This is a genomic window from Kitasatospora sp. Ki12 (assembly GCF_054601375.1).
The window spans coordinates 804,911-862,581 of the sequence record NZ_BAAIHT010000001.1 but is presented as its reverse complement, the minus strand read 5'-3'; the positions used below and the strand labels follow the sequence as shown (position 1 = coordinate 862,581).

General features: G+C 72.2%; 44 protein-coding genes and 1 riboswitch (2 of these 45 running past the window's edge). Of the genes, 21 read left to right on the top strand and 23 right to left on the bottom strand.

Annotation, left to right across the window (positions count from 1 at the left end):
• On the bottom strand, window positions 1–1,281 hold the 5' portion of the coding sequence (locus ACYP53_RS03630; protein WP_229928527.1) for a M4 family metallopeptidase. The gene continues 339 nt to the left of window position 1, outside the view; only the first 1,281 of its 1,620 coding nucleotides appear in the window; its start codon is at window positions 1,279–1,281; its stop codon lies off the left edge, out of view.
• A gap of 486 nt (window positions 1,282–1,767) precedes the next feature.
• Between ACYP53_RS03630 and ACYP53_RS03625 the strand changes: the two genes are divergently transcribed.
• The 3 genes from ACYP53_RS03625 (at window position 1,768) to ACYP53_RS03615 (ending at window position 4,683) form a co-directional block, all read left to right on the top strand.
• A complete protein-coding gene (locus tag ACYP53_RS03625; protein WP_189915762.1) occupies window positions 1,768–2,304 on the top strand; it encodes a MarR family winged helix-turn-helix transcriptional regulator in 537 nt (178 codons plus the stop codon).
• Between the two features lie 76 nt (window positions 2,305–2,380).
• Window positions 2,381–2,722: a DUF3817 domain-containing protein gene (locus ACYP53_RS03620; protein WP_459646624.1), complete on the top strand. Its 342-nt coding sequence runs from the start codon at window positions 2,381–2,383 to the stop codon at window positions 2,720–2,722.
• A gap of 275 nt (window positions 2,723–2,997) precedes the next feature.
• On the top strand, window positions 2,998–4,683 hold the full coding sequence (locus ACYP53_RS03615; RefSeq protein WP_189915764.1) for an acyl-CoA mutase large subunit family protein: 1,686 nt from the start codon (window positions 2,998–3,000) through the stop codon (window positions 4,681–4,683).
• 76 nt (window positions 4,684–4,759) lie between these two features.
• Here the strand turns inward: ACYP53_RS03615 and ACYP53_RS03610 are convergent, their stop codons facing one another.
• A complete protein-coding gene (locus tag ACYP53_RS03610; RefSeq protein WP_189915765.1) occupies window positions 4,760–5,482 on the bottom strand; it encodes a TetR/AcrR family transcriptional regulator in 723 nt (240 codons plus the stop codon).
• Window positions 5,483–5,847: 365 nt separating this feature from the next.
• On the opposite strand from ACYP53_RS03610, the gene ACYP53_RS03605 reads away from it, so the two are divergent.
• The 4 genes from ACYP53_RS03605 (at window position 5,848) to ACYP53_RS03590 (ending at window position 10,649) form a co-directional block, all read left to right on the top strand.
• A complete protein-coding gene (locus ACYP53_RS03605) occupies window positions 5,848–6,849 on the top strand; it encodes a tetratricopeptide repeat protein (protein ID WP_459646623.1) in 1,002 nt (333 codons plus the stop codon).
• A gap of 770 nt (window positions 6,850–7,619) precedes the next feature.
• Window positions 7,620–8,291, top strand: coding sequence for a DUF6230 family protein (locus tag ACYP53_RS03600; RefSeq protein WP_189915767.1), 672 nt, complete (start codon window positions 7,620–7,622; stop codon window positions 8,289–8,291).
• Window positions 8,292–8,448: 157 nt separating this feature from the next.
• The gene (locus tag ACYP53_RS03595; RefSeq protein WP_229928528.1) at window positions 8,449–9,162 is read left to right on the top strand and encodes a DUF6114 domain-containing protein; all 714 of its coding nucleotides are present in this window, start codon (window positions 8,449–8,451) and stop codon (window positions 9,160–9,162) included.
• Window positions 9,159–10,649: a hypothetical protein gene (locus ACYP53_RS03590; protein WP_459646622.1), complete on the top strand. Its 1,491-nt coding sequence runs from the start codon at window positions 9,159–9,161 to the stop codon at window positions 10,647–10,649. Before ACYP53_RS03595 ends, ACYP53_RS03590 begins: the two co-directional genes overlap by 4 nt.
• A gap of 146 nt (window positions 10,650–10,795) precedes the next feature.
• Here ACYP53_RS03590 and pyk read toward each other — a convergent pair whose 3' ends face one another.
• The 3 genes from pyk to pta all read right to left on the bottom strand — a co-directional run bounded on the left by pyk (window position 10,796) and on the right by pta (window position 15,685).
• Window positions 10,796–12,223: a pyruvate kinase gene (gene pyk / locus ACYP53_RS03585; RefSeq protein WP_189915769.1), complete on the bottom strand. Its 1,428-nt coding sequence runs from the start codon at window positions 12,221–12,223 to the stop codon at window positions 10,796–10,798.
• 94 nt (window positions 12,224–12,317) lie between these two features.
• Window positions 12,318–13,541, bottom strand: coding sequence for an acetate kinase (locus ACYP53_RS03580; protein WP_459646621.1), 1,224 nt, complete (start codon window positions 13,539–13,541; stop codon window positions 12,318–12,320).
• The gene (gene pta / locus ACYP53_RS03575; protein WP_459646620.1) at window positions 13,538–15,685 is read right to left on the bottom strand and encodes a phosphate acetyltransferase; all 2,148 of its coding nucleotides are present in this window, start codon (window positions 15,683–15,685) and stop codon (window positions 13,538–13,540) included. Before pta ends, ACYP53_RS03580 begins: the two co-directional genes overlap by 4 nt.
• A 178-nt stretch (window positions 15,686–15,863) precedes the next feature.
• Between pta and ACYP53_RS03570 the strand changes: the two genes are divergently transcribed.
• On the top strand, window positions 15,864–16,145 hold the full coding sequence (locus ACYP53_RS03570) for a type II toxin-antitoxin system Phd/YefM family antitoxin (protein WP_189915772.1): 282 nt from the start codon (window positions 15,864–15,866) through the stop codon (window positions 16,143–16,145).
• A complete protein-coding gene (locus tag ACYP53_RS03565; protein WP_189915773.1) occupies window positions 16,142–16,546 on the top strand; it encodes a type II toxin-antitoxin system VapC family toxin in 405 nt (134 codons plus the stop codon). The genes ACYP53_RS03570 and ACYP53_RS03565 overlap by 4 nt, the downstream gene beginning before the upstream one ends.
• Before the next feature lie 37 nt (window positions 16,547–16,583).
• Here ACYP53_RS03565 and glgB read toward each other — a convergent pair whose 3' ends face one another.
• The 4 genes from glgB to ACYP53_RS03545 form a co-directional block, all read right to left on the bottom strand.
• Entirely contained in the window at window positions 16,584–18,968 is a 2,385-nt protein-coding gene (gene glgB, locus ACYP53_RS03560; RefSeq protein ID WP_459646619.1) for a 1,4-alpha-glucan branching protein GlgB, read from the bottom strand.
• A gap of 64 nt (window positions 18,969–19,032) precedes the next feature.
• Window positions 19,033–20,523, bottom strand: coding sequence for a maltokinase N-terminal cap-like domain-containing protein (locus tag ACYP53_RS03555; protein ID WP_189915774.1), 1,491 nt, complete (start codon window positions 20,521–20,523; stop codon window positions 19,033–19,035).
• Between the two features lie 242 nt (window positions 20,524–20,765).
• Window positions 20,766–22,490: a maltose alpha-D-glucosyltransferase gene (gene treS, locus ACYP53_RS03550; RefSeq protein WP_189915775.1), complete on the bottom strand. Its 1,725-nt coding sequence runs from the start codon at window positions 22,488–22,490 to the stop codon at window positions 20,766–20,768.
• Window positions 22,487–24,442, bottom strand: coding sequence for an alpha-1,4-glucan--maltose-1-phosphate maltosyltransferase (locus tag ACYP53_RS03545; protein WP_189915864.1), 1,956 nt, complete (start codon window positions 24,440–24,442; stop codon window positions 22,487–22,489). The genes treS and ACYP53_RS03545 overlap by 4 nt, the downstream gene beginning before the upstream one ends.
• 1,118 nt (window positions 24,443–25,560) lie before the next feature.
• On the opposite strand from ACYP53_RS03545, the gene glgP reads away from it, so the two are divergent.
• Window positions 25,561–28,242, top strand: a complete 2,682-nt coding sequence (gene glgP, locus ACYP53_RS03540; protein WP_459646618.1) for an alpha-glucan family phosphorylase — start codon at window positions 25,561–25,563, stop codon at window positions 28,240–28,242.
• Between the two features lie 86 nt (window positions 28,243–28,328).
• Entirely contained in the window at window positions 28,329–29,228 is a 900-nt protein-coding gene (locus tag ACYP53_RS03535; RefSeq protein ID WP_459646617.1) for a hypothetical protein, read from the top strand.
• A gap of 86 nt (window positions 29,229–29,314) precedes the next feature.
• Here the strand turns inward: ACYP53_RS03535 and ACYP53_RS03530 are convergent, their stop codons facing one another.
• From ACYP53_RS03530 to glgX, 3 genes are all read right to left on the bottom strand, one after another.
• Window positions 29,315–31,207, bottom strand: a complete 1,893-nt coding sequence (locus ACYP53_RS03530; RefSeq protein WP_459646616.1) for an ABC transporter ATP-binding protein — start codon at window positions 31,205–31,207, stop codon at window positions 29,315–29,317.
• The gene (locus tag ACYP53_RS03525; RefSeq protein ID WP_189915779.1) at window positions 31,204–33,057 is read right to left on the bottom strand and encodes an ABC transporter ATP-binding protein; all 1,854 of its coding nucleotides are present in this window, start codon (window positions 33,055–33,057) and stop codon (window positions 31,204–31,206) included. The genes ACYP53_RS03530 and ACYP53_RS03525 overlap by 4 nt, the downstream gene beginning before the upstream one ends.
• Window positions 33,058–33,224: 167 nt before the next feature.
• Window positions 33,225–35,477 (bottom strand): glycogen debranching protein GlgX, encoded by a 2,253-nt coding sequence (glgX, locus tag ACYP53_RS03520; RefSeq protein WP_189915780.1) that lies wholly within the window; start codon window positions 35,475–35,477, stop codon window positions 33,225–33,227.
• 212 nt (window positions 35,478–35,689) lie between these two features.
• On the opposite strand from glgX, the gene ACYP53_RS03515 reads away from it, so the two are divergent.
• The 4 genes from ACYP53_RS03515 to ACYP53_RS03500 all read left to right on the top strand — a co-directional run bounded on the left by ACYP53_RS03515 (window position 35,690) and on the right by ACYP53_RS03500 (window position 40,594).
• Window positions 35,690–36,922 (top strand): L,D-transpeptidase, encoded by a 1,233-nt coding sequence (locus ACYP53_RS03515; protein ID WP_459646615.1) that lies wholly within the window; start codon window positions 35,690–35,692, stop codon window positions 36,920–36,922.
• A gap of 235 nt (window positions 36,923–37,157) precedes the next feature.
• Window positions 37,158–38,435 (top strand): L,D-transpeptidase, encoded by a 1,278-nt coding sequence (locus ACYP53_RS03510; protein WP_459646614.1) that lies wholly within the window; start codon window positions 37,158–37,160, stop codon window positions 38,433–38,435.
• Between the two features lie 235 nt (window positions 38,436–38,670).
• A complete protein-coding gene (locus ACYP53_RS03505; protein ID WP_459646613.1) occupies window positions 38,671–39,909 on the top strand; it encodes a L,D-transpeptidase in 1,239 nt (412 codons plus the stop codon).
• A gap of 139 nt (window positions 39,910–40,048) precedes the next feature.
• The gene (locus ACYP53_RS03500; RefSeq protein WP_229928533.1) at window positions 40,049–40,594 is read left to right on the top strand and encodes an ATP-binding protein; all 546 of its coding nucleotides are present in this window, start codon (window positions 40,049–40,051) and stop codon (window positions 40,592–40,594) included.
• Between the two features lie 292 nt (window positions 40,595–40,886).
• On the opposite strand, the gene ACYP53_RS03495 is transcribed toward ACYP53_RS03500, so the two are convergent.
• The 3 genes from ACYP53_RS03495 to ACYP53_RS03485 all read right to left on the bottom strand — a co-directional run bounded on the left by ACYP53_RS03495 (window position 40,887) and on the right by ACYP53_RS03485 (window position 43,046).
• The gene (locus tag ACYP53_RS03495; RefSeq protein ID WP_459646612.1) at window positions 40,887–41,765 is read right to left on the bottom strand and encodes a hypothetical protein; all 879 of its coding nucleotides are present in this window, start codon (window positions 41,763–41,765) and stop codon (window positions 40,887–40,889) included.
• A gap of 199 nt (window positions 41,766–41,964) precedes the next feature.
• Complete coding sequence (locus tag ACYP53_RS03490; RefSeq protein ID WP_459646611.1) at window positions 41,965–42,237, bottom strand: DUF397 domain-containing protein; 273 nt, start codon at window positions 42,235–42,237, stop codon at window positions 41,965–41,967.
• Window positions 42,234–43,046, bottom strand: coding sequence for a helix-turn-helix domain-containing protein (locus tag ACYP53_RS03485; protein WP_459646610.1), 813 nt, complete (start codon window positions 43,044–43,046; stop codon window positions 42,234–42,236). Before ACYP53_RS03485 ends, ACYP53_RS03490 begins: the two co-directional genes overlap by 4 nt.
• Before the next feature lie 142 nt (window positions 43,047–43,188).
• On the opposite strand from ACYP53_RS03485, the gene ACYP53_RS03480 reads away from it, so the two are divergent.
• From ACYP53_RS03480 to ACYP53_RS03465, 4 genes are all read left to right on the top strand, one after another.
• On the top strand, window positions 43,189–43,623 hold the full coding sequence (locus tag ACYP53_RS03480; protein WP_459646609.1) for an ATP-binding protein: 435 nt from the start codon (window positions 43,189–43,191) through the stop codon (window positions 43,621–43,623).
• A gap of 141 nt (window positions 43,624–43,764) precedes the next feature.
• On the top strand, window positions 43,765–45,081 hold the full coding sequence (locus ACYP53_RS03475; protein ID WP_459646608.1) for an AAA family ATPase: 1,317 nt from the start codon (window positions 43,765–43,767) through the stop codon (window positions 45,079–45,081).
• The gene (locus ACYP53_RS03470; protein ID WP_459646607.1) at window positions 45,035–45,670 is read left to right on the top strand and encodes an RloB family protein; all 636 of its coding nucleotides are present in this window, start codon (window positions 45,035–45,037) and stop codon (window positions 45,668–45,670) included. The genes ACYP53_RS03475 and ACYP53_RS03470 overlap by 47 nt, the downstream gene beginning before the upstream one ends.
• 311 nt (window positions 45,671–45,981) lie before the next feature.
• Window positions 45,982–46,842: an EamA family transporter gene (locus tag ACYP53_RS03465; protein WP_459646606.1), complete on the top strand. Its 861-nt coding sequence runs from the start codon at window positions 45,982–45,984 to the stop codon at window positions 46,840–46,842.
• 55 nt (window positions 46,843–46,897) lie between these two features.
• Here ACYP53_RS03465 and ACYP53_RS03460 read toward each other — a convergent pair whose 3' ends face one another.
• Window positions 46,898–47,653, bottom strand: a complete 756-nt coding sequence (locus ACYP53_RS03460; protein ID WP_189915788.1) for a TetR/AcrR family transcriptional regulator — start codon at window positions 47,651–47,653, stop codon at window positions 46,898–46,900.
• 176 nt (window positions 47,654–47,829) lie between these two features.
• Here ACYP53_RS03460 and ACYP53_RS03455 point away from each other — a divergent pair, with 176 nt between their 5' ends.
• On the top strand, window positions 47,830–48,423 hold the full coding sequence (locus ACYP53_RS03455) for an NADPH-dependent FMN reductase (protein ID WP_459646605.1): 594 nt from the start codon (window positions 47,830–47,832) through the stop codon (window positions 48,421–48,423).
• 78 nt (window positions 48,424–48,501) lie between these two features.
• Here ACYP53_RS03455 and ACYP53_RS03450 read toward each other — a convergent pair whose 3' ends face one another.
• From ACYP53_RS03450 to gcvT, 7 genes are all read right to left on the bottom strand, one after another.
• Window positions 48,502–49,422, bottom strand: coding sequence for a hypothetical protein (locus ACYP53_RS03450; protein ID WP_459646604.1), 921 nt, complete (start codon window positions 49,420–49,422; stop codon window positions 48,502–48,504).
• A 31-nt stretch (window positions 49,423–49,453) separates the two neighbouring features.
• A complete protein-coding gene (locus tag ACYP53_RS03445; RefSeq protein WP_459646603.1) occupies window positions 49,454–50,002 on the bottom strand; it encodes a hypothetical protein in 549 nt (182 codons plus the stop codon).
• Window positions 50,003–50,035: 33 nt separating this feature from the next.
• Window positions 50,036–51,811 carry a hypothetical protein gene (locus ACYP53_RS03440; protein ID WP_459646602.1) on the bottom strand — a complete coding sequence of 592 codons (1,776 nt, stop codon included), beginning with the start codon at window positions 51,809–51,811 and terminating at the stop codon, window positions 50,036–50,038.
• A 281-nt stretch (window positions 51,812–52,092) separates the two neighbouring features.
• Window positions 52,093–53,460 (bottom strand): L-serine ammonia-lyase, encoded by a 1,368-nt coding sequence (locus tag ACYP53_RS03435; RefSeq protein ID WP_459646601.1) that lies wholly within the window; start codon window positions 53,458–53,460, stop codon window positions 52,093–52,095.
• A gap of 190 nt (window positions 53,461–53,650) precedes the next feature.
• Window positions 53,651–54,931 carry a serine hydroxymethyltransferase gene (glyA, locus tag ACYP53_RS03430; protein ID WP_459646600.1) on the bottom strand — a complete coding sequence of 427 codons (1,281 nt, stop codon included), beginning with the start codon at window positions 54,929–54,931 and terminating at the stop codon, window positions 53,651–53,653.
• A gap of 84 nt (window positions 54,932–55,015) precedes the next feature.
• Complete coding sequence (gcvH, locus tag ACYP53_RS03425) at window positions 55,016–55,396, bottom strand: glycine cleavage system protein GcvH (protein ID WP_189915795.1); 381 nt, start codon at window positions 55,394–55,396, stop codon at window positions 55,016–55,018.
• A 111-nt stretch (window positions 55,397–55,507) separates the two neighbouring features.
• Window positions 55,508–56,629: a glycine cleavage system aminomethyltransferase GcvT gene (gcvT, locus tag ACYP53_RS03420; RefSeq protein WP_189915796.1), complete on the bottom strand. Its 1,122-nt coding sequence runs from the start codon at window positions 56,627–56,629 to the stop codon at window positions 55,508–55,510.
• 230 nt (window positions 56,630–56,859) lie between these two features.
• Window positions 56,860–56,964: riboswitch (glycine riboswitch) on the bottom strand.
• A gap of 248 nt (window positions 56,965–57,212) precedes the next feature.
• Here gcvT and ACYP53_RS03415 point away from each other — a divergent pair.
• Window positions 57,213–57,671, top strand: partial view of an enhanced serine sensitivity protein SseB C-terminal domain-containing protein gene (locus ACYP53_RS03415; RefSeq protein ID WP_189915797.1) — the 5' portion only. It continues 345 nt past the right edge of the window; the window shows 459 of its 804 coding nt (coding positions 1–459); it begins with the start codon at window positions 57,213–57,215; its stop codon lies beyond the right edge, outside the window.

Below are 57,671 nucleotides of genomic sequence, written 5' to 3'. Positions count from 1 at the left end.
CGAGGAGCCGTCCTTGGAGGGCTGGTCCATGTAGCGCAGCGGCGTGCCGTCGCCGTTGATGTCGATCAGCTCGCCGATCAGGTAGTCCGGCTTGTCGGCGGGCAGGTTGGCGTAGAACTCGACCATGGTGCCGAAGATGTCCGAGGTGGCCTCGTTGAGGCCGCCGGACTCGCCCGAGTAGTTCAGGTTGGCGGTGGCCGAGGTGACGCCGTGGCTCATCTCGTGGCCGGCCACGTCCAGCTCGGTCAGCGGGTGGGTGTTGCTGGTGCCGTCGCCGTAGGTCATGCAGAAGCAGCTGTCGTCCCAGAACGCGTTGACGTAGTTGCGCCCGTAGTGGACCCGGCTCGCCGCGCCGACGCCGTTGTTCTTGATGCCGCTGCGGCCGAAGGTGTTCTTGTAGAAGTCCCAGGTGGCGGCGGCGCCGAACTGGGCGTCCACGGCGGCGGACTCCGCGTTGGAGGACAGGCCGTTGCCGAAGCTGTCGGTCGAGTTGGCGACCAGGGTGCCGGAGCCGGAGGTGCGGCCCTTCAGGGTGTAGGTGGCCTGGCCGCCGCGGCTGGCGTCCTTCAGCTGGAAGCTGGAGCCGCTCTGGGTGGTGGTCAGCGGGACGGTGCCGACGAAGACGCCCTTGCCGGTGCCGGAGGCGGTCTGCACCTCCTCGTGGGTGGAGAGCACCTGGCCGCTCGCCGCGTCGGTGACCAGCAGCTGGCGGCTCGGGGTGCCGTCGGCGCGCTCGCCCTCGACGGTGGTGCGGTACGCCAGGCGCGGGCTGCCGTCGGTGGCCCAGACCACGAGCTCGGCCTTGCCGGTCTGGTGCACCGCCGTCAGCGGGGCCTCGTCCTTGTCGGCGGTGACGCCGACGGTGGACTGGACGGCGCCGGTGGCCTGGGCCGCGGCCTTGTCGGCGGGGATCTGCGGGGTGAGGCTCGGCAGGGCGATCGTCGCGCCGGTGGCCTTGTCCACGGAGGTGGTCGAGCCGTCCGCCTTCTGGTGCACCACGAGGTCGCCGCCCAGGACCGGGAGCCCGGCGAAGGTGCGCTCGTAGCGGAAGTGGCGGGTGCCGTCGGCGTCCACCAGGGCGTCCTTGGCGACCAGCTTCTCCTGGCCGCCCAGGCCCAGGGCATGCGCCACCTTGGCGGCCTGGCCGTTGGCCAGGGCGATCAGGTCGGCGGCCTGGGAGTGCGGGGCCGGGTCCGCGATGGCCGCGGTGCTGGCCTGGACGACGCCCGTGAGCAGGGCGGTGGCGGAGATGACGGCGACTGCGGCGAGCTTTCGCTTCACGGACGAGTCCTTCCGGAGAACCGCGTGTGGGCGCGGTCGCACCTCGTCCCGGGGGCCGGGTTCGGCACCTTCGGGGCGGGACGGGCGCTGACGTGCAGGGCCCCGGGCTTCGCCACCGGTGGGTGGGGGTGGTGGCTGTCGAACGGGGTTGGCGGAAAGCATGACAATCGAGCAAATCAAATGACAGGTCTTGCTCATGGATTGGCCAAGTCCCGCCAGAACGAAGCAATGTGAACGGACGGACGAACCGGGCGAATCACCCCGCCTTGCAGCGGGTTACCGTCCGAACCGAGGCCTGCCGGCACGGCATTGGCGGGATCGGCGGTCAACCCCGGTGCGCCGCACCCCCGTTGCCGCCCGTTCACACCGGTGCAATGTCCTGGTATGGACCTGGCCGCCCCAATGGCGGGATCCCGCCACGCGTCGCACTTGTCCACCATCAGGACGGCTGGTAGCGCCGGTAGCGGGCGCCGGTACGGTAAGGAGGTGGCCAAGCCCCTCGCTCTCGACTTCGACCCGATCGCCCGCGCCGACGAGCTGTGGACCCGCCGCTGGGGCGGAGTCCCCTCGATGGCGGCGATCACCTCGATCATGCGCGCCCACCAGATCCTGCTGTCCCGCGTGGACGCGGTGCTCAAGCCGTACGGGCTGACCTTCGCCCGCTACGAGGCGCTGGTCCTGCTGACCTTCAGCCGGACCGGCGAGCTCTCGCTCTCCAAGATCGGCGAGCGGCTGATGGTCCACCCGACCAGCGTGACCAACACCGTCGACCGCCTGGAGCGGGCCGGCCTGGTCGCCCGCCGCCCCAACCCGCTGGACGGCCGCGGCGTGCTGGCCGCGATCACCGACCGCGGCCGGGAGGCGGTCGAGGAGGCCACCCGGGAGCTGATGGCGATGGAGTTCGGGCTGGAGGAGTACGGCCCCGACCAGTGCCGCCAGGTCTTCGAACTGCTCAGGCCGCTGCGCGTCGCGGCCGGCGACTTCGCCGAGCCGGACGAGGGGGCTGCGAAGCGGCGGCCGTGAGGACGGCTACCCTCGTGGGAGCGGTGCGCGGATCCGGGCGTACCCGCGGAAACTGCCGAGCGAGGCGAGGAAGAGTATGAAGGCGACCCCCCTGCTGGGCTGGTACCGGGGCCTGGCCATTGCGACCGGTGTGGCGCTGCTGGTCTTCTGCGGCTTCATGGTCGCGAAGTACGGCTTCGGCCAGGCCGAGGAGGTGACCACCTACGTCGCGATGCTGCACGGCTACCTGTACATCGGGTACTTCGTGGTGACCTTCCTGCTCGGGCAGAAGCTGAAGTGGCCGCTGGGCCGACTGGTGCTGACCCTGGCGGCGGGCTGCATCCCGTTCCTCTCCTTCGTCTTCGAGCGCAAGGTGGCCGGCGAGGCCGCCGAGAGGCTGACGGCGGGCACCGGTGCCCGCCATCCGGCCGGCGTCTGAGCCGAACCCTTCGAGAGCGCCCCTCCCCGATCGCGGGGGAGGGGCGCTCTCGGCGTTCCCGGGCCCGCTCCGGCCGGTGCCGGCCCGCTCCGGCCTGTTCCGACCGCTCCGATCCGTTCCGATCCGCTCCGGCCCGGTGCCGGGCGCCTCGGCGCGGGCGACACGGGGCCGACTGCCATCGACAAGTACTAGGACGTCCGAGTAAATTAGTAGGACGTCCTAATAGCTGTGCCGCCCCGTCGCCGTGGCGGCCGTACGGAGCGGAGTTCGGGGTCATGGACGCCGAGGAGATCGAGCGCGGACGCCAGCGCTGGCAGCAGCGGTACGACAAGGCCCGCAAGCGGGACGCGGACTTCAGCACCCTCTCCGGCGACGAGGTCGAGCCGGTCTACGGCCCGCCCGCCGGGCAGGCCGTCGAGGGCTTCGAGCGGATCGGCTGGCCGGGCGAGTACCCGTACACCCGCGGCCTGCACCCGACCGGCTACCGGGGCCGCACCTGGACCATCCGCCAGTTCGCCGGCTTCGGCAACGCGCAGCAGACCAACGAGCGCTACCGGATGATCCTGGACGCGGGCGGCGGCGGCCTCTCGGTCGCCTTCGACATGCCCACCCTGATGGGCTACGACTCGGATGACCCCAAGTCGCTCGGCGAGGTCGGGCACTGCGGCGTGGCCATCGACTCGGCCGCCGACATGGAGGTCCTGTTCAAGGACATCCCGCTCGGCGGGGTCACCACCTCGATGACGATCAGCGGCCCGGCCGTCCCGGTCTTCTGCATGTACCTCGTCGCCGCCGAGCGCCAGGGCGTCGACCCGGCGGTGCTCAACGGCACCCTGCAGACGGACATCTTCAAGGAGTACATCGCGCAGAAGGAGTGGCTCTTCGCACCCGAGCCGCACCTGCGCCTGATCGGCGACCTGATGGCCTACTGCGCCGAGGGCATCCCCGCGTACAAGCCGCTGTCCGTCTCCGGCTACCACATCCGCGAGGCCGGGGCGACGGCCGCGCAGGAGCTGGCGTACACCCTCGCGGACGGCTTCGGCTACGTCGAGCTGGGCCTGTCCCGCGGCCTGGACGTGGACGTCTTCGCGCCCGGCCTGTCGTTCTTCTTCGACGCGCACCTGGACTTCTTCGAGGAGATCGCCAAGTTCCGCGCCGCCCGCCGGATCTGGGCCCGCTGGATGCGCGAGCGCTTCGGCGCCAAGACGGACAAGGCGCAGTGGCTGCGCTTCCACACCCAGACCGCCGGCGTCTCGCTCACCGCGCAGCAGCCGTACAACAACGTGGTCCGCACCGCCGTCGAGGCGCTGGCCGCGGTGCTCGGCGGCACCAACTCGCTGCACACCAACGCCCTGGACGAGACCCTGGCGCTGCCCTCCGAGCAGGCCGCCGAGATCGCCCTGCGCACCCAGCAGGTGCTGATGGAGGAGACCGGCGTCGCCAACGTGGCCGACCCGCTGGGCGGTTCCTGGTACGTCGAGGCGCTGACCGACCGGATCGAGGAGCAGGCCGAGGCGATCTTCCAGCGGATCCTGGACAAGGGCCGCGAGGACCACGAGATCGGCCCGATCACCTCCGGCATCCTGCGGGGCATCGAGGAGGGCTGGTTCACCGGCGAGATCGCCGAGGCGGCCTTCCAGTACCAGCAGTCGGTGGAGAAGGGCGACAAGCGCGTGGTCGGCGTCAACTGCCACCCGCGCAGCGTCACCCCGGAGCTGGAGATCCTGCGGGTCAGCCACGAGGTCGAGCGCGAGCAGGTCCGGGTGCTGGCCGAGCGCAAGGCGGCCCGGGACGAGGCGGCCGTCCGGGCCGGGCTGGACGCCATGCTGGCGGCGGCCCGCTCGGGCGAGTCGATGATCCCGCCGATGCTGGACGCGGTGCGCGCCGAGGCGACCCTGGGCGAGATCTGCAACGCGCTGCGGCAGGAGTGGGGCACGTACCAGGAGAACGCCATGTTCTGACGGCCCCGGAGCCGGGTCCGGGGCCCCGGACATCAGCCGCCCGTACGGATTCCGTACGGGCGGCTGCGCCGTGTTCTCAGCCCGTGGTGAGCGGGCCCAGCAGCAGCTCGATGAAGCGGCGGGTCCACGCGGGGGTGATCGGCTCGCCGCTGACCAGGACGCGGTGCTCGACGGTGCCCGCGATGGTGTCGAAGATGATGTCGACCTCCTCGCGGGCGGCCTCGGCGTCGGTGTCCGCCTCCAGTTCGCCGCGCGCCTGGGCGGCCGCCCGGCCCTGGCGGACCAGCCGCTTCTGCGGGTCGACGATGGCCTCGCGGATCCGGCGGTGCAGCTGCCGGTCGCGGATGCCCTCGGCGAACAGCGCGAGCAGCGCGGCCTGGGTCTCCGGGCGGGCCAGCAGGTCGGCGAACTGGGTCACCACGGCCTCGATGTCGGCCCGCAGGCTGCCGAGGTCGGGCATCTCCAGTTCGTCGAAGAGGGTGGCGACGGCGTCGACGACGAGCTCGTTCTTGGACGGCCAGCGGCGGTAGAGGGTGGTCTTGGCGACCCCGGCCCGGCTCGCCACGTGGCCCATGGTCAGTCCGCCCCAGCCGAGTTCGGCGAGGGCCTCGCGGGTGGCGTCGAGGATGGCGTGGTCGGCGGCGGCGCTGCGCGGGCGGCCCTTGGCCCGGGTGGCGCCGGCGGCTTCCGGGGCCGGGCCGGCGGCGTCCGGGGCGGTGCCGGCCGGGACGGTGCTCGCCGGGGCCGCGCACGGCGGGAGCGTGCTCTCCGGGCTCGCGGGGGGCTGGGCGGCCGGCACCGGGCCTCCTTGCGCTTTACTGGTAAGTAACTTGGGCGGGGCTGGTAACGGTAGCGACTGTTGGCCGGTTCGGGCAGCCGGGCCACCCGGGAAAGTGGGGCAGGTCACGTCCTGGAACCGCCGGATGGGCTTGCGGCCGGGGCACCGGCTCCAGTTACGCTACGACTCGTAGCGAAAGCAGTGACAACCAGGCGCCGCGACCCGTGGGACGGGAGCGGCGCGGGCGCGGGTGGGGATCCGCGCCGAACGGTCAAGGCTACCGGGGGAGCGGCACCGCGCCCGGGAACCCGCTCCGCGCGGACCGCGTGGCGCGACTTTCCCGAGGATGGTGCCCGCGAGCAGCGCGGACGGGGGAGGATGGTGCCATGCAGCCACGGAATTCGCGTCTCAACAGCTCCGCCCTGCGCGGTGCGGTGGACCTCGCCGCAGTGAAGGCGGCCGGCGAGGCCGCCCAGAAGGCCGAGCAGGCCCGGGCCGAGCGGGCCCGTCAGGCGGCCGCCGCCGAAGCGTCGGGCGTCGCCCCCGCCCAGTCCGCCTCCCAGCTCGTCATCGACGTCACCGAGGACACCTTCGAGGCCGAGGTCGTCCAGCGCTCCACCGAGGTGCCGGTCGTCATCGACTTCTGGGCCGAGTGGTGCGGCCCCTGCAAGCAGCTCAGCCCGGTCCTGGAGGGTCTGGCCGAGGAGTACGCCGGCCGCTTCGTGCTCGCCAAGATCGACGTGGACTCCAACCAGCTGCTCGCCGAGCAGTTCGGCATCCAGGGCATCCCCGCCGTGATGGCCGTGGTGGCCGGCCAGCTGGTGCCGCTGTTCCAGGGCGCGGAGAGCGCCGCCAACATCCGCAAGATCCTCGACCAGCTGATCCTGGTCGCCGAGCAGCGCTTCGGCGTGGGCGGCGGCGCGGCCGCGGCCGCGGCCCCGGGCGAGGCCGGGGCGGCCGCCCCGCAGCGCCCCGAGGACCCGGCGCTGACCGCCGCGCACGACGCGCTGGACTCCGGCGACCTGGGCGGTGCCATCCGGGCGTACCGGAACGTGCTGACCGAGCAGCCGGGCAACACCGAGGCCAAGCTGGGCCTGGCCCAGGCCGAGCTGCTGCAGCGGATCGAGGGCCTGGACCTGCAGGCCGTCCGGGCGGCGGCCGCGTCCGACCCGAAGAACGTCGAGGTCCAGCTGCAGGCGGCCGACCTGGACCTGGTCGGCGGTCACGTCGAGGACGCCTTCGGGCGCCTGGTGGACACCGTCGGACGGACGGCCGGCGAGGACCGGGACGCCGCCCGGGTGCGCCTGCTGGAGCTGTTCGAGGTGATCGGGACGGAGGACCCGCGGGTCGTCGCGGCCCGTACGGCGCTGGCGCGCGTGCTGTTCTGAGCCTGGTTCGGCTCCCCGTCCGGGGCCGGTTTCCGGGGCGGTTCGGGCATGGGTTCGGGCCCGGTTCCGGGCCGGTCCGGGGCCCCGGTCGGCACGGCGGATGACCTGCGGTGTCAGCAGGTGATTTGGCGACAATCCGGTCAACCGGACAGAGGTTTACCAAATCTTGATTTCACCCGTGAGTGGTCACCTTCCGTGACCACCCACGGGTGTTTCGTCAGTGTTTCCGGCGGATTTCGTCGTCACCTTTCCTTCAAGGCGTCACGCAGGGTACAGATCGCGCCATTTCCATGATCGACGCCACCGGATGTTGCATTACCCGTCAGTAAGGCACCTCTTGTGCTTCGCCCGGGATTCAAGCAGCATCAGCGTCGCCCGGTCCCAGACTCCACACCCTCCGACAGTCCGTCGGCCACGCGGAGCGCGGGATCCCCACCGGGTGATCCGCCGGCTCCGGTCGGCGGTAGGGAGGGCAGGGGGGTATCCGCGGTCCCACGGCGGTTCCTGTCCTTCGACCGGCCGCGCGGCCCTGCGCGGTCGCTGGTTGTCGCTCGGGGGTGATCGCCGATGTCGTCGGTCCTGCCCGCCGTCCCACAAGGTCGGCCGGTGCTTGGCCGGGAGGGCCGCTGTACGCGGACCGCTCCCGCGTCCGACGACGCCCAAGGCGCTCTCCGCTACCGAGGACGTAGCTCTCTCCCATCCCAGGCCCCCACCGGTGCTGGACGCGCCGCCGGGGAGCCGGAGATGTACGTCCTAGAAGGAGGACTCGCATGTCCAAGGCCTACGGCAAGACCCGCTGGAAGCGCTTCGCCCTGGTGATGGTGCCGAGCGTCGCGGCCACCGCGATGGTCGGCGTCTCGATCGCCAACAGCGCGCTCGCCGCCTCGTTCAGCATTTCCGGCCAGCAGTTCAAGGTCAGCACCGACCAGCTGCACGGCACCAACTTCGCCCAGTTCGGCTCGGTCGACATCGAGGCGAACGGCAAGCCGCACCCGGTCGCGGTCTCGGCATTCGACCACGCCGACATCACCAACCTGTGCCAGTCCGTGGTGACCGACCTGACCGGCTTCGGTCTGGGCAAGATCACCCTGCAGCTGCACGCCGGCACCGAGGCGGGCAAGCCCGTCCAGGCCGACAACCTGCTGATCGACCTGGAGCAGCTGAAGGCGGACGCGACCTTCACCGACATCAACATCGGTCAGGACGCCTCCACCCTCTCCGGCTCGGCCACCCAGGGCTGGACCCCGCACCCGGGCGTCACCAAGGCGGGCGGCGGCGCCGGCCTGCCCTCCGGTCCGACCGGTTTCGCCCAGGCCGCCAAGAAGGCCGACCTGAGCGGTGTCCAGCAGGTCGCCCGGGCCACCTCGGCCGGAACGTTCAAGCTGAACGGCCTGAACCTCGCGCTCAAGAGCGGCGACGGCCCGGGCAACGAGTGCTTCTGAGCCTCGTCTGACCGGGAGGTCCGGCCGGCGCGCCTGACGGCACGCCGGTCGGCGCACCCGGACCACGGGTCCACCCGGGGCCGGGGGCGGCGGACCACCGCCGTTCCCGGCCCACCCCCATTCTCTTCCCCTCGTAGCGACATCGAGGAGCCGCACCATGTCCAGCGCAACGGTCGAACCCCGGACCGGCCACCAGAACCCGATCGGTTGGCTCTGGCGCCACTTCCGTGATTTCCGCCGCACCAGGCCCTTCTGGGGCGGTCTGCTGGCCATGATCGCCGGCGTCCCGATCCTCTACTTCCCGTACGCGCACCTGACGTTCGGCGGCCTGACCATCGCGATGTCGACCACGGCCGGCGCCGGGTCGCTGATCATCGGCGTGCTGATGATCATCCTCGGTCTGACCGCCTGGTTCCAGCCCGCCGTACGGGTCTTCGGCGGCATCGCCACCATCCTGCTGACGCTGGTCTCGATCCCGGTCTCCAATCTGGCGGGCTTCGGGCTGGCGCTGCTGCCCGGTCTGATCGGCGGCGGCCTGATGGTCTCCTGGGCGCCGCTGCCGGAGCCCAAGGCCGAGCCGACGGCCAAGGCCGGCCGTCGCCGCCGGGCCAAGGGCGCGGCCGACGCCACGGCGGCGAACGCCGTGGCGGAGAGCGTCGCCACCGCGCCGCGCGCCACCGAGCCGGCTGCCACCGAGTCAGTCGCTGCCGAGCCGGGCGCCGTCGCGGAACCGGCCACCGAGGCGCCCACCGCCACGCTGCCCGCCCAGGGTGAGCCGCAGGAGCCGGCTGCCGCGCCCGCCGCCGAGCCCGCCGCCGGAACCGCCCTGCCGAAGCAGTCCGGCGCCACCGATCCGGAGGGGGCGCGGTGACCGGGCCGGCCGAGCAAGCCGACGGCGCCGCCGTCCCCGCACGGCGCCCCGGCCGGCACGCGGCCCCGCGCACGTCCGTACGGGTCCGGCTGAGAGGCCGGGCGCTCGCGATGGCCGCGGTGCCGACCGCGCTGCTGATGGCCGCCGCCTACACGCCCAACCCGGCGCTTGCCGAGCCCGCGGCGGGCAAGCCGTGCGGCAACGCACCGGTCGCGGTGCCGGACGTGGCCCCGATCGAGACACCCGTGCCCAAGAGCGAGCTGCCCGAGCCGCCGCCGGGTCCGTCCACCGCGCCGAGCACCGCGCCCACCGCGGGGACCGGCGCCGGGCCGTCGACCGGCCCGAGCTCGGTGCCGACCACGGTCCCCACCCAGGCCCCGACCCAGGCGCCCACCGCGACGCCCACCCAGCAGCCGACCTCGCCGGTCAAGCCGCCGCCCGCCGCGACGCCCGCCACCCAGCCGCCGGCCGCCCGCGCGGCCGTGACCACCGGTGACGCGGCGGCCCCGGGCGCGGCCCAGGGCGCCGCCGGCGGTACCGGCCTGGCGACTCAGGCCGGGCTGATCGACGACATCGTCGGCGGCATCAACCACCTGCTGAACCCGAGCAGTTCACCGAGCCCGACGGCGAGCCCGACCCAGCCGCCCAAGCCCGGCACCACCCCGGCGCCGCCGGCCGCCACCCCGGCCGCACCGGCCCCGCGCACCGGCGCCCCGGCCCAGCCCGTGCCCGCCCAGCCGCAGGCTCCGGCCGCCGCCCAGGAAGCGGCGGCCCAGCCCTCCGGCGGGGCGCCCTCGCCCGCCGCGACGCCGAGCGGGAAGGCGAGCGGGAAGGCGAGTGCCAAGGCGACGCCCACCGCGGGTGCCTCCGGTACCGCCTCGCCCACCGCGGGCGCCTCCGGCTCGCGGTCCGCCTCGCCCACCGCCTCGCCCACCGCGAACCCCAACTGCGCTGTGGACGCCCGGAGTCTGACCGCCGGTGCGGCCGCCCCCGGGCATGTCGTCCCGGAGCAGAACTGGACGCTGGTGACCAGTCGGCTGGCCCTGCACGGCGCGGCCTTCCACGGCGTCTACGACGTGAAGACGCCGACCGGCAGCAAGCGGGTGCTGAAGTTCGTGGTCGACAGCGTCGACATCGACAACCTCGACATGTCGACCCTGCAGGGCAACGGTGTGACCTTCCACGTCCAGGGCGCCAAGGGCTCCACCTCGACCATGCGCAACGGCCAGGTCACCATGTACGTGGAGCGGCTGTCCGGCCACCTCTCCAAGGTGCTCGGCCTGCCGATCCCGATCGACCTGGGCGAGGTCACCCTCACCCCGGACACCCTGCCGCGCTGGCTGTACGACCTGATCGGTGCCATCCCGATCCCGCTGGACCTGGAGCTGACCGGCGTCACCGCCAAGCAGGCCGGCCAGTTCGGCGGCACCCTGCACATCCCGGGGATGCACCTGTTCAACGACGACGCGCCGTACAGCGACAAGTGAGCGACCGTCAAGCAAGCGGCAAGTAAGCGACGGGTAAGCGACCAGCAGCCGACGCACCCCACGGCGACACGTGGGGAAGAGACGCCCGTGGGGCGGCCCTCCGGACTCGGAGGACCGCCCCACGGGCGTTCTTGCGGAGCCTGGGGTCACTCGCCCCGGGTGCCGAGGTGGTGCACCTGCACCATGTTGGTGGTGCCGGGGATGCCGACCGGGACACCGGCGGTGACGATGACGGTCTCGCCCTCGGCGAGGCGGCCCATCCGCAGCAGCTCACGGTCGACCTGGGCGACCATGGCGTCGGTGGTGGCCACCTGCTCGGTCACGTACGCCTCGACGCCCCAGCTCAGCGAGAGCTGGTTGCGGGTCGCGCTGTCCGGGGTGAACGCGATCACCGGGATCGGCGACCGGTAGCGGGACAGCCGGCGGGCGGTGTCACCGGACTTGGTGAAGGCGACCAGCGCCTTGCCGTCGAGGAAGTCGCCCAGCTCGCACGCGGCGCGGGCGACCGAGCCGCCCTGGGTGCGCGGCTTGCGGCCCGGGTTGAGCGGCTGCAGGCCCTGGGAGACCAGCTCCTCCTCGGCCTTCTCGCAGATCCGGCTCATGGTGCGGACGGTCTCGATCGGGTACTTGCCGACGCTGGACTCGGCGGAGAGCATCACCGCGTCGGCGCCGTCCAGGATGGCGTTGGCGACGTCGGAGACCTCGGCGCGGGTCGGGCGCGAGGCGTGGATCATCGACTCCATCATCTGGGTGGCGACGATGACCGGCTTGGCGTTGCGGCGGGCCAGGGTGACCAGCTGCTTCTGGACCAGCGGCACCCGCTCCAGCGGGTACTCGACGGCGAGGTCGCCGCGGGCGACCATGATGGCGTCGAAGGCGAGGACGATCTCCTCCATGGCCTCGACGGCCTGCGGCTTCTCGATCTTGGCGATGACCGGCACGCGGATGCCGACCTCGTCCATGACCTCGTGGACGTCCTTGATGTCGTCCGCGTTGCGGACGAAGGACAGGGCCACCATGTCGACGCCCAGGCGCAGCGAGAAGCGCAGGTCGTCCTTGTCCTTCTCGGACAGGGCGGGCACGTTCACGGCCGCGCCGGGCAGGTTGATGCCCTTGTTGTTTGAGAGCACGCCGCCCTCGACCACCACGGTCTTCACCCGCGGGCCGTCGACGCTGACGACCTCCAGGGCGATGACGCCGTCGTTGATCAGGATCGGGTCGCCGGGCTTCACGTCGCCGGGCAGGCCCTTGTAGGTGGTGCCGCAGATGTACTGGTCACCGGGGACGTCTTCGGTGGTGATGGTGAACTCGTCGCCGTTGTCGACGGTCACCGGGCCGTTGGCGAAGGTCGCCAGACGGATCTTCGGACCCTGGAGGTCGGCCAGGACGCCGATGGCCTTGCCGGTGTCCTCCGAGACCTGGCGGACCTTTCGGTACCGCTCCTCGTGGTCCGCGTGGTTGCCGTGGCTCATGTTCAGTCGGGCGACGTTCATGCCCGCCTCGACGATGGCCTTCAGCTGTTCGTAGGAGTCCGTCGCGGGACCCAGGGTGCAGACAATTTTCGCTCGGCGCATATGGATCAGTCTATCCGTTCGTGTTATCGGTGCATTCGGCACGGATGGGGAGGAATCGCCGACGATTTGTCCCGAAGAGCGAGACAATTCCGTGTCAGTCCTCGGACTGTTCACCCTCCCGGTGCACCAGGGCGAAGGTCTGCCGGGCGATCTCCAGTTCCTCGTCGGTGGGCACCACCGCGACCGCCACCCGGGCGAACGCGGGCGAGATGATCCGGGCCTCGCCGGAACGCACCGAGTTCAGCTCCGGGTCCACGGCGATGCCCAGCTCCTCCAGCCCCGCGGTGGCCGCCGCGCGCACCGGCGCCGCGTTCTCCCCGACCCCCGCGGTGAACGCGATCGCGTCCACCCGGCCGAGTACCGCGTAGTAGCCGCCGATGTACTTGCGCAGCCGGTGGACGTACGCGTCGAAGGCGAGCGCGGCGTCCGCGTCGCCCTCGTCGGCGCGCCGCATGATCTCGCGCATGTCGTTCTCGCCGCACAGCCCGCGCAGGCCGCTGCGGCGGTTGAGCAGGTCGTCGATCTCGTCGACGGACAGCCCGCCGACCCGGTGCAGGTGGAACACCACGCCGGCGTCGATGTCGCCCGAGCGGGTGCCCATGACCAGGCCCTCCAGCGGGGTCAGGCCCATCGAGGTGTCCACGCAGCGGCCCCCGGCGACCGCCGAGGCGGAGGCGCCGTTGCCCAGGTGCAGCACGATCACGTTGACCTCGGCCGGGTCCTTGCCGAGCAGCCGGGCGGTGGCCCGCGAGACGTACTGGTGCGAGGTGCCGTGGAAGCCGTAGCGGCGAACCCGGTGCTCGTCGGCGACGGCCTTGTCGATCGCGTACCGGGCGGCGGACTCGGGCATCGAGGCGTGGAAGGCGGTGTCGAAGACGGCCACCTGGGGGAGGTCGGGGCGCAGCGCCCGGGCCACCTCGATGCCGGTGATGTTGGCCGGGTTGTGCAGCGGGGCGACCGGGATCAGCCGGCGGATCTCCCGCAGCACCTCGTCGGTGATCACGGTCGGCTCGGTGAACCGCTGGCCGCCGTGCACCACCCGGTGGCCGATCGCGGCCAGCTCGGGGGAGTCCAGCCCGAGGCCGTCGGCGGCCAGTTCCTCGGCGACGGCCTTCAGCGCGGCGGAGTGGTCGGGGAAGCCCTGCGACGCCTCGCGCCGCTCGCCCGTCCCCGGGGTGTGCACCAGCCGGCCGCCGGTCTCGCCGATCCGCTCCACCAGCCCGGAGGCCAGCCGGGCGCCGTCCAGCATGTCGATCAGCTGGTACTTCACCGACGAGGAGCCGGCGTTCAGCACCAGGACGCGGGTACCTTCACTCATGCCTGAAGCTCCTTGCGGTCCTGCGTGCGGTCCTGGGACTGGGACTGGATGGCGGTGATCGCGACGGTGTTGACGATGTCCTGCACCAGCGCCCCGCGCGAGAGGTCGTTGACGGGCTTGCGCAGCCCCTGCAGCACCGGGCCGACCGCGACCGCGCCGGCCGAGCGCTGGACGGCCTTGTAGGTGTTGTTGCCGGTGTTGAGGTCCGGGAAGATCAGCACGGTGGCCCGCCCGGCCACCGCCGAGCCCGGCAGCTTGGTGGCCGCGACGCGCTCGTCCACCGCCGCGTCGTACTGGATCGGGCCCTCGACCAGGATGTCCGGGCGCAGCTCGCGGACGAGCTCGGTGGCCTTGCGGACCTTGTCGACGTCCGCGCCGGAGCCGGAGGTGCCGGTCGAGTACGAGAGCATCGCGACCCGCGGCTCCACCCCGAACTGGGCGGCGGTGGCGGCGGCCTGGATGGCGATGTCGGCCAGTTGCTGGGCGTCCGGGTCGGGGTTGACCGCGCAGTCGCCGTACACCAGGACCTTGTCGGCCAGGCACATGAAGAAGACCGAGGAGACGATCGAGGCGCCCGGCGAGGTCTTGATCACCTCGAAGGCGGGCCGGATGGTGGCCGCGGTGGAGTGCACCGCGCCGGACACCATGCCGTCCGCGATGCCCTCCTGGACCATCAGGGTGCCGAAGTAGGAGACGTCGGTGACGACGTCCAGGGCCAGCTCGACGGTCATCCCCTTGTGGGCCCGCAGCCGCGCGTACAGCTCGGCGAACTGGCGGCGCAGCGGGCTGGTGGCCGGGTCGACGATCCGGACCTGGGCGCGGTCGGTGCCCGGGTCCTCTCGCGGGAGGTCGATGCCGAGGCCCGCGGCCTTGCGGCGCACCGCGTCCGGCTCGCCGAGCAGGGTGAGGTCGCAGATGTTGCGGCGCAGCAGGATCTCGGCCGCGCGCAGCACCCGCTCCTCGGTGCCCTCGGGCAGCACGACGTGCCGACGGCCGGCCCGGGCGCGCTCCAGCAGCTCGTGCTCGAACATCATCGGGGTCACCCGCTCGGACCGGCCGACCTCGATCCGGTTGGTCAACTCGACGGTGTCGACGTGCAGTTCGAACAGGCCGAGGGCGATCTCGGCCTTCCGGGCGCTGGCCGCGGTGAGCTTGCCCTCCAGGTGGGTCAGGGCCGCGGCGGTGGGCCAGCTGCCCTCGGGGACGACCGCGACCGGGGTGCCGGGGGCGAGCCGGGCGGCCAGTGCCATCACGTTCGGGCCGGGGTGCTGGCCGAGCGTCAGCAGGATGCCGGCGATCGGCGGGGCGCCGGCGGCGTGCGCGGCCAGCGAGCCGATCACCAGGTCGGCGCGGTCCCCGGGGGTGACGACCAGCGCGCCCTCGGTCAGCGCGTCCAGGAAGGTCGGCAGCATGGCGCCGCCGAAGACGTAGCCGCGCACGTCCCGGGCCAGTCCGGCCGCGTCCCCGAGCAGCACCTCGGCGCCGGTCGCCTCGACCAGCTGGGCGACGGTCGGCGCGGCCAGCGCCGGCTCCTCCGGGATGACGTAGGCGGGGATCGGCAGCTTCTCGGTGAGCGTGCGCTGGATCCGCTGCTTGCCGCCCGGCGCGACCCGGTTGGCGATCATCGCCAGGGTCTCGCAGCCGAGGTCGGTGTAAGCCCGGTGGGCGTTGCGCACCTCCGCGGTCACGGCGTCCGGGTCCGCCGCGTGCCCGCCGACCACCGGCAGCACGGCGGCGCCGAACTCGTTGGCCAGCCGGGCGTTGAAGGCGAGCTCGTCCGGGATGTTGGTGTCGGCGAAGTCGGTGCCGAGCACCAGCACCGCCTGGCAGCGCCGTTCCACCGCGTGGAACCGGTCGACCAGCACGGAGACCAGTTCGTCCTGTCCCCGGGCGGCCTGCAGGGCGGCGGCCTCCTCGTAGGTGAGGCCGTACAGGTCGGCGCTCGGCAGGTCGATCCGGTAGCGGCCGCGCAGCAGCTCGACCACGTGGTCCGACCCCGGCCGCCCCGGTGCCGAGGCGTGCACCAGCGGGCGGAAGACCCCGACCCGGTCCACCTGGCGGGTGAGCAGTTCCATGACCCCGAGTTCGACCGCCTGCCGGCCGTCCCCCCGGTCGATCCCGGTCACGTACACGCTGCGCGCCACGCGGATGTCTCCGTCCCGTCGTCTCGGTGGGTGGTCATCCCGACCATACCTTCGCACCACGAACGCCCGTCCGCGAGCAGAGCCGCCCACGGCGGGCAAGGGACGAACGGCCTGGACTCGGGATTTGCGTCGACGCTCCGCCTTGATGTACCTACATGATGTAGTTACATTGGAGGGTATGGAGACCATGGGACTGCGTGAACTGAACCAGAACCCGTCGAAGGCGGTCGCGCGGGTCCGGGCCGGCGCGACGATCGTCGTGACCGACCGCGGGCGGCCCGTGCTGAGACTGGTGCCGGAAGCGGCCCCGGACACCACCCTCGAACGCATGGTCGCGGCCGGCGAGGTCACTCCGCCCGCCGAGCAGGGCATGCCCGACCTCGCCCTCGACCTGCTGCCGGACGTCGGCAGCCTGTCGGACCTTCTGATCGAAGAGCGGAACCGGGAGCGCGACCGTTGATCTACCTCGACTCGTGCGCGCTGCTCAAGTTCATCAAGCCGGAGCCGGAGACGGCCGCGCTGCGCGCCTGGAGGCAGGCACTCCCGGACGGCACCGAACTGATCACCAGCGAGCTGGCCCGGCTGGAGATCACCCGTACGCTGCTCCGCGCGGGCCTTTCGCACCAGCTGGTCCCGTACCACGTCGACCAAGCGCTCCGGGGTGCCTACCGGGTCGACCTCAGCAGCGCGGTGCTGGCCAGGGCCCTCGCCTACCGCACTCCGAGGCTGGGGTCGCTGGACGCGCTCCATCTGGCCAGCGCGGAGCCCTTCCGTGCCGAACTCACCGACTTCGTCACCTACGACCGCGAGCTCGGCAGGGCCGCGGAAGAGCTCGGGTTCCCCGTCACGGCCCCCAGGTGAGTGCCCGCCCGTGGCGGCGGGCGGGCACTCGGGGTCCTCAGCGGGCCGGGCGGAGCCAGAGGGTGGCGAGCGGGGGGAGGATCAGTTCGGCCGAGCGGGGCTGGCCGTCCCACTCCACCGGGTCGGCCTTGACCGGGTGCGAGTTGCCGATGCCGCCGCCGCCGTACTCCTCGGTGTCGGTGTTCAGCAGTTCCTCCCACAGCTGGTCGCGGCCGGCCAGGCGGGGCAGGCCGACCCGGCGGCCGTGGCGGACGACCGGGGAGAAGTTGCAGACCGCGACCAGCGGGGTGCCGTCGGCCGCGTAGCGGACGAAGGAGAGCAGGTTGTCCTCGGCCGCGCCGCCGTCGAGCCACCGGAAGCCGTCCGGGGTGGTGTCCAGCTCCCACAGGGCCGGGGTGTCGAGGTAGCGCCGGTTGAGGTCGCGGACCAGCCGGCGCACTCCCAGGTGGTCCTGGTGGGCCGGCCACTGCTCGTCGAGCACCCACCACTGCGGGCCCTGCTCGTGGTCCCACTCCGCGCCCTGGGCGAACTCCTGGCCCATGTAGAGCAGTTGCTTGCCCGGGTGGGACCACATGAAGCCCAGGTAGGCGCGGTGGTTGGCGCGCTGCTGCCACCAGTCGCCGGGCATCTTGGAGACCAGGGCCTGCTTGCCGTGGACGACCTCGTCGTGCGAGATCGGCAGGACGTAGTTCTCGGAGTAGGCGTACACCATCGAGAAGGTGATCTCGTTGTGGTGGTACTTGCGGTGCACCGGCTCCTTGGACATGTAGACCAGCGAGTCGTGCATCCAGCCCATGTTCCACTTCAGCCCGAAGCCGAGGCCGCCGGCGTCGGTGGGGCGGGTGACGCCGTCCCAGGCGGTGGACTCCTCGGCGATGGTGATCACGCCCGGGCAGCGCCGGTAGACGGTGGCGTTCATCTCCTGCAGGAAGGCGGCCGCGTCCAGGTTCTCCCGGCCGCCGTGCTGGTTGGGCGTCCAGGCGCCGCCCTCGCGGGAGTAGTCCAGGTAGAGCATCGAGGCGACGGCGTCCACCCGCAGGCCGTCGATGTGGAACTCCTCGCACCAGTAGACCGCGTTGGCCACCAGGAAGTTGCGCACCTCCTTGCGGCCGTAGTCGAACTCCAGCGTCCCCCAGTCGGGGTGCTCGGCGCGCAGCGGGTCGGCGGGCTCGTACAGCGGCTCGCCGTCGAAGCGGGCGAGCGCGAAGTCGTCCTTGGGGAAGTGCGCGGGCACCCAGTCGACGATCACGCCGATGCCGTGCCGGTGCAGGGTGTCCACCAGGTGCCGGAAGTCGTCCGGGCCGCCCAGCCGGGCGGTGGGGGCGTAGTAGCCGGACACCTGGTAGCCCCAGGAGCCGCCGAAGGGGTGCTCCATCACCGGCATGAACTCCACGTGGGTGAAGTTCAACTCCTTGAGGTAGCGCGGCAGTTCCTCGGCGATGGCGCGGTAGGTGGTGAGGTCGGGGCGCCAGGAGGGCAGGTGCAGCTCGTAGACCGACATCGGCGCCCGGTGGTGCGGGGTGCGGGCCCGGCGGGCCATCCACTCGTCGTCCTGCCACCGGTAGTCGGAGGAGGTGACCACCGAGGCGGTGCCGGGCGGGCACTGGGCGGCCCGGGCCAGCGGGTCGGCCTTGTCGAGCACCCAGCCCTGCCGGGTGTGCACCTCGTACTTGTACGTGGTGCCCTCGGCCAGGCCGGGGACGAACAGCTCCCAGATCCCGGAGGAGCCGAGCGAGCGCATCGGGTGCCCGGTGCCGTTCCAGTGGTTGAAGTCGCCGATCAGCCGGACTCCGACGGCGTTCGGCGCCCAGACGGCGAACGCGGTGCCGGCCACGCCGTCGACGGTGCGCACGTGCGAGCCGAGCGCCTGCCACAGCTGCTCGTGCCGGCCCTCGGAGATCAGGTGCAGGTCGAGTTCGCCGAGGGTGGGCGGGGTGCGGTAGCCGTCCCGCTGGCGCAGCGGCCGGCCGTCGGCGTAGGTCACCAGCAGGGTGTAGTCGGACGGTTCGTCGCCGGCCACCAGGCCGGTGAACAACCCGCTCTGCTGGTGGGTGAGTTCGGCCGGGCCGTGGGCGGTCTCGACGACCACCCGCTCGGCGAACGGGCGCAGCACCCGGATCGCCGTGCCGCCGTGCACCGGGTGCGCGCCGAGCACCCCGTGCGGGTCGTGGTGCTGCCCGCTCACCAGCCGGTCCACCTCGGACGGCGGCAGCGGCGCCTCGGGCAGGCGGAGGGCTGTGACGGGAGGTGCGACTTCCTCACCCGCTTCCAGCCGTTCGGGCCGTTCGGCTCGGGGCGGGGTGGTGACTCGCTCGCTCGCCTCCGGGTGGTCGGGCCGTTCGGCTCGGGGTGCGGAGGACCCGGCCAGGAAGGTGGCCGGGACGGGTCGGGTGGGGCGGCCGGTCGGGTCGAGCGGCGTCACGGCGTGGTCCTCCTGCGGCGGGATGGGCGAACTCGTGGCGGACGGGCGGACGGGCGGGGCGGGATCAGACGGAGAGGGCGAGCCGGTTGATCGCGGCCAGCGGGATCGGCAGCCAGCTCGGCCGGTGCCGGGCCTCGTAGACCACCTCGTAGACCGCCTTGTCGATCTCCAGTGCCCTCATCAGCTCCGGCGAGGCGGCCGGGTCGGCGCCGCCTCCGGCGGTGTAGCCGGCGCAGAAGGCGGTGCGGTTGCGCTGGGCCCAGGCGGCGGCGAGGTGGGCCAGTTCCGGGTCGACCGGGCCGCCGGCCAGCAGGTGGGCGGCCGCGTAGTCGAAGGAGCGGAGCATCGCGGCGACGTCGCGCAGGGCGGGCTGCGGTTCCCGGCGCTCGTTGACCGATTTGGCCGGCTCGCCCTCGAAGTCCAGCAGCACCCACCCGTGCGGGGTCCGCATGGCCTGCCCGAGGTGCAGGTCGCCGTGGATGCGCTGGACCGGGAGGCCGTCCGGGTGGGCGTCGGCGAGCTGTTGGAAGGCGGTGCGCAGGGCGGACCGGAAGCGGAGCAGTCCGGGGACGGCGGCGACGGCGCTGTCCAGCCGGTCGGCCATGGTGGTGGCGAGCCGTCCGGTCTGGGTGCGGTCGAGCCGGGCGACCGGCATCGAGCGGGCCAGTACCCGGTGCACCTCGGCGGTGGCCCGGCCGAGCCGGTGCGCCTCGATGGCGAAGTTGCCGGGGGAGCGGTCGCCCTTGAGCCGGCCGACCTGGTCGAGGGCGAGTTCCCAGCCGTCCTCGGCGTCCGGCAGGTAGCGCTGGAGCAGGCCGAGGGTGGCGGGTTCGGCGCGTTCCATCCGGCTCTCGAACCAGGCGGCGACCCGGGGGATCCGGGTGGAGCCGGCCCGGGAGAGGGCGAGCGAGAGTTCGAGGTCGGGGTTGGTGCCGGGGTGGATGCGGCGGAACAGCTTGAGGATGTAGGAGGTGCCGTAGATGACCGAGCTGTTGGACTGCTCGGCGGTGGAGGCGCGGCCGGGGAGGTTGGCGGGCAGCCCGGAGCCGGGGGTGCGGCGGAAGGAGAGCGAGCCGAAGCGGTCGCCGGTGGCCAGGTGTTCGAGCAGCCGTCCGGTGAGTTCGGGGTCGTGCACCGCGTCGTACAGGGTCGCGCCGTCGTACGGGCCCTGGCTGAGCCGGCCGAGCACCGCGCCGGGTCCGATGTCGCCGGGGCCCTGGGAGCGGATGCCGAGCAGCAGCTGGTAGATGTCGCCGTGCGGGGCGCCGGCCGTGGTGGCGTGCTCGACCCGCAGCAGCAGGTGCAGCAGGGCCGGGTCGCCGACCTGCAGCGGGGTGCCGACCACCGGGGTGAGGCCGGTGATGGGCCGTCCCTTCCCGGCGTACCAGCGCTGGGTGGGCAGCCACGCGGCGATCAGCGGCAGCGCCGCCTGGATGAGCTCGCTGACCCCCAGGGCGGTTCTCCGGGCCCCGGAGCCCCGCGCGCCGGTCGGCACGGTGGGGCCGGCCTGGGCGTCGTGCTGCACATGGGCTTGAGAACGGGAGGTTTCGGACATGACTCCCTTTCCCCGGAAGCGCGCGGACGGCCCGACGGGTCGTGGCCGGGTCCGTCAGTCTTCCGGATTTCGGCGGCGCGGCGGTCGCGGCACGCGAGCACGGCTCGGGTGTCACGCCTTCGTGTGGGTGGCCGTTGGGCTGTTCTCCGTACGCGGTGGTGCAGAGAACTCCGGGGGCGCTGTGGTCCAACTGGCGCCCCCGGAGGGTCTGGTGGTGCTGTCGTGGCGCGTGCGGCGGATCGTTACTTCGATCGCCTGGTCCCGCTCAGGCGCGGGGGCTGCCGGAGCTGGAACCAGTAGAAGCCGTGTCCGGCGAGGGTGAGCAGGTAGGGCCACTCGCCGATCGACGGGAAGCGCACCCCGCCGATCAGTTCGACCGGGTACCGCCCGCCGTACTGCCGCAGGTCCAGCTCGGTCGGCTGCGCGAACCGCGAGAAGTTGTTCACGCACATGACCAGGTCCCCCTCGTACTCGCGCACGAAGGCCAGGACGGCGGGGTTGCTGGACGGCAGTTCGGTGTAGCTGCCGAGGCCGAACGCCGGATTGAGCTTGCGGATCTCGATCATGCGACGCGTCCAGTGCAGCAGCGAACTCGAACTGCTCTGCTGCGCCTCGACGTTGGTCACCTGGTAGCCGTACACCGGGTCCATGATGGGCGGCAGACTGAGCCTGCCCGGGTCGGCGGAGGAGAAACCCGCGTTGCGGTCCGGGGTCCACTGCATCGGCGTGCGCACGCCGTCCCGGTCGCCGAGCCAGATGTTGTCGCCCATGCCGATCTCGTCCCCGTAGTAGAGCACCGGCGAGCCGGGCAGGGAGAACAGCAGGGCGGTGAACAGCTCGATCTGGTTGCGGTCGTTCTCCAGCAGCGGGGCGAGCCGGCGGCGGATGCCCACGTTGGCGCGCATCCGGGGGTCCTTGGCGTACTCCGCGTACATGTAGTCGCGCTCCTCGTCGGTGACCATCTCCAGGGTCAGCTCGTCGTGGTTGCGCAGGAAGATGCCCCACTGGCAGCCGTTGGGGATCTGCGGGGTCTTGGCGAGAATCTCGGAGACCGGGTAGCGGGACTCGCGGCGCACCGCCATGAAGATCCGCGGCATCACCGGGAAGTGGAACGCCATGTGGCACTCGTCGCCGCCCGAGGTGAAGTCGCCGAAGTAGTCGACGACGTCCTCCGGCCACTGGTTGGCCTCGGCGAGCAGCACGGTGTCGGGGTAGTCGGCGTCGATCTCCTTGCGGACCCGCTGGAGGAACTCGTGGGTCTCGGGCAGGTTCTCGCAGTTGGTGCCCTCGCGGGCGAAGAGGTACGGCACCGCGTCCAGCCGGAAGCCGTCGATGCCGAGGTCGAGCCAGAACCGCAGCCCGGCGATCATCTCGTCCTGGACCCGGGGGTTGTCGTAGTTGAGGTCGGGCTGGTGCGAGAAGAAGCGGTGCCAGTAGTACTGCTTGCGGACGGGGTCGTAGGTCCAGTTGGAGGTCTCGGTGTCGACGAAGATGATCCGGGCGTCCGGGTACTGCTTGTCGTCGTCGGCCCACATGTAGAAGTCGCCGTACGGCCCGTCCGGGTCCGCCCGGGAGGCCTGGAACCACGGGTGCTGGTCGCTGGTGTGGTTCATGACGAAGTCGATGATCACCCGCATGCCCCGGGCGTGCGCGGCGTCGGTGAACTCCATGAAGTCGGCGAGGTCGCCGAACTCCGGCAGCACCGAGGTGTAGTCGGACACGTCGTACCCGCCGTCGCGCAGCGGCGAGGCGAAGAACGGGGGCAGCCAGAGGCAGTCGATCCCGAGCCACTGGAGGTAGTCGAGCTTGGCCGTGAGCCCCTTGAGGTCCCCGACCCCGTCGCCGTTGCTGTCCTGGAAGGACCGCACCAGCACCTCGTAGAACACCGCACGCTTGAACCACTCGGGGTCCAGGTTCTTCTTCGAGGTCTCGGGGAAGGTGTCGGGGACGGGCTCGTTCACTGTCACGCTGGGTTCCTCCGAACCGTGAGGAGGTGAGCCGGCTCGGCTGAGGGATCGAGCCGGACGTAGTTGTGCCGGCCCCAGGTGTAGACGGCGCCGGTGAGCTCGTCGTGCACCGCGAACGGGCCGTCGCCCTCGAGGGTGACGGTGGCCTCCTGGACGTGGTGCGGGTCGAGGTTCACGACGGTGATGACCTGGTCGGTGAGCCCCTCGGGGGTGGTCGCGGTCTTGGAGTAGGCGAGCACCCGGTCGTTGTCGGTGGGGTGGAAGCGCAGGTCGCGCAGCTGCTGCAGGGCGGGGTGGCGCCGGCGCAGCCGGTTCAGCACGGTCAGCAGCGGGGCGAGGGTGTCGGTGCGGGCCCAGTCGCGGGGGCGCAGCTCGTACTTCTCCGAGTGCAGGTACTCCTCGGAGCCCGGGTGGGCCGGCTCGTTCTCGTACAGCTCGTACCCGGCGTAGACGCCGTAGCTGGGGGAGAGGGTGGCGGCGAGCACGGCGCGGACGGCGAAGGCGGCGCGGCCGCCCTGCTGGAGGTACTCGTGCAGGATGTCCGGGGTGTTGGCGAAGAAGTTGGGGCGCATGTAGGCGGCCGTGTCACCGGTGAGTTCGGTGAGGTACTCGGTGAGTTCCGGCTTGGTGGTGCGCCAGGTGAAGTACGTGTACGACTGGTGGAAACCGATCTTCGCCAGGGTGTGCATCATCGCCGGGCGGGTGAAGGCCTCCGCCAGGAACACGACATCCGGGTCGGTGCGGGCGATGTCGCCGAGCACCTTCTCCCAGAACACCACCGGTTTGGTGTGCGGGTTGTCGACCCGGAAGATCCGCACGCCGTGGGACATCCAGAAGCGCAGGATCCGGATGGTTTCCTTGACGATTCCGTCCATGTCCTGGTCGAAGTTGATCGGAAAGATGTCCTGGTACTTCTTCGGCGGGTTCTCGGCGTAGGCGATGGTGCCGTCCGCGCGGTGGCTGAACCATTCCGGGTGCTTGTTCACCCAGGGGTGGTCGGGGGAGCACTGGAGGGCGAAGTCGAGCGCCACCTCCAGGTGCAGGTCCCGGGCCTCGGTGACGAAGTGGTCGAAGTCCTCGATGGTGCCGAGGTCGGGGTGGACCGCGTCGTGGCCGCCCTCGGGGGAGCCGATCGCCCAGGGCGAGCCGACGTCGTGCGGACCGGCCGTCAGGGTGTTGTCCGGGCCCTTGCGGAAGGCTCGGCCGATCGGGTGGACCGGCGGCAGGTAGACCACGTCGAAGCCCATCGCGGCGACCGCCGGCAGCCGCTCGGCGGCGGTGCGCAGGGTGCCCGGGCGCGGCGGCTCGACACCGGCCGGGTCCACCACGGCGCCCTCCGAGCGCGGGAAGAACTCGTACCAGGAGCCGAACAGCGCGCGCTCGCGGTCCACCTGCAGCGGCAGCGGGCGGGAGGCGCTGAGCAGCTCGCGCAGCGGGTACCGGGTCAGCAGCTCCAGCACCTCGGGGGCGAGGGCGGCGGCCAGCCGGGACAGCGGCGGCATGGCCGGGTCGCGCAGCGCGTCGGCGGCGGCCAGCACGTCGGCGCGGCCCTCCTTCTTCGGCACGCCGGCCGCGGCCTGCTCGAACAGCCGGGCGCCCTCCTCCAGGACCAGCGCGGTGTCGATCCCGGCGGGCAGCTTCACCGAGGCGGTCCTGCGCCAGGTGGCGATCGGGTCGCTCCACGCCTCCACCAGGTACGACCAGCGGCCGGGCGCGGTCGGGGTGACGTACGCGCCCCAGCGGTCGGTGCCCTCGGCGAGCTCGCGCATCGGGGTCCACGGGCCGCCGCGGCCGCGCGGGTCGCGCAGCACCACGTTGGCGTTGACGGCGTCGTGGCCCTCGCGGAAGACGGTCGCGGTGACCAGGAAGGTCTCGCCGACGACGGCCTTGGCCGGGCGGCGGCCGCCGTCGACGAGCGGGCTGACGTCCAGGACGGGGATGCGGCCGATCACGGTGTCGCTCTCTGTCTTGCGGGCGGCGGTCTTGGCAGTGGTCTTGGCGGTGCTCTTGGCAGTGGTCTTGGTGGTCTTGGCAGCAGGCCTGGTGGACGGACCGGTGGCGGTCCCGGCGCCGCCCTTCGCGGCGGACGCCTTCGGGGCGGCCGCCTTCTTCGCGGCGGCCGTCCGGCGCGGCGCGGGGTCGGCCCCGGTGCCGGCCTTCGGGGTGGTGGCCGGGGCGGTGGTGCGGCGCGTGCTGGTGGCGCGCCCGCGGGGTGCCGCGGTCCCGTCCTCCTCGGCCCCGGGGTGTCGGGGCGCCGCGGAGGGCCGGGCTTCGGAGGATCCGGCACGGACCGCCCCGGACGCCCGGGGCGCGGGCATCGCCGGATCTGTCCGAGTGTCAGAATCCATCCGTCCGGCGGATTCCGCGACCGCTGGGTCGAGCGTTTCGGCCACCGGTGTGGACTGGTCCCGCGTGTCGCCGTGCATGCCAAACTCCTGCCCGAGATCGACGGCAGCTCCCGCGGGCCGGGGTCGGGCCAGGGAGTACCGGGAGGACTGCTGGGTGGGGAGGACGTGCGACCGGAGCCTGCCCGCGTCGCTGTCCCCGGCAACCTGCCCGGCGCCCGCCGAGTCGGCGGCGGGACGCCCTGGAGCCCGTGCGCGTCCCGGCGCACGCCTCCGGGGGCACGCCCCCCGGGCGGTCCGGTCCACCCGTGAACGAGCGGGCCGGGCCCGAGGACACGCGCCGGTGCGCGGTGAGCGCCGAATGGGCTAAGGAGAACGGGAACGGCCAACGCGAAAAGGATTCGGACGTGCTGCTTCGAGGGGGACGCCACCCGTCGCCGCACTCCCCACAGCATCAACGACCTTCGGTCATCCTCGCACCGGCGGCGCGGTTTTTGCAGCGGTACGACAGGAGTTTCGAGTCTTCTCCCGAGCGGGTGCGCCATCGGAAATGGATCCGTACCGCGGAGTTCACGTATTGGTAGCGCGGGCCCCCGAAATGTGCGCCGCGCGCGCCCCCTGTGCAGACCAATGCGCCGAATGCGATCTCATCAATAGGCCGAACGGATGCCCAATAGCCCACATGACGCACTGTCGGACCGACCGCCGAGGCTACGCTTCACGCCGTGAAGGCAATCCGCAGATTCACCGTCCGCACCGTCCTGCCCGAACAACTCCAGCCGTTGCACGAGCTGGCCCTCAACCTGCGCTGGTCCTGGCACCCCGAGACCAGGGACCTGTTCCGGTCCGTGGACCCGGAGGTCTGGGCCGCGACCGGCGAGGACCCGGTGCGGCTGCTCGGGGAGGTCCCGGCCGCCCGGCTCGCCGCGCTCGCCGCCGACCGGCGGTTCCTGCGCAGACTCGGCGACCTCGCCGACGACCTGCGCGACTACCTGAGCGGACCGCGCTGGTACCAGACCCGGCAGGAGACCGAGGCCGGCGCGCTGCCGGCCGCCATCGCCTACTTCTCGCCCGAGTACGGCATCGCCGCCGCGCTGCCCCAGTACTCCGGCGGGCTCGGCATCCTGGCCGGCGACCACCTCAAGGCCGCCAGCGACCTCGGCGTCCCGGTCATCGGCGTCGGGCTCTTCTACCGGCACGGCTACTTCCGGCAGTCCCTCGACCGGGACGGCTGGCAGCAGGAGCGCTACCCGCTGCTCGACCCGGACGAGCTCGCGGTCAGCCCGCTGCGGGAGGCCGACGGCACCCCCTGCCGGGTCGACCTCGCGCTGCCCGGCGGACGCACCCTGGCCGCCCGGATCTGGAAGGCCCAGGTCGGCCGGGTGCCGCTGCTGCTGCTCGACTCCGACATCGAGGCCAACTCGCCCGCCGAACGCGACGTCACCGACCGGCTGTACGGCGGCGGCAGCGAGCACCGGCTGCTGCAGGAGATGCTGCTCGGCATCGGCGGCGTCCGGGCGGTGCGCGCCTACTGCCGGCTCACCGGGCACCCCGCGCCCGAGGTCTTCCACACCAACGAGGGCCACGCCGGCTTCCTCGGCGTCGAACGGATCCGCGAGCTGGTCGCCGCGGGCCCGGCCGACCCGGACACCGCCGCCCTGGACTTCGCCGCCGCCCTGGAGTCCGTCCGGGCCGGCACGCTCTTCACCACCCACACGCCCGTCCCGGCCGGCATCGACCGCTTCGACCGCGAGCTGGTCGCCCGCCACTTCGGCGGCGAGGCCGCGCTGCCCGGCGTCCCGGTCGACCAGGTGCTCGCGCTCGGCGCCGAGACCTGGCCCGGCGGGGACCCGAAGCTGTTCAACATGGCCGCCATGGGCCTGCGGCTGGCCCAGCGCGCCAACGGGGTCTCCACCCTGCACGGCGAGGTCAGCCGCTCGATGTTCAACGGCCTCTGGCCCGGCTTCGACCCCGCCGAGGTGCCGATCACCTCGGTCACCAACGGCGTCCACGCCGCCACCTGGATCGACCCGGCGGTCGTCCGGCTCGGCGCCGCCGAGATCGGCGCCGAGCGCGCCGAGGAGGCGATGACCACCGGCGAGGCCACCCGCTGGACCGGCCTGGAGTCGATCGGCAACAGCGAGGTCTGGGAGCTGCGCCGCACCCTGCGCGCCCAACTGGTGGAGGAGGCCCGCCGTCGGCTGCGCGCCTCCTGGCGCCAGCGCGGGGCCGGGCAGGCCGAACTCGGCTGGGTCTCCTCGGTGCTCGACCCGGACGTGCTCACCATCGGCTTCGCCCGCCGGGTGCCCTCGTACAAGCGGCTCACCCTGATGCTCCGCGACCAGGACCGGCTGCGGTCCCTGCTGCTCCACCCCACCCGGCCGGTGCAGATCGTGGTCGCGGGCAAGGCCCACCCGGCCGACGACGGCGGCAAGCGGCTGATCCGGCAGATGGTCGCCTTCGCCGACGACCCGGCCGTCCGGCACCGGATCGTCTTTCTGCCCGACTACGACATGGCGATGGCCCAGCACCTCTACCCGGGCTGCGACGTCTGGCTCAACAACCCGCTGCGCCCGCTGGAGGCCTGCGGCACCTCCGGGATGAAGGCCGCGCTCAACGGCTGCCTCAACCTGTCCGTCCTGGACGGCTGGTGGGACGAGTGGTACGACGGCCGCAACGGCTGGGCGATCCCCACCGCCGACGAGCGCGACGGGGTGCTCGACCCGGACAGCGGCGAGGCCGAACGGCGCGACGACATCGAGTCCGCCGCGCTCTACGACCTGATCGAGGACCAGGTCGCCGCCCGGTTCTACGACCGGGACGCGGACGGGCTGCCGCAGCAGTGGATCGCCATGGTCCGGCACACCCTGGTCACCCTCGGGCCCAAGGTGCTCGCCGGGCGGATGGTCCGCGAGTACGTCGAACGGCTGTACGCCCCGGCGGCACTGGCCCAGCGGGAGCTGGCGGGCGAGCACTACGCACCCGCGCGGGAGCTGGCGGGCTGGAAGGCGAAGGTCCGGGAGGCCTGGCCGGCCGTCCGGGTCGAGCACGTCGAGGCGGACTGCCCGGCCGAGGCCCAGGAGCTGGGCAGCTCGCTGGCGCTGCGGGTGCAGGTCGCGCTCGGCGCGCTGGAGCCGGACGACGTCGAGGTCCAGGTCGTCTCCGGCCGGGTGGACGAGTCGGACGGCATCTCGGACGCCTGCCTGCTCGCCCTCAAGCCGGTCGGCGGGCCCGACCTGGACGGGCGCACCCGCTACGAGGGCTCGCTGGAGCTGTGCCGGACCGGCCCGTTCGGCTACACCGTCCGGGTGCTGCCCGCGCACCCGCGGCTGGCCTCCCCGGCCGAGCTGGGACTGGTCGCGCTGCCGGCCGAGTCGGCCGGGATGGACGCGGGGCTGCTGCGCTGACGCCGCGCCGGATGACTGCCGTACGTCGACCACGGACGGCAGTCATCCGCTTGCCGCCCGTGTCGCCCGGGGGGAGCGTGATGGTCATGATGCGAACCGTCCGCGCGGCCGTCCTCGCCGCGTTCTCCGCAGTCCTCGTCGCGTGGCCGGCCCAGGCCGCCACCACCCCGCTCGCGGCGCCGCCGCCGGCCGCCGCGCTCTCCGTCGAACTCTGCCCGCCGGAGGGCCCGGTGGTCCCGGGTGAGACCGGGACGCTGGAGGTCCGGGTCACCAACAACGGCCCGGCGGCGACCGGCGACACCACCCAGGTGGTCGTGCACTTCCCGGCGCCGGGTGTGGTGCAGTCGGCCGACCCGCCGGTCGACCTGACCTACTTCGGCACCGGCAGCTCCTACCTGATCCCGGCCGGTCTGGCGCCGGGGGCGACCTCCGTCGAGCGGCTCGCGCTGTACGTCGCGCCGATCACCTACTCGGGCGAGACCATCAGCGGCGACGTCCAGGCCTTCTACGCGGGTGACCCGGACCAGTCCGGCCACACCACGCCCTACAGCCTCGTCACCGGCGACACCAAGGCGCACTTCACGGTCGGGGCCTCGTCCGCGATCGTCGGCGGCAAGCCGGTGCCGCAGCCGGGTGACCTGGAGGGCAAGCCCGGAGCCACCATCGAGCTGCCGCTGTGGGTGTACAACAACGGCCCGTCGTACTCGCGGCACCCGGTCGACTTCCTGATCACCGTGCCGGAGCGGACCACGCTGACCGGCACCACGCCGATCGGCTGCACGGCGACCGGGCCGCGGACGCTGGCCTGCCACTTCTCGGAGGGGCCGCGCTACCACAACACGATCTACGTCTTCCCGTCCGTGGTGATCGACCCGGCGGCGGTCGCCGGGCAGGTGCTCACCGGCGGGACGCTGGACGTGTCCGGGCAGGAGGACCCGAACCCCTCGCCCGACCACCACGCCGACTTCGCGGTGACGGTGACCTGAACGGCTCTGCCGGGTAGGCCCGGCCCGGGTGCGTAACGGCGCACCCGGACCGGGCACATTCATGGGGGGTGAAACAGGACCAGGACCTAGACCAGGCTGTCCCGCCAGGCCCGGTGGAGGTCGGCGAAGCGGCCGGAGCCGTCGATCAGCTCCTGCGGGGAGCCGTCCTCCACGATCCGGCCCTGGTCCATCACCAGGACGCGGTCGGCGATCTCCACGGTGGAGAGCCGGTGCGCGATGATCACCGCCGTGCGGCCGGCCAGCACCGTGCGCATCGCCCGCTGGACGGCCTGCTCGCCCGGGACGTCCAGGGAACTGGTCGCCTCGTCCAGGATCAGCACCGCCGGGTCGGCCAGCAGGGCGCGGGCGAAGGCCACCAGCTGGCGCTGCCCGGCGGAGATCCGGCCGCCGCGCTTGCGCACGTCGGTGTCGAAGCCGTCCGGCAGCGCGGCGACGAACTCGTACGCGCCGATGTCGCGGGCGGCCTGCTCGACCTCCTCGCGGGTGGCGCCGGGGCGGCCGATCGCGATGTTCTCGGCGACGGTGCCGGAGAACAGGAAGGACTCCTGGGTCACCATCACCACCCCGCGGCGCAGCTCGGGGGTGGCCAGCTCGCGCAGGTCCACGCCGTCCAGCCGGATCCGGCCGTCGGTCGGGTCGTAGAAGCGGGCCAGCAGCTTGGCGACCGTCGACTTGCCCGCGCCGGTGGCGCCGACCACCGCGACCGTCTGCCCGGCCGGGATGCGCAGGTCGAAGGGCGGCAGCACCTCCTTGCCGGTGCGGTAGGCGAAGCGGGTGCCCTCGAAGGACACCTCCCGGCCTCTGACTCGCCCGCTCGCCAGCTCTGGCAGCTCCTTGGGCTCGGCCGGTTCGGCGACCGTCGGCTCGTGGGCGAGCAGGCCGGCGATCTTCTCCAGGGCGGCGGCGGCCGACTGGTAGCTGTTCAGGAACATCGCCAGCTGGTCGACCGGGTCGTAGAGCCGGCGCAGGTAGAGCGTGAAGGCGGTGAGCACGCCCAGCTCCAGCGAGTCCTCGACGACCAGGTAGGCGCCGAGCAGCACCACGCCGGTGATCCACAGGTTGGCGGTGACCCGGGAGAGGCCGACGTAGCGGGCGATCTCCAGCAGGCCGTCCGCGGTCGCGGTGGCGGACTGCCGGTTGACCACGGCGAAGGCCTCGTCGTTGGCCTTCTCGCGGCGGAAGGCCTGCACCGGGCGGATGCCGTTCATGGTCTCGGTGAACCGGACGATCAGCGAGGCGGCCGAGGTGCGGGAGCGGCGGTAGACCCGGCGCGAGCGGCTGCGGAAGGAGCGGGCGATCAGCGCCAGCGGCACCACGGACACCAGCGAGACCAGGCCGAGCCGCCAGTCCAGCACCAGCAGCAGCACTGAGATGTAGCAGACCGACAGGAAGACCGTCAGCAGCTCCTGGAGGCCCTCGGAGAGCAGCTCGCGCAGCGCGTCGATGTCGCTGGTGGCCCGGGAGATGATCCGGCCCGAGGTGTAGCGCTCGTGGAAGTCCAGGCTCAGCCGCTGGGCGTGCCGGAAGATCCGGCCGCGCAGCTCCAGCAGGATGTCCTGGTTGACCCGGGCACTGACCTTGATGAACACCCACTGCAGCACCGGGCTGAGCAGGGCGCAGAACAGGTACCCGGCGGTGACGGCGATCAGCGGGCCGGAGTCGTGGTCGCGCAGCGCCGGGATGGCGCGGTCCATCGCGACCGCGACCAGCAGCGGGCCGGCCTGCATCGCGGCCTGCTGGACCAGGATCACCAGCATCGCGACGGCGATCCGGGCCCGGTGCGGGCCGAGCAGCGAGCGCAGCAGCGCCCGGGGCGCGCCGGGCGGGACGGGGATGTCCTCCTCGTCGGCCGGCGGCGGGGGCGGCTCGCTGCCGGCGGGCCCGACGGCGGTGACGGGTACGGCGGGTTCGGCGGGTCCGTTGTCCGCGGCCTTCGCGGGTTCGGCGGTGGTGGTCACGGGGCTGCACTTCCTTCGGGCGCGAGGGCGGCCTCGCCGGACATCAGTTCGCGGTAGTGCGGGCAGTCGCGCAGCAGCTCCTGGTGGGTGCCGACGGCCTCGATCCGGCCGTCCGCCAGCACCGCGACCCGGTCGGCGAGCAGCACGGTGCTGGGGCGGTGGGCGACCACCAGGGCGGTGGTGGTGCCGAGGACCTCGCGCAGCGCCCGTTCGACCAGGGCCTCGGTGTGCACGTCCAGGGCGGAGAGCGGGTCGTCCAGCACCAGGAAGGCCGGGTCGCCGACCACCGCGCGGGCCAGGGCGAGGCGCTGGCGCTGGCCGCCGGACAGGCTCAGGCCCTGCTCGCCGACCTCGGTGTCCGGGCCCTCGGGGAGCCTCGCCACGAAGTCCGCCTGGGCGGTGGCGAGGGCGGAGCGCAGCTGCTCGTCGCCCGCGCCCGGGGCGCCCATCAGGACGTTCTCCCGGACGGTGGCGGAGAACAGGGTGGGCTCCTCGAAGGCGACCGCGACGGTCTCGCGCAGCCGCTGCCGGGGCAGGTCGCGGATGTCCCGGCCGTCCAGCGTGATGGTGCCGGCGGTGGCCTCGTACAGCCGGGGGAGCAGCGCGGTGAGCGTGGTCTTGCCGCTGCCGGTGGCGCCGACCAGGGCCATCGTCTCGCCGCTGCGGACGTGCAGGTCGATGCCGGACAGCAGGTCGGGGCTGTCCGCGGGGGCGTCGGGGTAGCGGAAGCGGACGCCGGTGAAGCGGATGCCGTCCGGGGCGGCGAGCCCGGTGGCGGTGCCCGGGTCCGGGGTGTCCGGCTCGTCCAGCACCTCGAAGAAGCGGTCGGTGGCGGTGGCGGCCTCGTTGGCGTAGGCGAGCAGCCAGCCGAGCGACTCGACCGGCCAGCGCAGCGCGAGCGCGGTGGACAGGAAGGCGACCAGGGAGCCGGCGCTCAGCTCGTCGTGGGCGACCAGGTAGGCGCCGACGGCGAGGGCGCAGGCCAGGACGATCTCCGGCAGGCCGACGATGACGGCCCACAGGTTGGCGAGCAGGTGGGCCTTGTGCAGCTCGGTGCGGCGCAGCTCGTGGGACTGGGCGCGGAAGCGCTCGGCCATCGAGCGGTGGCGGCCGAAGGCCTTGAGGATCCGGATGCCGAGCACGGACTCCTCGACCACGGTGGCGAGGTCGCCGTTCTGGTCCTGGGCGCGGCGGGAGGCGCCGGAGTAGCCGTGCTCGAAGCTCCGGGTGAGCACGAACAGCGGGACGACGGGCGCCAGGGCGATCAGCGCGAGCCGCCAGTCCTGGGTGAACATCACCGCCGTGCCGGCCAGGAACATCACCGAGTTGACGATCAGGAAGACCAGTGGGAAGGCCAGGAACAGCCGCATGGTGTACATGTCGGCGGTGGCCCGGGAGAGCAGCTGGCCGGAGCCCCAGCGGTCGTGGAAGGAGACCGGGAGCCGCTGCAGCTTGGCGAAGAGGTCGCCGCGCATCGCCGTCTCCAGCCCGGCCAGCGGGCGGGCCAGCACCACCCGGCGGGTGTAGAACAGACCGGCCTCCAGCAGGCCCACCAGCAGCAGCAGGCCGACCAGCGGCCAGAGGGCGGCCAGGTCGCGGGTGGCGAGCGGGCCGTCCACGATCCGGCCGAGGATCACCGGGACGGCGAGTGTGCTCAGCATGCCGAGGGTGGCGGCCGTCACCGAGACGGTCAGCCGGCCGCGGACGGCGCGCGCGTACGGCCACAGGCGCAGCAGGGAGCGGACCGTGGAGCGGCGCGGTGCGGCGGCTGCGCCGGGTCCGGCGGTCTCGTCGGTCTTTTCGGTCCCGTCGGTGGGTGGGTTGTCGGTGTCATGTCGGTTCTCGGCCATCGCGGTGAGGGTAGGCAGAGAAGCCGTCACTTCTCATCCGGTTTTTCGCCCCTGTCGGCGGGACCCGGCGAGAACCGGCCACCCGGACGGGCGGTGCGGAGGTGAACGGCGGGGCGTGCGCAGCGGTTCGTGCAGGGAGGAGTGCGCCGGGCGCCTCTTGCGAGCCCTCAGGGGTTGGGGGCGGGTGCGCGCAGCAGGTGCAGTGAGCGCCCGCCCAGCACCACGGTGCCGTGCGGGAACGGCTCGCCCGTGCCCGCGGCGGCCGTGTCGACCACCGTCTCGTACGGCGCCTCCGGTGCGGCCCAGGGCTCGCCGGGCAGGGTGAACGACGTGGCCAGGTGGCCCGCGTTGAGCAGCAGCAGGAAGCTGTCGTCCCGCAACGGCCGCCCGGCGTCGTCCCGTTCGGACATCGCGCTGCCGGACAGCAGCATCCCGAGGCAGGAGGTCGGCGCGAACCAGTCGGCCTCCGTCATCTCCTTGCCCAGCGGGGTGAACCAGGCCAGGTCGGGCTGGCCGCCGGGCGTGGCGGCCCGCCCCGAGAAGAACGCCCGCTGCCGCAGCACCGGGTGGGAGCGGCGCAACCGGACCAGCCGGGCGGTCAGCTCGCACAGTTCCCGCCAGCCGGGCTCCGCCAGCAGCGACCAGTCCAGCCAGCTGATCTCGTTGTCCTGGCAGTAGGCGTTGTTGTTGCCGCCCTGGGTGCGGCCCAGCTCGTCCCCGGCCGTCAGCATCGGGACGCCGGCCGAGAGCAGCAGGGTGGCCGTCAGGTTGCGCAGCTGGCGCAGCCGCAGGGCGTTCACCTCCGGGTCCGCCGTCTCGCCCTCGACGCCGTGGTTCCAGGACCGGTTGTCCTCGGTGCCGTCCCGGTCGGCCTCGCCGTTCGCCCCGTTGTGCTTGCGGTCGTAGGAGACCAGGTCGCGGAGGGTGAAACCGTCGTGCGCGGTCACGTAGTTGACCGAGGCGTACGGGCGGCGGCCGCCGCGCTGGTAGAGGTCGGAGGAGCCGGAGAGGCGGTAGCCGAGCTCGCGGACGTCCGGACGGGCGCCGCGCCAGAAGTCCCGCACGGTGTCGCGGTACCTGTCGTTCCACTCGGCCCACAGCGGGGGGAAGCCGCCCACCTGGTAGCCGCCCGGGCCGACGTCCCAGGGCTCGGCGATCAGCTTCACCCGGCTGAGCAGCGGGTCCTGGGCGACGGCCGCGAGGAAGGGGTGCTCCATGTCGACGCCGTCGCCGCCGGCCCCGCCGCCGCGGGCGAGCGCCGCGGCGAGGTCGAAGCGGAAGCCGTCCACGCCCATCTCGGCGACCCAGTAGCGCAGCGAGTCGGTGATCAGCCGGATCACCTGCGGGCGGCGGGTGTCCAGGGTGTTGCCGCAGCCGGTGTAGTCGGCGTAGCCGCGCGGCCGGTTCGGCGGGAGCCGGTAGTAGCCGGCGTTGTCGATGCCGCGCAGGGACAGCATCGGGCCCAGTTCGGCGCCCTCGGCGGTGTGGTTGAACACCACGTCCAGGATCACCTCGATCCCGGCGGCGTGCAGGGCGCGGACCATCCGCTTGAACTCGCCGACCTGGCCGCCGCGCGAGCCGGACGCCGAGTAGCCGGCGTGCGGGGCGAAGTAGCCGACCGTGTTGTAGCCCCAGTAGTTGACCAGGCCGCGGGCCTGCAGGTGGTCCTCGCTGGCGTGCTGGTGGACCGGCAGCAGCTCGACGGCGGTCACGCCGAGGCCGGTGAGGTGGGCGAGGGCGGCGGGGTGGGCGAGGCCGGCGTAGGTGCCGCGCAGCCGGGGCGGCACGTCGGGGTGGCGCATGGTGAAGCCGCGCACGTGCAGCTCGTAGAGCACCGTCTCGGCCCACGGGGTCTTCGGGCGGTGGTCGTCGTACCAGTCGTCGTCGTCGTGGACGACCACCGCTCTGGGCACGTAGGGGGCGGAGTCGCGGTTGTCCCGGACGGTGTCGGCGACGTCCGCCTCCGGCCAGTTGCGGACGGCCGCGCAGGCCGCGTCGTGGGAGGTGTAACAGCCGTCGACGGCGCGGGCGTACGGGTCCAGCAGCAGCTTGGCGGGGTTCCAGCGGGCGCCCGTCCACGGGTCCCAGCGGCCGTGCACCCGGAAGCCGTAGCGGGCGCCGGGGCGCACGCCGGGGAGGAAGCCGTGCCAGACCTGGAAGTCCTGCTCGGTGAGCCGGTGCCGGCTCTCCCGGCCGTCCTCGTCGAAGAGGCACAGGTCGACGGCCTCGGCGCCGGCCGCCCAGAGCGCGAAGTTGGTGCCCTGGTCGCCGGGTTGGCCGGCGCGGAAGCGGGCGCCGAGCGGCTGCCAGCTGCCGGGCCGCGGTGGTTCGGCGGGGTGCTCGGCGGGGCGCGTTCGTTCGGCGGGGCGCGGACCGACGCCCGGCCGTACCCCGGCTTCCAGCTCCTGCCCTGACGCCATGGCCGCACCCTCCCTGGACGGGGTGTCCCGGACCCCGTTCACTTCCTCTTTCCCGGATTGCGCAGATCGGAAGCCGCTGAACGGGGGCTTACCGGCGGATGGCGGGCAGGGGGCGCCCGTGGATGACGGGATTCCGGGGCCGGCGCGCGTGTCCCCCCGTCGACGGCGGTCGTTGTTCCGGGCGTCGGACGCGAACAGTGGGAGGCCCCGGGATGCGGCGCCGAGGACGGGTGTGGGCGCGGGGCGCGGCGGCGGTGGCCTGCTGTCTGGCGGTCCTCACGGGGTGCGCCGGCGGTGGCTCCCCGGCGGCCCCGGACGGGGACGCGGTGGGGTCCGGGGCGCCGGCCGCGCCGCCGGCGCCGTCCCGGGCGGTGGTGACCGCGCAGCCGGCCGACGGCGCGCAGGACGTGCGGCCGGAGGGCGCGGTGCGGGTGAGCGCGGCGCAGGGCCGGCTGGTGTCGGTCCGGCTGGCGGACGCGAAGGGCACCGAGGTGCCCGGCACGATCGCCGCGGACGGCGCCGGGTGGGCGCCCGACGGCCCGCTGCCGCTGGGCACGGCGTTCACCCTGGACGCGGTGGCCGAGGACGACGCCGGCCAGAAGGCGGCCCAGCACTCGGCGTTCTCGACCATGGCCCGGGCGCACACCTTCGTCGCCTTCTTCACCCCGGAGGACGGTTCGACGGTCGGCGTCGGCATGCCGGTGTCGCTGCGCTTCAGCCGTCCGATCGCCGACCGGGCGGCGGTGGAGCGGGCCGTCCAGGTCGCCGCGGACCCGCCGGTGCCGGTGGCCGCGCACTGGTTCGGCAACCAGCGGCTGGACTTCCGGCCGCAGCAGTACTGGACGGCCGGCACCAAGGTCACGGTGGCGCTGCGGCTGAAGGACGTGCAGGGCGCGCCGGGCGAGTTCGGCACCCAGAGCCGGGACCTGCACTTCACCGTCGGCCGGGCGCAGGTCTCCACCGTGGACCTGGACGCGCACACCCTGACCGTCCGGGCGGGGCAGGGCGGCAAGGTGGTCCGGGTGCTCAAGGTCTCCGGCGGCAGCCGCGACCACTCCACCTACCGGGGCGTGATGGTGGTGTCGGAGAAGTACCGGGAGACCAGGATGAACTCGCAGACCGTCGGGATGGGCGACGAGTACGACATCAAGGACGTCCCGCACGCGATGCGGCTGACCACCTCCGGCACCTTCCTGCACGGCAACTACTGGGCGGATCCGCGGGTGTTCGGCACGGCCAACACCAGCCACGGCTGCGTCGGCCTGGCCGACGTCAAGGGCGGGGCGAGCAAGGACTCCCCGGCGGGCTGGCTGTTCGAGCACACCGTCCCGGGGGACGTGGTGGAGGTGAAGGCCTCGTCCGGGGACTTCGTGCCGCCGCAGAACGGGCTGAACGGCTGGAACCTGCCCTGGGAGCAGTGGGTGGCCGGGAGCGCCCTGCGCTGAGCCGCGGGCGCGCCGCCCCGGCCGCGGGCCCCCTGCCGCGGCCCTCTGCCCGGCCTTCACGCCCGGTTCACCCCGGCTTCACCCGGTTCCGTTCGACTCCCCTGTGAAGTCACTCGAACGGCCCAGTTATCCTGCTCCGACGCGTCCACAGCCCGGCCGCGGAAGATCGGCGCCCGGTGCAACTCCCGGGGGCACTCAGCGCGTCAACAGAGTGGATACCGGGAGGGGAGAAACCGTGAAGACGGGTAAGACGGCCGGAGCCGCGATACGCACCACCAGCCGCTACGGGCGCAGGGGGGCGTTGGCGCTGGTCATGGGTGGGGTACTGCTGCTCACCGCGGCCTGCAACGACGACAAGGGCAGTGGCTCCGGTGGCTCCGACGGGGGCAACGCGGCCAGCGCGCCGGCCTCGGCGGACGCGGGCGGTGCGGGCGGCGCGGGTGGTTCGGGCGGTTCGGGGACGCCGAAGCCCTCGGCCGCGGTGATCGCCGTCGAGCCGAAGGACGGTGCCCAGGACGTCCAGCCGACCGGACTGGCGGTCTCCGTCTCCAACGGCAAGCTCACCACGGTCGAGGTGACCGACAAGGACGGCAAGCCGGTCACGGGTGCGATCACCCCGGACGGTGCCGGCTGGAAGCCCGCGGCGGCGCTCACCGTCGGCATGGCGTACAAGGTGAACGCGCAGGCCAAGGACGCCGAGGGCCTGGTGGCCGCGTCCACCACCTCGTTCACCACCCTGACGCCGGACAAGAAGATCTCCACCAACGACAACATCAGCGACGGCGCCACCTACGGCGTCGGCATGATCGTCTCGGTGGAGTTCAACAAGGCGGTCAAGAACAAGGAAGCCGTCCTCAAGGGCATCACCTTCGAGACCAGCAACAACACCGTCGTGAAGGGCCACTGGTTCGGCGACAAGCGGGTGGACTTCCGCCCGGAGCAGTACTGGGCGCCGGACACCAAGGTGACCATCAAGTACCGGCTGAAGAACGTCGAGGTCGCCCCGGGCATCTACGGCGACGTGGAGAAGGACGAGCCCTTCACCATCGGCCGCTCGCAGGTCGCCACCGCGGACGCCAAGTCGCACCAGATGACCATCGAGCGGGGCGGCCAGAGCACCACCGTGCCGGTCACCCTGGGCGCGGACGCCACGCCGTCCTGGGGCGGGACCATGGTGGTCATGTCCAAGGAGAAGGTCACCCGGATGAACTCGCAGACCGTCGGTCTCGGCGGCGAGTACGACATCCAGGACGTGCCGCACGCGATGCGGCTGACCACCTCCGGCACCTTCGTGCACGGCAACTACTGGGCGAACCCGTTCGGCAAGAGCAACGCCAGCCACGGCTGCATCTCGATGCAGGACGTGAAGGGCGGCAGCGACACCTCGGTGGCGGGCAAGTTCTTCAACGACTCGATGGTCGGCGACCCGATCAAGATCGTGAACTCCAAGGAGAAGACCGTCTCGCCCTCCAACGGGCTCGGCGGCTGGAACGTGGACTGGGCGAGCTGGTAGGCCCTGTCCGGAGGTCGGCCCGGCTGGTCCGGGCACTCCGGTGAGTTCTCTCCGAGCGGTCCGATCCTCACCCGATGGGGTCGGACCGCTCGGGTTTCCGGGGCATGGAGCCCCTCGTATGGCGCAACCTTTCCGGTGGCCGGGCGCGTATACCCGGTCAGGTCCGCAGACGGTCCTTCGCAGGTCCGTCGCGGGTCCACGGGGAGTCCGGGGAGTTCAGAGGGAGGGAATCGACGTGAGGTCGATACGCAGAGTGGTGGCCGCCGGCCTGGTCGGCGGAGCGATGGTGCTGACGGCCGCCTGCGGTGGCGGTGACGGCGGGGGCGGCGGCAGCGCGGCCAAGGCCGACCTGGGGGCCGGCGCGGCCACCTCCCAGCCGCCGGCGTCGGCGGCGCCCACCAGCGCGGTGCCGAAGGTGTCGCAGGCCGTGGTGAACATCGAGCCCAAGACCGGCGCGGTGGACGTGGCGCCGAGCGCGCTCAAGGTCGGGGCGACGGGCGGCAAGCTCACCACCGTCAAGGTGAGCGACAAGACCGGCAAGGAGGTGCCCGGCACCATCGCCGCCGACGGCTCCTCCTGGACGCCGACGGCCGGCCTCTCGGTGGGCACCGCCTACCAGGTCAGCGCGATGGCGGCGGACGCCAACGGCGCGGTCACCGAGGCGGACAGCAGCTTCACCACGCTGACGCCGGAGGCCCAGGCCAAGGCCTCCGACAACGTCGACGACAACGCGACGTACGGCGTCGGCATGATCGTCTCGGTGGAGTTCACCAAGGACGTCAAGAACAAGGAAGCGGTCGCCAAGGGCATCACCTTCGAGACCGACAACGGCACCGTGGTGAAGGGCCACTGGTTCGGCGACCGCCGGGTGGACTTCCGTCCCGAGGGCTACTGGAAGCCGGGCACCAAGGTGAACGTGCACTACCGGCTGAAGAGCGTGGAGATCGCTCCGGGCGTCTACGGCGGCTCGGACCGGGACGAGCCCTTCACGATCGGGCGATCCCAGATCTCGACGGTTGACGCCGCCACGCACAAGATGACCGTCGTGAGCGGGGACGGCCAGAGCTCCGAGATCGACATCACCTCCGGCTCGGACGACCACCCCACCTGGAACGGCACCATGACCGTCATGTCCAAGGAGGGCACGGTGCGGATGCAGTCCAGCACCCTGCCCGGCATGACCGGCGCGCCCTACGACCTCCAGGTGCCGCACTCGATGCGGCTCACCACCTCGGGCACGTACGTGCACGGCAACTGGTGGGCCAGGAACAGCATCTTCGGCGGCGACAACGTCAGCCACGGCTGCGTCGGCCTCAAGGACGTCGAGGGCGGCGGCGCCGGCACCTCGATGGGCAAGTTCTACGACAGTTCGATCGTCGGGGACGTCGTGATCGTCAAGAACTCCATCAAGAAGGAGAAGCTCGACCCCTCGAACGGGCTGAGCGGCTGGACCCTCCCGTGGAGCGCCTGGTAGGACGGCCGGGGGTCAACTCGGGCTTGACGGAGGTCGGCCCGGGGCGACCCCCTCCTTGCATCCGGCATATGCCGACTCGGGGGAGATCGTTTGCTCATTGTCCGTACGCGGCTGCTTGCGTTCCGCAATGATGGTCGGCATGGCGGGTTGGGGCGAAGCAGATCAGTCATCAGTTCCCGGGGCCGGCACGGTCGCCGAGGCGTCCTGGATCGACGTCCAGGGAGCGCTCTCGGCGCTGGAGCGGCTCAGCTCCGAGGAGCTGGAGGAGATGTATTCCGGCAGGCTGTGCGACCAGTCCTCGCCGAGTGAGGTCCGGCTGCCGTCCCGGCCGGAGTCCGGCCCGGTGGCCCGGCGGCTGGTGCTGTCGGTCCTGGAGTCCTGGGACCTCCACCAGTACCTGGAGGCCGGGGAGTTACTCACCAGCGAGCTGGTGTCCAACGCGGTACGGCACGCGGCGGGGCGCACCATCGGCCTGCACGTCAGCCGCAAGCCGGGCTGGCTGCGGATCGAGGTCCGGGACTCCTCCCGGGCGCTGCCCTGCATGATCCTCGCCGAGCCCAGGCCGGTGAACGAGCGCGGGCGGGGGCTGAAGATCGTCGACGACCTCTCCGACCGCTGGGGCGCGGACCTGCTGCCGCGGGGCAAGGGCGTCTGGTTCGAGCTCAAGGTGCGCGAGCGGCACTGAGCCGGCTGGGTCGTCCGGCCCGCGTCCGGCCCGTCCGGCCCGGAAAACACGCAGGGCCCCCGGATTCGCCGTGGTCCGGCGGAGGGGGCCCCTGCAAGTCATCGCGGCGGCCAAGGGGGTGCGTGCCGCTGCGATGGGCGTCGGCAGTGCCAGGTCGGGCCCGCCGAAGTTCGATGCCTTGACTATCGCACGGATCTCAGCATGTGGGCAAACCGGGCGACTGGGAATCCAAGGTTTGTAACCTAGTTCACCTTTGGATTTTGCATAGGTTAACGCTGCTACCTGTGAATATTCATGATCGCGGTGCTGTGCTCCCCGCGCTCATCGCTTGGCGGACCCGGGCGGCATGGCGGCGGACGGCCGCGGGCGAGAGGTGGCGAACGGGCGGTGCGGCCCGGCTGACGCCACCAGGAGAGCGGCAGGCGCGGCAGAGCCCGCCGAGGAGGGCCTGGGGGCGGCACGGGGTGCGGCAGTCGGTGCACTCGGGGACGCGGACGGGCTGGGCGGCCTGGGCTGCCTGGGTGGCCTCTCCAGCCGGTGCGGGGCGTTCCGGGGGCAGCTTGTCGATCAGACGGCGGCGGGTGAGGGCCACCGGGCTGTGGACCGGTGTCGGCAGGCCCGCCGTGAGCGCGGCGGTGAAGAGGGCGGGGGTGGCACCCCGGGCCAGCCACTCGGCGGCGAGCGGTTCGAGCGCGGCACAGTCGGCGGCGGAGAGGGCCAGCCGGGAGTCCGCGAAGCCGAGGCCGGCGAGGGCGGCGTAGGCGGCCGAGGTGGGGGAGGTCCGGTTGAGCGTTCGCTCCTTGGGGGGATCGGGTGCGTTCTCCGTTGACGTCTCACCGGTGGCGAGGAAGTGGTTCCACCAGGCGTCACTGCGGGGCGTCCGGGAGAAGAAGGTGCGGAACACCCAGCGGCAGTCCTTGGAACTCATGCGCTCCCGGACGCGACGCAGGTGACCTGCGGTGGAGAGGTTGTTGAGCACCGTGCGGCAGGCCATCTGGCCGTAGTGCGGCTGCAGGGCGGCGAGCGTCTTGACGTCCATGGCAGCGCCGTCGGGGAGACGGTCGATGAGCGAGGCGAGATAGGCCTCCCGCGCCGGGAGGTGGGTGAAGTCGCTCGCGGAGCGGGGGTGTTGCTCCGGGGCGGACTGCTTGCCGTACCCGGGGGTGGCCATGGCGGTAGAGTCGTGGGTAGCCACAGGATCGACTCACTTTCGATCAGCGTGGTCAGACCCCCGTTCGGTGTTGGTAGCACCGGTCGGGGGTTGTTTCGTTGGTCCGCACGCTACACGGAGGAACCGGCTGTGGCGAAGTCGTGACGATAAGTCATATCTGCTGCGTGCGAGGGTGGTTGGAAGGTGGTTACCCACCCGTTCAACTAAGGGGGCGCTTGATCGTTGCCGCTTGAGCTTCGGCCGCGAAGGAGACGAAGGCGGACCAGGCGGAGGGGGAGAAGGTGAGCGTCGGGCCGGCCTTGTCCTTGGAGTCCCGGACGTGGACGGCGGAGGGGCAGGAGGCGACCTCGACGCAGGCGCCGCCTTGGTCGTTGCTGTAGCTGGACTTGGCCCAGGAGACGGCGACTTCGACGCACTCTCCGCCGTCGTCGTTGCTGTAGCTGGACTTGAACCACTCGGCTCCAGCGTTCATAGCCCCTCCGAGACTCTCCCGATGAACTCTACGGACTCCTCGATACTGAGGGCCTGCATGCGGATCATGCCATGTCGCTGTGTGAGTACGTTGACCTTGTCCGGATCGGCGTGCAGCACGCCGGTTCGGTGTCCTTCTACGTATGCCAGCTGCTCGTGGTCGGCCGTTTCCAGCAGGACGATGGGGCCGGTGAGGGCCGCGTATGCCGCGCGGTTCGCGGGAAGTACTTGAATCGCGACGTTTCGCAGGCGGCTCATCTCGACGATGTGCGCGAGCTGCCTCTTCATGAGGCTTGAGCTGCCGACCTTCGCGCGCAGCGCTGCTTCGTAGATCACGAAGCCGAACAGCACTCTCGGTGAGTTCGTCAGCTTCTCCTGGCGTTGCATCCGGCCCGCGATGCGAGCTTCGATCGTTTCGTCGTCCAAGGGCGGACAGGCGTGGCCGATCAGTTCTCGGGCGTACTCCTCGGTCTGAAGCAATCCCGGGATGAGCAGCGCCGCATATGTGTGGATCGCGATGGCATCGGCTTCGGCGTCCGTGTAGCCCTGCAAGTAGGACGGGAACTTCTCCGGTGTCAGGAAGTCCGCAGCCCCCAGCAGCATCCCCTTTGCATCGCACAACTCATCTGCCACCTGAAGCAACTTGAGCGACGGCCGCCGCCTCCCCGCCTCCATCGACCGCACGCTCTCGATGTCGTAGCAGGCCGCTTTGCTCAGCTGCTCCCGGGTCACGCCCGCGCGAGTGCGCCACCGCTTGACCTGATCGCCGCAGTACTTCCACGACATCGGGTTCTCCTTCGGCGTGCTCATCGCCCGGCGCCCCTCCCTGCCCTGGTCACAGGGCGGTTCAAGCTCTCGCTGTACCCCTCGTGTAACTGCTGAGGGTATGTCCGGCTCCCGACTCTTGAAGGGTGAAATGGCCGAACTCGGCCCTTACGAGCGAAGGACTCTGATGATCACTCAGCCCGCCGATGCCGTCGAGTGGATGTTCCCCTGCCTCCCCCGCAGCGCCGGCCGCGCGCGGATCCGGCTCCTGCGGCAGGCCTTCGAGTGGGACGTGCCCGTCGAGTCCACCGAGACCGCCCTGATCCTGCTCAGCGAACTCGTCACCAACGCCTGCCGTCACGCCCGCGGCCCGCGCGACCGGCTGATCGGTGTCCGCGTCCTGCTCCCCACCCGCTCCGTGCTCCGCATCGAGGTCTCCGATGCGAGCTCCAAGCTCCCGGCCCTCCGCCACGCGGCCCCCGACGACGAGTCCGGCCGGGGTCTCGAACTCGTCGCGGCCCTCGCCACCTCCTGGGGCGCCCACCCGCGCGGCGATGGCTACATCGGCAAGACCACCTGGTGCGAACTCGACCTCCCCTCGCCGGCGACCCCGGCTCGCTGACCCTCCTGGCGGGTTGGCCTCGGGTCCCCGTCCGACGCGGGTGTCGTCGCTTGGTGGCAGTCTGTTTGGGCTTGCCGAAGGCCTGTTTGCGCGATTCACTTGCACAGGGAGGCCCAACAACCCGTGAAGGGGGGATCACAGATGCTACTGAATTTCAGGGTCGCGAATCACCGCTCGATCCGGGATGAACAATCGCTTCAACTGCACCCGGTCTACGACGCGGACAGGCCGGCCGGGACGCACTGGGAAGCAGTCCCTGTAGCGGGCATCTTCGGAGCCAACGCGGCCGGTAAGTCGAACGTCATCGATGCCTTGTCCTACATGAACAGGATGGTTGTTGACTCGTACCGCGACGCCGAGCCGGACGGAGGCGTGACCCGTCAGCCGTTCCGCCTTGACGAGGCTGCACGCGACGAGCCGTCCTGGTATGTGGTGGACCTGCTGATCGAGGGCGTTCGTTACACCTACGGGTTCAGTGTGGACGACGACCGGGTGCTCGACGAGTGGCTGCACAGCTTTCCTCGCGGCAAGAAGCGCAAGATCTTCGAGCGCTCGCCCGACGGGCTGGACATCGGCGACTCGCAGCACCGGCGAGAGCTGAAGCTGGTCGAGAACATCACCGAGCCCAACGTTCTCTTCATGTCCCTGGCGGCCCGCTCCCGCCAGCATGACTTCCGGCCGGTGTACGACTGGTTCGCCCGGAGTCTCCTGTTCAGTCGACGCCCGATGGGCGTGGGGCTCGGCGCGGGACGTCTCCTGGAGCACCAGGACCGGTATCCGGAGCTCATCGAACTGTTGCGTGCTGCGGATCTCGGGATCGCGGAATGCGGTACGGAGCGCGTACTGCTCGATGAAGAGCAACTGCGGAAGCGGTACGGCCCACGCATTCCGCAGCGGCTCTTGGCCGAGCTCGAAGAACGAGGGCCCCGGGCCGAGGTTCGCCCGTGGATAGGACATCGTGGGCGCGACGGGATCGTTCGGATGGATGTGTCTGAGGAGTCCGAGGGAACCCGGGCGTTGTTGCGACAGGCGCCCCTCTTCATGAACGTGCTCCGCCGAGGGGGGACCTTCGTGGTGGACGAGATCGATTCAAGCCTGCACCCCATCCTGACGGCACGCCTGATCGGACTGTTCCAGAACGTTCGGACCAACCCCAACGGTGCCCAGCTGATCTTCACCTCGCATGACGCCAGCCTGCTCGGCCGAACCGACGGGGAGGACGTCCTGCGGCGGGATCAAGTCTGGTTCGTGGAGAAGAATGAGTACGGAGAGACGGAGCTCTCCTCCCTGGCCGATTTCAAGCCGCGCCAGGAGGAGAACCGTGAACGGCGGTACCTCAGTGGAAGCTACGGCGGTGTGCCGTACATCGATGAGAACTTTGCCAATGCTGTAGCGGCGCGGGGGGATGAAGATGGCAAGGGCAACGAAGCCGAGCGGTCGCAAGCGTCCCTCTTTTGACACGTCGCTGGGAAGGAAATCGGGCCATCGTGAATCGCGGCAGCGGCTTCTGGTGGTCTGCGGCGCGAAGGTGACCGAACGGGACTACCTTCAGGGGCTCAAATCGAGCGTTCGGAACGCTGCGGTCTCCGTGAAGATCGTTGAGCATCCGAAGTCGCCTTCCCAGGTCGTTGAGCGTGCCGAGCTCCTGCGCGATCAGGCGGCTGGCGAGTACGACGAGACGTGGTGTGTTCTCGATGTCGACGAATTTCCTAACCTGGGGCAAACGATGAGCGAGGCGCGGCAGAAGAACATCGAGGTGGCGCTCTCGAATCCGTGCTTCGAGGTTTGGCTGCTACTGCACTTCGTCGAATACCGGCGCCCAGCTCATTCATTCAAGGAACTTTTGCCGGTTCTTGAGAAATATTTTCCAGCAGGGTACGGAAAGACGGACCAGAAGTTCGACCTCTACGGGCCGACATGGCGGTTGGCCGCGACCCGGGCGAAGGAATTGGCCCAGTGGGGTGAGGAGCACAAGGCGAATCCCTCCACCGGCATGTGGAAGCTTGCGCTTGCCATCGGAGGGTCCGAGCCGTCGGGAGGCAGGTGAGACCCTCCCGGGCCTGGGCGGTCGCTCACAGATGCTGCGCAGGTTGGGTAGCATCGGGCCCGTGAAGCTGTACTGGCACGTCGTGCTGCCGCCGCTCAGCGCCTGATCGGGCGCGCGCAGGTGGCTTGATCCCCTTCGCCCCGGCTCGGCCGTTGTGAGGCCGCCGTGGGCCGATGGCGTGCGCCCGTTCTCGGAACCTCTCCTCTGACGGTCTTCGACGACGGAAGTACACGACTGTGCCGAATCGTTTGTCCTCGCCTGCCCGCCCGACCGCCCCTGCCGTCCGCCGCCGCCGCTCGCGGGGCGGCGCGGTGCCGATCCTGACCGCCGCCGTCCTCTGGGGCACCACCGGAACGGCGAGTTCGCTGGCGCCCGGCGGCGCCCCGGCGGCCGGGATCGGGGCGGCCGGGCTGGTGCTCGGCGGACTGCTGCTGTTCCTCACCGACCGCACCGCCCGCACCCTGCCCCGGGGCTGTGGGGCGCGCGAGCGGTGGCTGCTCGCGGCCGGTGCGCTCGCGGTGGCCGGGTACCCGGTGACCTTCTACCCGGCGGTGCACCGTACGGGCGTCGCGGTGGCGACGGTGATCGCCCTGGGCAGCGCGCCGGTATTCACCGGCCTGCTCGGGTGGCTCGCCCGGCAGGGGCGGCCGAGCGGGCGGTGGGCCGGGGCGACCGCGGCGGCCGTGCTCGGCTGCGCCGTGCTGGTGCTCGGCCCCGAACTCGCCGGGCACGGTACGGCGGTGGACCCGCTGGGGGTGCTGCTGGCGGCGCTCTCGGGGCTCTCGTACGCCGTGTACTCGCTGATCGGCGGCCGGCTGATCGCGGCCGGGCGCCCCTCGGGCGGGGTGATGGGGGCGATGTTCGGCGGGGCCGCGCTGATCGTCCTGCCGGTGCTGCTCGCCGGTGACCCGGCGTGGCTGGCCTCGGTGCGCGGGGCGGCCGTGGCGCTGCACCTCGCGGTGGTCACCACCTACCTCGCGTACCGGCTGTTCGGCCACGGCCTGCGGCACACCTCGGCCCAGACCGCCACCACGCTGACCCTCGCCGAGCCGGCCGTCGCCGCCGTGCTGGGTGTCGCGGCGCTGGGGGAGCGGCTGCCCGCCGTCTCCTGGTGCGGGCTCGCGGTGCTGGCGGGCGGGCTGGCGTTCCTGGTCCTGCCCGGGCGGAGGTAGCCCGACTCCGCCGCGCAGGAAGTCGGACCGGCCGACTTCCTGCGCTAGGTGCGGCTCAGATGCCGAAGTGGGCGGCGATGCCGTCGAGGACGCAGTCCAGGCCGGTCTCGAACTGCCAGTCGGGGTCGTCCTTGCGGGTGGCCTCGTCCAGGTAGCGCTGGTAGCTCGGGTAGCGGCCGGTGCCCATCAGCCAGCTCATCCGGGGGGCGAGGCCGGCCCTGGTCTCGTCCCCGTCGGACCAGCCGCGCTCGCGCCGGAGGTTCTCCAGGGTCACCTCGGCGGCGACCGACCCGTGCACGTAGCCGGTGACGGTGCGGAAGACCGCCATGGTGGTGTCGGCGTCCAGCCCGTGCTCGGCGAGGACGGCGAACGCCCGCTCGGGGACGGCGAGTTGGTTGGGGCTGAGGGAGAACGGGGTGGCCGCCAGGACCGTCCACGGGTGGGCCAGGGTCATCGCCCGCAGGTGGACGGCCAGCGAGCGCATGGCGTCCCGCCAGCCCTCGGCCGGTTCGTCCAGCGGTAGCCGGCCGTACGCGAAGTCGACCATCAGCTCGATGAGTTCGTCCTTGCCGGAGACGTACCGGTAGGCGGCCATCGGGGCGACGCCGAGCGCGCCGGCCAGGCGGCGCATGGTGACGGCGTCCAGGCCCTCGCTGTCGGCGATGGCGACCGCGGCCTCGGCGATCCGCTGCGGGGTCAGGGTGGTGCGCGGCGCGGGGGCGGGGCGGGCGAGGCGCTCCCAGAGCGAGACCTGGGCCTTGTCGTCGCCGGTCGCGGGGGTGTCCCCGGCGGGGGCCTGCTGAGCGGGCATGGGGGCGGGCTCCTTCCGACTGGAGTGTTCCTCACCGTACCACTGCGGCGTGTACGCCGTATCTGGAGCGTACGTCGTATCGCCAGTGGACGGCGTACGCGTCGATGTGTACGTTGTATCCGAGAGATACGCCGTACACATCAGCGCCGTCCATCAAATCCCGGAGGGGGACCCCCATGTCCACGGACCAGAACCTGAAGGTCGCCGTCGTCGTCGGCAGCACCCGCGACGGCCGCTTCGGCCCGGTCGTCGCCGACTGGCTGCTCGGCCACCTCGACGCCCGCGGTGACATGACCGCCGACCCGATCGACCTGGTGGCGACCCCGCTGCCGACCACCTTCCCGTCCTTCGGCGGCGAACTGCCGCCGGACGAAGCCGCGCTGCTGGCCGCCGTGTCGCCCCGGCTGGAGGCCGCCGACGCCTTCGTGTTCGTCACGCCCGAGTACAACCACAGCTTCCCGGCCCCGCTGAAGAACGCCATCGACTGGCACAACCGGCAGTGGCACGGCAAGCCGGTCGCCTTCGTCTCCTACGGCGGCCTCTCCGGCGGCCTCCGGGCCGTCGAGCAGCTGCGGGTGGTGATGGCCGAGCTGAACGCGGCGACGATCCGCAACACCGTCAGCTTCCACGGCGCCGCCCAGTGCTTCGACGCCGACGGCAAGGCCCTCGACCCGGCCGCCGACGCCGCCGCCAAGACCATGCTCGACCAACTCGCCTGGTGGGCGCAGGCGCTGCGCGAGGCCCGGCGGGCCCGCCCGTTCACGGCCTGAGCCGCCGAGGGGCGGGCCGGTGCCCGGCCGTGCTCGGCGGGGGTCAGAGGGGGACGGCGGTCAGCGGTTGGACGGGGGTCAGCCGGTGGCCGCCGGGCACTGGGCGGTGAAGCAGAAGCCGGTCAGCTCCGCCTCCCGGAGGGCCTGGAGCGGGGTGGGCCAGTCGCCCTCGGGACCGGCCACGATGACGGCGTAGGCGGTGCCGCCGGGGCCGACCAGGATGTGGTCGACCGCTCGTCGGACGGTGCCGGAGGAGAGGATGTAGGAGTACTCCAGCTCGGCGGTGCCGCCGGCGGTCTGTTCCAGGCGGATGCGCTTGTAGCCCGCGGAGACCTTGTTCTTGGCCAGGTCGGCATCGGTCGACTGGGCCAGCTCGTAGGGGGACTTGGCCTCCATGGGAAACACCTGGACCAGGCTGGCCTGGTCCGGGCTGTCGTAGAACACGGAGTCCTTCTCCGTACGCCGCTGCCAGCCGTCCGGGACGAGCAGGGTGAATCCGTTCGGGTCCTGGGTCAGGTTGTAGTGCGGCCCGGTGGGGGTCGGCGTGGGTGTGGGCGTCGGGGTGGGCGACCCCGAGGCCGTCGGGGACGACGAGGGGGACGTCGGGGCGGGGGAACCGGACGTCGTCACCGTCGGCCCGCCCGTCAGGGTGGCCGCGCCGGTCGGCTTGCCCCCGTCCTCGTGCCGGGTCAGCAGGTACCCGCCGCCGCCCGCGAGCACGCCGACGAGCGCCCCGGCGAGGGCGGCGACCAGGATCCTGCGGCGCCTCCCGGTGGACGGTGGGCCCTCCGGCCGAGGCGCGCCCGGCGTGATCGGCGGTGCGGTGATCGGCGGCGGCGTGATCGGCGGCGGTGCGACCGGAGGGGGCGGGGGGACGGGCGGTGCGGCCGGCCGGGGTGGCGCGACCGGGGGTGCCGCCGGCGGGGGCGGGGGCGCGCCGCCCGCCGGTGGCCGGCTCACCCACTGCTGGCTGTTCTTGTCCCAGTACGTCCCGGCCACGGCCGCTCCCCCCGTTGTTCCCGATCCCCGTTCAGCTGCCCAGGAACTGTTCGATCGCCTGCACGACCGCCAGCGCCGAGGCGAGTCCGGAGACTACCGTGGTCGAGCTCCGCAGGAGGTCGCGGAGCCGTTCCAGCCGGGTGCGCGGGGCGGTGCCGGTCTGTTCGAGGGCCGTGCCGACGGCGTCCAGCTCCTGTTCCACCTCGGCCACGCCGTTGCCCTCGGCCCGGGTGAACATCGGCAGCTGGCCCCGCAACTCGCCGACCGCCGCGAGCAGTTCGCGGGCCGGGGCGGTGAGGCGGGTCGAGGCGTCGACGGCCGTCGCGTCCTCCCCGGCGGCGACCGCCCCGCCGGTCATCGCGCCGATGGACACCCCGCCGGGCCCGGCGGCGGGCACCGTCAGGCCGCTCAGGTCCGGCAGCGGCTCGGGTGTCCCGGCCCGCTGGGAGCGGTCCTCGGCGCGGGCGCCGGGGCCCGCGGCGACGGCCCCGCCGGTCATCGCGCCGATCGACACCCCGCCGCTCGCCGGGGCCGGGGGCGTGTTCTCCTCGTCGTGCCGCACGTTCTGCTCCTCGCTCATGCGAAAGTTCCGACTCCTTGTCCGACAAGGCACTTAGGACGACTTGCCGCCGGACGGCGGCGGTGCCGGGGTGCCCGACTGCGCGGTGCCCCCGTTGGTGGCGACGGCGCCGCCGCTCATCGAGCCGATGTGGATCCCGCCCTGCATGACCTGGACCACGGTCTGCTCGAAGCGGTCGGTCTCGTACCCCGTCCGTTCCAGCGCGGTCCGCACGCCCTCGATGATCCGCTCCTCGATCGACTTCAGGTACCGCGAGACGTCGAGCTCCTGGAAGATCGAGACGCTCTCCGAGGTGGCGGCCTCGCGCAGCGAGAGGACGGGCCGGGCGGCCACCGGCATCAGGTCGTCCTCGGCCGTGACGGTCTGCACCCGGCCGCCGCCCGGGTGCAGCAGTGAGCGGAGCGCGGCGGGCCCGGCGGTGAACGCGGACATCGCCGGTGCGCGGCGTCCCGGCCGGGCGCCCTGCTGGGCCACCGCGTCCGCGAGCAGCTCGTAGTCGCGGCGGACCGGTCCGAGCACGTACGGGACGACCTCGACCATCAGCAGGTTCCCCTGGGTGTGCACCCGCAACTGGACGGTCAGCACCAGCTGTTCGTCCCAGGCGCCGACCCGGACCCGCAGGAAGTGCCGGCGCCGCTCGCCGCCCTCGTCCACCGCCTCGGCGAGGTGCCGGCCGATCTCCTCGGGCGTGCGCACCACCTCGGCGCGCGCCGGACCGTACGGGAGGAAGACGATGTGCTCGATCTCCAGGTCCTTCAGCCGGTCCAGGCTGGTCTCGGCGGCGGCCTGCCGCAGGGCGGCCAGGCGCGGGACGACCAGGTCGAGGACGGTCCGGGCGGTGAGGGTGCCCGAGGGGGCCACCGGGCCGGTCTTGCGCGGCTTCAGCTCCAGGGTGAACGACCAGACGCTGAACGGGAATCCGAAGCCGAGGAAGGGGTCGGCCGGGTCGTAGACCACGAGCTGCGAGTACTGCTCCTCGGCGATGGCCCGATGCAGCGCCTGGTAGCGCGCCCGGGCCGGGAGTGGACGGACCGGCTGGCTCCGGAACGCCTCGCGGGTCAGCTCCCGGCGGACGGTCTGGGCGACCAGCAGCCGGTGTCCGCCCACCGTCGCGGCGAGCGCCAGCGGGAACAGCACGCCCGTCCCGTCCGAGTCCTTCAGGGTGAGCAGCGCCAGGGCCCAGTAGAGGACTTGGAGGATCACGGCGACCGTGGCAAGGAGCCCGCCGGTGGCGCGGCGGACGCCGGATTCCTGGGAGCCTTCGCCCGGCTTGGGCCGCGCGGGCGGGGGCGTGGCCGGGGCGTACAGCGCGTGCTCCCGGACCTCGGCGGGCTTGGCGTACCAGGACAGCAGGCTGACCAGCGCGTACAGGAAGGCGAAGTTCGCCGCGAACGGCGTCAGGAAGTGGGAGAGGTTGCCGAACACCGTGTCGGCCGCCGACTCCCGGCCGTACGAGCCGCCGCTGTAGTACCCGCCGGCCAGATCCTCGCCGTAGTTCCGCCAGTAGTCGCCGTCCGGCGGGTTCTGGATCAGCGGCCAGTACTCGGTGACGAGGAAGCCGATCCAGATCACGGCGAGGAGCAGGCCGGTGCGGACCTCCATCGTCCGGGCCCGGAGGGCGTGCGCGAGGACGGTGACGAGGTCGAAGCCCAGCGACGGCGGCACCGACCGCTCGTCGTGGTCGACCAGTTCGGTGATGACGCGGCGCCGGTAGTCCGGGTCGAGGTAGACCCCGGCGCAGAGCAGCCGGGTCGCCTCGGACGTCGCGTACGGCGAGGTCGGTGGCGGTGGCGGCGGTGGTGACGGCACCGCAGGCGGTCCCTCGGGCGGTACAGGCGGTCCCTCGGGTGGTACGGGTGGCTCGTCGGGCCGCACCGGCCCGGTCCGGATGGTCATCCGCCTCCCCCTCTGGCGTGAACCAACTGGCCGAGATTATGGACCTCCTGACGGGTCGTCGGCCAGTAAAAATGCGCAGCGGCATGGCGAAGGCCCCCGGGCGGAGGGGAGCTCCGCCTGGGGGCCCGGGCGCACCGGACCGGCGCACGGTCGGCGCACGGCCGGTGCCCGACCGTGCGCCCGTCAGCGCGGGGTCAGCACTCGATGACGTTCACGGCGAGGCCGCCGCGGGAGGTCTCCTTGTACTTGATCTTCATGTCGGCCCCGGTCTCCTTCATCGTCTTGATCGCCTTGTCCAGCGAGACGTGGTGCCGGCCGTCGCCGCGCAGCGCCATCCGGGCCGCGGTGACGGCCTTGACCGACGCCATGCCGTTGCGCTCGATGCAGGGGATCTGGACCAGGCCGCCGACCGGGTCGCAGGTGAGGCCGAGGTTGTGCTCGATGCCGATCTCGGCGGCGTTCTCGACCTGCTCGGGGGTGCCGCCGAGGACCTCGGCGAGGCCGCCCGCGGCCATCGAGCAGGCGGAGCCGACCTCACCCTGGCAGCCGACCTCGGCGCCGGAGATGGAGGCGTTCTCCTTGAACAGCATGCCGATGGCGCCGGCCGCGAGCAGGAAGCGGACGATGCCGTCGTCGTCGGCGCCCGGGATGAAGTTCAGGTAGTAGTGCAGGGTGGCCGGGATGATCCCCGCCGCGCCGTTGGTCGGCGCGGTGACCACCCGGCGGCCGGAGGCGTTCTCCTCGTTGACCGCCATCGCGTAGAGGGTCACCCACTCCATCGCGTTGGCCGGCCCGATGCCCTCGGCGCGCAGCGCGCGGGCGGCCGCGGCGGCCCGGCGGCGGACCTTGAGACCACCCGGCAGGATGCCCTCGCGGCTCATGCCGGCCCGCACGCACTCCTGCATCACGGCCCAGATCTCCAGCAGCCCGGTGCGGATCTCCTCCTCGCTGCGCCAGGCCTTCTCGTTCTCCAGCATCAGGCCGGAGATGGAGAGCCCGGTCTCCCGGCTGAGCCGCAGCAGCTCGTCACCGGTGCGGAAGGGGTACTTCAGCACGGTGTCGTCCGGCTTGACCCGGTCCGCGCCGATCGCGTCCTCGTCGACGACGAAGCCGCCGCCGACCGAGTAGTAGGTCTTCTCCAGCAGCGTGGAGCCGTCCGCCGCGAAGGCCCAGAGGGTCATCCCGTTGGCGTGGTACGGCAGCGAGCGGCGGCGGTGCAGCACCAGCTGGGTGTCCGGGTCGAAGTCGATGACGTGCTCGCCGAGCAGGTTGATCCGCTTCTCGGCGGTGATCCGCTCGACGTCCTGGTCGGCCCGGTCGACGTCGACGGTGCGGGGCGAGTTGTTCTCCAGGCCCAGCAGGACGGCCTTCGGCGTGCCGTGGCCGTGGCCGGTGGCGCCCAGCGAGCCGTACAGCTCGGCGCGCACGCCGGTCACCTGGGTCAGCAGGCCTTCGGTCCGCAGTCGGCGGGCGAACATCCGGGCGGCGCGCATCGGGCCCACGGTGTGGGAGCTCGACGGGCCGATGCCGATGGAGAAGAGGTCGAAGACGCTGATGGCCACGGAGGACGTCCTTGTCTGGTCTCGTGGAAGGACTTGCTGGCAGGGGGCGGGCACAGGACGGGGCACCCTGCACTGTCAAGTGTGCGGGGTGCCCCGGGGTGCCCTGTCCGGAGGAGGGGTGAGCCCGGTCACTTACCGGCCGGTCACATGCCGGCCGGCCGGTCACCGGGGGTCACCCGCTCACCGTTGATCAGTCCTGGTTGGCCAGGTTCGGGTACAGCGGGTACTTCTCGGCCAGGGTGGTGACGCGGGCCTTCAGCGCGGCGGCGACGGTCTCGTCGAAGGCGGGCTTGAGCGCCTCGGCGATGATGTCGGCGACCTCGCGGAAGTCCTCGGCCCGGAAGCCGCGGGTGGCCAGGGCCGGGGTGCCGATGCGCAGGCCCGAGGTGACCATCGGCGGGCGCGGGTCGTTCGGGATGGCGTTGCGGTTGACGGTGATGCCGACCTCGTGCAGACGGTCCTCGGCCTGCTGGCCGTCGAGCTGGCTGTTGCGCAGGTCGACCAGGACCAGGTGGACGTCGGTGCCGCCGGACAGGACGGACGCGCCGGCCTCGGCGACGTCGGCCTGCAGCAGGCGGTCGGCGAGGATGCGCGCGCCCTCCAGGGTGCGCTCCTGGCGCTCCTTGAAGTCCTCGGAGGCCGCGACCTTGAAGGCGACCGCCTTGCCGGCGATCACGTGCTCCAGCGGGCCGCCCTGCTGGCCGGGGAAGACCGCGGAGTTGATCTTCTTGGCCCACTCGGCCTTGGACAGGATGACGCCGCCGCGCGGGCCGCCCAGGGTCTTGTGGGTGGTGGTGGTGACCACGTCCGCGAAGGGCACCGGGTTGGGGTGCAGCCCGGCGGCCACCAGGCCGGCGAAGTGCGCCATGTCCACCATGAGCAACGCGCCGACCTCGTCGGCGATCCGGCGGAACTCGGCGAAGTCCAGCTGGCGCGGGTAGGCGGACCAGCCGGCGATGATCAGCTTCGGCTGGTGCTCCTTGGCGAGGCGCTCGACCTCGGCCATGTCGACCTGGCCGGTCTTGTCGTCGACGTGGTACGCGGCCACGTTGTAGAGCTTGCCGGAGAAGTTGATCTTCATGCCGTGGGTCAGGTGACCGCCGTGGGCCAGGCTCAGGCCCAGGATGGTGTCGCCCGGCTGGATCAGCGCGAACATCGCGGCGGCGTTGGCCTGCGCGCCCGAGTGCGGCTGGACGTTGGCGTGCTCGGCGCCGAACAGGGCCTTCACGCGGTCGATCGCGATCTGCTCGACCACGTCGACGTGCTCGCAGCCACCGTAGTAGCGGCGGCCGGGGTAGCCCTCCGCGTACTTGTTGGTGAGCACCGAGCCCTGGGCCTCCATGACCGCCACCGGGGCGAAGTTCTCGGAGGCGATCATCTCCAGCGTGGTCTGCTGGCGGTGCAGCTCGGCGTCGACCGCGGCGGCGATCTCCGGGTCGAGGGCGTGCAGGGACTGGTTGAGAACCGTCATGGTGTGTTCTTCCCGGTGGAGGAGGAAAGGGGGGCCACGGTGGGGCGGGCCGACGCGCGCGCGGCCCGCCCGGTCACGAGCGGATCAGCTGCTGTGGGTGAGTGCGTCGTACTCGTCGGCGCTGAGCAGCTCGTCGGTGGACTCCACGCGGACCTTGAACAGCCAGCCGCCCTCGAAGGGGGCGCTGTTGACCAGGCCGTTGTCGTCCAGGACGTCCTGGTTGACCTCGGTGACCTCGCCGGTCACCGGGGAGTACAGGTCGCTGACCGACTTGGTGGACTCCAGCTCGCCGCAGGTCTCGCCCGCGGTCACGGTGTCGCCGACGGCCGGCAGCTGCACGTAGACGATGTCACCGAGCGCGTCGGCGGCGTGCTTGGTGACGCCGATCGTGGAGACACCGTCCGCGTCGGCGGCGGTCAGCCACTCGTGCTCCTTGGTGTACTGCAGGTGCTGGGGGTTGCTCATGGCGTCATTCTCCAGGATGGGAAGCGGGTACGGCGAAGCGGGCCGCCACGTGGACGGCTTCGACGTGCGGGTACGGAAAAGCGGGCGTTCGCGGGCGTCAGCGGGGCGGCGTCAGCGGGCGCGCTTGTAGAAGGGCAGCGCCACGACCGTGACCGGCTCGTGCTTGCCGCGCACGTCCACCGCGACGGTGGTGCCGGGGGCGGCGTGGGCCGCGTCGACGTACGCCATCGCGATCGGCTGCCCCAGCGTCGGGGACGGCGCGCCGGAGGTGATCCGGCCGATCGGGGCGCCGTCCGCGGAGACCACGGTGTACTCGGCGCGCGGCACCCGCTTGCCCTCGGAGACCAGGCCGACCAGCACCTTCGGCGGGTTGGTCTCGGCCGCGGCGGCGGCCTGCTCCAGCGCCTTGCGGCCGACGAAGGCACCCTCGTTGGTGGTCTTGTCGAAACGGACGACCCGGCCCAGGCCGGCGTCGAACGGGGTGAGGTCGGTGGACAGCTCGTGCCCGTACAGCGGCATGCCCGCCTCCAGGCGCAGCGTGTCACGGCAGGACAGGCCGCACGGGATCAGGCCGCGGCCCTCGCCGGCGGCCGTCAGGGCCTGCCAGATCGGCTCGGCGTCGGCCGGGCGGCAGAAGATCTCGAAGCCGTCCTCGCCCGTGTAGCCGGTGCGGGCCAGCAGCACCTCGCGGCCGGCCACCTGGGCCGGGAGGACCGCGTAGTACTTGAGGCCGGGCAGGTCGGCGTCGGTGGTGTCGGCCAGGATCGCGGTGGACTCCGGGCCCTGGACGGCGATCAGCGCGTAGGTGTCGCGGTCGTCGGTGACGACGGCGTCGAAGCCCTTGGCGCGGGCGATCAGCTCGTCGAGGACCAGCTGGGCGTTGGAGGCGTTGGCGACGACCAGGAAGGCGTCCTCGCGCAGGCGGTAGACGATCAGGTCGTCCAGGATGCCGCCGTCCTCGGCGCAGATCATGGTGTAGCGGGCGCGCAGCACACCCAGCGCGGAGACGAAGCCGACCAGCGCGTGGTCCAGCATCTCGCCGGCCTGCGGGCCGGTGACGGTGATCTCGCCCATGTGGGAGAGGTCGAACAGACCGGCCTTGGTGCGGACGGCGAGGTGCTCCTCGCGCTCGCTGCCGTAACGCAGCGGCATGTCCCAGCCGGCGAAGTCGGTCATGGTCGCGCCGAGGGCGCGGTGCAGCGCGTCGAGCGCGGTCAGGCGGAGGGACGACATGGCCAGGAACTCCTCGGTCGGGGCACTCAGGGGTGCACGCACCGGACCGGACCCGCTCGGGGACCGACCCTGCGCGCGGGCATGCGGCGGCGTGGGTCTCCCCATCTGTCGTCGAACCTGAGAGCTTCACCGCCCGCCGGCCCGCAGCTGTTTCCAGCTTGGGGGACAGCATGGCGGCTTGCACCGTGGGTGGGCGCGCGACAGGGCCGTGCGCCGCTTTCCAGATGTGCCTAACCCGTGCGGTAGGGGGGCCTGAGAGATTCCGGGGAGGACTTGCTCCTTCGGCGCCGGCTGTGCCGCGAACGCGGCACTCCGGGCTCTCCCGCGCGGGTTCGAGCGGCCGGTATGGAGTTGTGGGGCCCGCGGCGCATGCCGTCGGACGCGCACATCATGGCACGTCCCGGGCGAGGAAGGGAGAGGGGACCCGGTCACACGGCGGAGGCGGCCCGGTCGTACGGCGGAGCCGGCCCGGTAGTACCGCGCGGGTACCGAACATCAGCCCTGGGAAGACCGGGCCGAACCCCTAGACTGCTGCGCGTCGGCGCAGAGGGCGGCCGACCGGCAGAGGGCGGATCGGCGGCGCATGGGGTACCCGGTGGAGCAGCAGCAGGGGTGGGGCGGTCCGGAGTCGGCACCGGCGGGCGGCTCCTGGCCGGCCAACGAGCTGGAGCAGGTGCTGACCGCCGCCCTGGGCGACCCGGGCGCGACGCCGCGGGTGATCGAGGTGCTGGCCCGCAGCCAGGTGTGGGTGCCGCTGCCCGCCGGGGCCGACCCGCAGGGGCAGTCGCTGGACCTGCCGGTCATCGAGCTGGCCGGCGACCCGTACGTGCCGGTGTTCTCCTCGCAGGAGGTGTTCCTGCAGCAGGCGCCGGGGATGGCCTTCGCGATCGCGCCGGTCTGGGAGTTCGCCCGCGGGCTGCCGCTGGGCGTGGGCATCGCGGTGAACCCGGAGGCGGCGGTGGGCATCCCGGTGCCGCCGCAGGGCGTGGCCGAGCTGCGCCGCGGTCCGCGCGAGGAGCGCCTGGAGGGCGTCGAGGACCCG

Coding starts and splice junctions, on each gene's coding strand:
- ACYP53_RS03620 (WP_459646624.1), top strand. CDS start 2,381: ATGAAGGCGACCCCCCTGCTGGGCTGGTACCGGGGCCTGGCCATTGCG.
- ACYP53_RS03615 (WP_189915764.1), top strand. CDS start 2,998: ATGGACGCCGAGGAGATCGAGCGCGGACGCCAGCGCTGGCAGCAGCGG.
- ACYP53_RS03605 (WP_459646623.1), top strand. CDS start 5,848: ATGCAGCCACGGAATTCGCGTCTCAACAGCTCCGCCCTGCGCGGTGCG.
- ACYP53_RS03600 (WP_189915767.1), top strand. CDS start 7,620: ATGTCCAAGGCCTACGGCAAGACCCGCTGGAAGCGCTTCGCCCTGGTG.
- ACYP53_RS03595 (WP_229928528.1), top strand. CDS start 8,449: ATGTCCAGCGCAACGGTCGAACCCCGGACCGGCCACCAGAACCCGATC.
- pyk (WP_189915769.1), bottom strand. CDS start 12,223: ATGCGCCGAGCGAAAATTGTCTGCACCCTGGGTCCCGCGACGGACTCC.
- ACYP53_RS03580 (WP_459646621.1), bottom strand. CDS start 13,541: ATGAGTGAAGGTACCCGCGTCCTGGTGCTGAACGCCGGCTCCTCGTCG.
- ACYP53_RS03570 (WP_189915772.1), top strand. CDS start 15,864: ATGGAGACCATGGGACTGCGTGAACTGAACCAGAACCCGTCGAAGGCG.
- ACYP53_RS03555 (WP_189915774.1), bottom strand. CDS start 20,523: ATGTCCGAAACCTCCCGTTCTCAAGCCCATGTGCAGCACGACGCCCAG.
- ACYP53_RS03535 (WP_459646617.1), top strand. CDS start 28,329: ATGATGCGAACCGTCCGCGCGGCCGTCCTCGCCGCGTTCTCCGCAGTC.
- ACYP53_RS03525 (WP_189915779.1), bottom strand. CDS start 33,057: ATGGCCGAGAACCGACATGACACCGACAACCCACCCACCGACGGGACC.
- glgX (WP_189915780.1), bottom strand. CDS start 35,477: ATGGCGTCAGGGCAGGAGCTGGAAGCCGGGGTACGGCCGGGCGTCGGT.
- ACYP53_RS03515 (WP_459646615.1), top strand. CDS start 35,690: ATGCGGCGCCGAGGACGGGTGTGGGCGCGGGGCGCGGCGGCGGTGGCC.
- ACYP53_RS03500 (WP_229928533.1), top strand. CDS start 40,049: ATGGCGGGTTGGGGCGAAGCAGATCAGTCATCAGTTCCCGGGGCCGGC.
- ACYP53_RS03495 (WP_459646612.1), bottom strand. CDS start 41,765: ATGGCCACCCCCGGGTACGGCAAGCAGTCCGCCCCGGAGCAACACCCC.
- ACYP53_RS03490 (WP_459646611.1), bottom strand. CDS start 42,237: ATGAACGCTGGAGCCGAGTGGTTCAAGTCCAGCTACAGCAACGACGAC.
- ACYP53_RS03485 (WP_459646610.1), bottom strand. CDS start 43,046: ATGAGCACGCCGAAGGAGAACCCGATGTCGTGGAAGTACTGCGGCGAT.
- ACYP53_RS03480 (WP_459646609.1), top strand. CDS start 43,189: ATGATCACTCAGCCCGCCGATGCCGTCGAGTGGATGTTCCCCTGCCTC.
- ACYP53_RS03475 (WP_459646608.1), top strand. CDS start 43,765: ATGCTACTGAATTTCAGGGTCGCGAATCACCGCTCGATCCGGGATGAA.
- ACYP53_RS03470 (WP_459646607.1), top strand. CDS start 45,035: ATGGCAAGGGCAACGAAGCCGAGCGGTCGCAAGCGTCCCTCTTTTGAC.
- ACYP53_RS03460 (WP_189915788.1), bottom strand. CDS start 47,653: ATGCCCGCTCAGCAGGCCCCCGCCGGGGACACCCCCGCGACCGGCGAC.
- ACYP53_RS03455 (WP_459646605.1), top strand. CDS start 47,830: ATGTCCACGGACCAGAACCTGAAGGTCGCCGTCGTCGTCGGCAGCACC.
- ACYP53_RS03445 (WP_459646603.1), bottom strand. CDS start 50,002: ATGAGCGAGGAGCAGAACGTGCGGCACGACGAGGAGAACACGCCCCCG.
- glyA (WP_459646600.1), bottom strand. CDS start 54,931: ATGACGGTTCTCAACCAGTCCCTGCACGCCCTCGACCCGGAGATCGCC.
- gcvH (WP_189915795.1), bottom strand. CDS start 55,396: ATGAGCAACCCCCAGCACCTGCAGTACACCAAGGAGCACGAGTGGCTG.
- gcvT (WP_189915796.1), bottom strand. CDS start 56,629: ATGTCGTCCCTCCGCCTGACCGCGCTCGACGCGCTGCACCGCGCCCTC.